The 56,689-nt window shown below is 66.0% G+C and carries 51 protein-coding genes (1 of these 51 cut by a window edge); 23 read left to right on the top strand and 28 right to left on the bottom strand.

The annotated features are described in order from the left end of the window. On the top strand, positions 1–2,270 hold the 3' portion of the coding sequence (locus tag D9X30_RS04815) for a DUF6600 domain-containing protein (RefSeq protein ID WP_153949222.1). Its footprint begins 433 nt before the window's first position; the window shows 2,270 of its 2,703 coding nt (coding positions 434–2,703); the start codon falls outside the window, past its left edge; it ends in the stop codon at positions 2,268–2,270. A gap of 185 nt (positions 2,271–2,455) precedes the next feature. Here the strand turns inward: D9X30_RS04815 and D9X30_RS04810 are convergent, their stop codons facing one another. From D9X30_RS04810 to D9X30_RS04780, 7 genes are all read right to left on the bottom strand, one after another. After that, positions 2,456–3,628: an ABC transporter substrate-binding protein gene (locus D9X30_RS04810; RefSeq protein ID WP_153949223.1), complete on the bottom strand. Its 1,173-nt coding sequence runs from the start codon at positions 3,626–3,628 to the stop codon at positions 2,456–2,458. 78 nt (positions 3,629–3,706) lie between these two features. Then, positions 3,707–4,414: an ABC transporter ATP-binding protein gene (locus tag D9X30_RS04805; RefSeq protein WP_153949224.1), complete on the bottom strand. Its 708-nt coding sequence runs from the start codon at positions 4,412–4,414 to the stop codon at positions 3,707–3,709. Continuing rightward, positions 4,401–5,165: an ABC transporter ATP-binding protein gene (locus D9X30_RS04800; protein ID WP_092602677.1), complete on the bottom strand. Its 765-nt coding sequence runs from the start codon at positions 5,163–5,165 to the stop codon at positions 4,401–4,403. The genes D9X30_RS04805 and D9X30_RS04800 overlap by 14 nt, the downstream gene beginning before the upstream one ends. Beyond that, on the bottom strand, positions 5,158–6,186 hold the full coding sequence (locus D9X30_RS04795) for a branched-chain amino acid ABC transporter permease (protein ID WP_153949225.1): 1,029 nt from the start codon (positions 6,184–6,186) through the stop codon (positions 5,158–5,160). Before D9X30_RS04795 ends, D9X30_RS04800 begins: the two co-directional genes overlap by 8 nt. A gap of 13 nt (positions 6,187–6,199) precedes the next feature. Further along, entirely contained in the window at positions 6,200–7,063 is an 864-nt protein-coding gene (locus D9X30_RS04790; protein WP_153949226.1) for a branched-chain amino acid ABC transporter permease, read from the bottom strand. Positions 7,064–7,381: 318 nt separating this feature from the next. Then, the gene (locus D9X30_RS04785; RefSeq protein ID WP_153949227.1) at positions 7,382–7,702 is read right to left on the bottom strand and encodes a hypothetical protein; all 321 of its coding nucleotides are present in this window, start codon (positions 7,700–7,702) and stop codon (positions 7,382–7,384) included. Between the two features lie 316 nt (positions 7,703–8,018). Continuing rightward, positions 8,019–8,453, bottom strand: a complete 435-nt coding sequence (locus D9X30_RS04780) for a hypothetical protein (protein ID WP_153949228.1) — start codon at positions 8,451–8,453, stop codon at positions 8,019–8,021. 54 nt (positions 8,454–8,507) lie between these two features. On the opposite strand from D9X30_RS04780, the gene D9X30_RS04775 reads away from it, so the two are divergent. Genes D9X30_RS04775 through D9X30_RS04765 form a run of 3 tightly spaced genes read left to right on the top strand, consistent with a single transcriptional unit; the run spans position 8,508 to position 11,246 of the window. Beyond that, positions 8,508–9,350 (top strand): IclR family transcriptional regulator, encoded by an 843-nt coding sequence (locus tag D9X30_RS04775; protein ID WP_153949229.1) that lies wholly within the window; start codon positions 8,508–8,510, stop codon positions 9,348–9,350. 30 nt (positions 9,351–9,380) lie between these two features. Continuing rightward, entirely contained in the window at positions 9,381–10,193 is an 813-nt protein-coding gene (locus D9X30_RS04770) for an SDR family oxidoreductase (RefSeq protein ID WP_153949230.1), read from the top strand. 57 nt (positions 10,194–10,250) lie between these two features. Next, positions 10,251–11,246 carry a tripartite tricarboxylate transporter substrate binding protein gene (locus tag D9X30_RS04765; RefSeq protein WP_153949231.1) on the top strand — a complete coding sequence of 332 codons (996 nt, stop codon included), beginning with the start codon at positions 10,251–10,253 and terminating at the stop codon, positions 11,244–11,246. Between the two features lie 29 nt (positions 11,247–11,275). On the opposite strand, the gene D9X30_RS04760 is transcribed toward D9X30_RS04765, so the two are convergent. After that, positions 11,276–11,968, bottom strand: coding sequence for a winged helix-turn-helix domain-containing protein (locus D9X30_RS04760; protein WP_194946573.1), 693 nt, complete (start codon positions 11,966–11,968; stop codon positions 11,276–11,278). A gap of 668 nt (positions 11,969–12,636) precedes the next feature. Between D9X30_RS04760 and D9X30_RS04755 the strand changes: the two genes are divergently transcribed. Beyond that, positions 12,637–15,333, top strand: a complete 2,697-nt coding sequence (locus D9X30_RS04755) for a glycoside hydrolase family 18 protein (protein ID WP_153949233.1) — start codon at positions 12,637–12,639, stop codon at positions 15,331–15,333. Between the two features lie 119 nt (positions 15,334–15,452). Further along, positions 15,453–15,695, top strand: a complete 243-nt coding sequence (locus D9X30_RS04750; protein WP_153949234.1) for a hypothetical protein — start codon at positions 15,453–15,455, stop codon at positions 15,693–15,695. On the opposite strand, the gene D9X30_RS04745 is transcribed toward D9X30_RS04750, so the two are convergent. The 4 genes from D9X30_RS04745 to D9X30_RS04730 form a co-directional block, all read right to left on the bottom strand. Further along, positions 15,687–17,066: an MFS transporter gene (locus tag D9X30_RS04745; protein ID WP_153949235.1), complete on the bottom strand. Its 1,380-nt coding sequence runs from the start codon at positions 17,064–17,066 to the stop codon at positions 15,687–15,689. The two genes, D9X30_RS04750 and D9X30_RS04745, sit on opposite strands and share 9 nt — an antisense overlap. A gap of 179 nt (positions 17,067–17,245) precedes the next feature. Next, positions 17,246–20,737: an ATP-binding protein gene (locus D9X30_RS04740; protein ID WP_153949236.1), complete on the bottom strand. Its 3,492-nt coding sequence runs from the start codon at positions 20,735–20,737 to the stop codon at positions 17,246–17,248. 9 nt (positions 20,738–20,746) lie between these two features. Continuing rightward, positions 20,747–21,391 carry a response regulator gene (locus tag D9X30_RS04735; RefSeq protein WP_153949237.1) on the bottom strand — a complete coding sequence of 215 codons (645 nt, stop codon included), beginning with the start codon at positions 21,389–21,391 and terminating at the stop codon, positions 20,747–20,749. Between the two features lie 340 nt (positions 21,392–21,731). Further along, positions 21,732–22,667 carry a hypothetical protein gene (locus tag D9X30_RS04730; RefSeq protein ID WP_194946574.1) on the bottom strand — a complete coding sequence of 312 codons (936 nt, stop codon included), beginning with the start codon at positions 22,665–22,667 and terminating at the stop codon, positions 21,732–21,734. Between the two features lie 393 nt (positions 22,668–23,060). Between D9X30_RS04730 and D9X30_RS04725 the strand changes: the two genes are divergently transcribed. Next, the gene (locus tag D9X30_RS04725) at positions 23,061–23,312 is read left to right on the top strand and encodes a hypothetical protein (protein WP_153949238.1); all 252 of its coding nucleotides are present in this window, start codon (positions 23,061–23,063) and stop codon (positions 23,310–23,312) included. 47 nt (positions 23,313–23,359) lie between these two features. On the opposite strand, the gene D9X30_RS04720 is transcribed toward D9X30_RS04725, so the two are convergent. The 5 genes from D9X30_RS04720 to D9X30_RS04700 form a co-directional block, all read right to left on the bottom strand. Then, positions 23,360–23,803 carry a BLUF domain-containing protein gene (locus D9X30_RS04720; RefSeq protein ID WP_153949239.1) on the bottom strand — a complete coding sequence of 148 codons (444 nt, stop codon included), beginning with the start codon at positions 23,801–23,803 and terminating at the stop codon, positions 23,360–23,362. Positions 23,804–23,830: 27 nt separating this feature from the next. Further along, positions 23,831–24,553 carry a GTP cyclohydrolase I gene (folE, locus tag D9X30_RS04715; RefSeq protein WP_153949240.1) on the bottom strand — a complete coding sequence of 241 codons (723 nt, stop codon included), beginning with the start codon at positions 24,551–24,553 and terminating at the stop codon, positions 23,831–23,833. Between the two features lie 77 nt (positions 24,554–24,630). Then, positions 24,631–25,890 (bottom strand): arsenic transporter, encoded by a 1,260-nt coding sequence (locus tag D9X30_RS04710; protein WP_153949241.1) that lies wholly within the window; start codon positions 25,888–25,890, stop codon positions 24,631–24,633. 71 nt (positions 25,891–25,961) lie between these two features. Beyond that, positions 25,962–28,025 (bottom strand): penicillin-binding protein 1A, encoded by a 2,064-nt coding sequence (locus D9X30_RS04705; RefSeq protein WP_502799611.1) that lies wholly within the window; start codon positions 28,023–28,025, stop codon positions 25,962–25,964. A gap of 10 nt (positions 28,026–28,035) precedes the next feature. Continuing rightward, entirely contained in the window at positions 28,036–28,947 is a 912-nt protein-coding gene (locus D9X30_RS04700) for an alpha/beta hydrolase (protein WP_153949243.1), read from the bottom strand. 168 nt (positions 28,948–29,115) lie between these two features. Here D9X30_RS04700 and D9X30_RS04695 point away from each other — a divergent pair, with 168 nt between their 5' ends. Beyond that, on the top strand, positions 29,116–29,349 hold the full coding sequence (locus D9X30_RS04695) for a hypothetical protein (RefSeq protein ID WP_153949244.1): 234 nt from the start codon (positions 29,116–29,118) through the stop codon (positions 29,347–29,349). Between the two features lie 58 nt (positions 29,350–29,407). Here the strand turns inward: D9X30_RS04695 and bglX are convergent, their stop codons facing one another. After that, positions 29,408–31,726 (bottom strand): beta-glucosidase BglX, encoded by a 2,319-nt coding sequence (gene bglX / locus D9X30_RS04690; protein WP_228771022.1) that lies wholly within the window; start codon positions 31,724–31,726, stop codon positions 29,408–29,410. Positions 31,727–32,022: 296 nt separating this feature from the next. Here bglX and D9X30_RS04685 point away from each other — a divergent pair, with 296 nt between their 5' ends. Further along, positions 32,023–33,579: a glucan biosynthesis protein G gene (locus tag D9X30_RS04685; RefSeq protein ID WP_153949271.1), complete on the top strand. Its 1,557-nt coding sequence runs from the start codon at positions 32,023–32,025 to the stop codon at positions 33,577–33,579. 51 nt (positions 33,580–33,630) lie between these two features. Here D9X30_RS04685 and D9X30_RS04680 read toward each other — a convergent pair whose 3' ends face one another. After that, entirely contained in the window at positions 33,631–33,870 is a 240-nt protein-coding gene (locus D9X30_RS04680; protein ID WP_153949246.1) for a DUF3820 family protein, read from the bottom strand. Between the two features lie 230 nt (positions 33,871–34,100). Between D9X30_RS04680 and D9X30_RS04675 the strand changes: the two genes are divergently transcribed. Beyond that, on the top strand, positions 34,101–34,328 hold the full coding sequence (locus D9X30_RS04675) for a nicotinamide mononucleotide transporter (protein WP_228771016.1): 228 nt from the start codon (positions 34,101–34,103) through the stop codon (positions 34,326–34,328). Between the two features lie 92 nt (positions 34,329–34,420). After that, positions 34,421–34,570 carry a hypothetical protein gene (locus D9X30_RS04670; RefSeq protein WP_153949248.1) on the top strand — a complete coding sequence of 50 codons (150 nt, stop codon included), beginning with the start codon at positions 34,421–34,423 and terminating at the stop codon, positions 34,568–34,570. Between the two features lie 38 nt (positions 34,571–34,608). Here the strand turns inward: D9X30_RS04670 and D9X30_RS04665 are convergent, their stop codons facing one another. Further along, positions 34,609–35,397, bottom strand: a complete 789-nt coding sequence (locus D9X30_RS04665; RefSeq protein ID WP_153949249.1) for an NAD(P)H-dependent oxidoreductase — start codon at positions 35,395–35,397, stop codon at positions 34,609–34,611. Between the two features lie 107 nt (positions 35,398–35,504). Here D9X30_RS04665 and D9X30_RS04660 point away from each other — a divergent pair, with 107 nt between their 5' ends. Continuing rightward, positions 35,505–36,407: a LysR family transcriptional regulator gene (locus D9X30_RS04660; RefSeq protein WP_153949250.1), complete on the top strand. Its 903-nt coding sequence runs from the start codon at positions 35,505–35,507 to the stop codon at positions 36,405–36,407. Positions 36,408–36,423: 16 nt separating this feature from the next. On the opposite strand, the gene D9X30_RS04655 is transcribed toward D9X30_RS04660, so the two are convergent. Further along, a complete protein-coding gene (locus D9X30_RS04655) occupies positions 36,424–36,888 on the bottom strand; it encodes a hypothetical protein (protein ID WP_153949251.1) in 465 nt (154 codons plus the stop codon). Between the two features lie 435 nt (positions 36,889–37,323). Here D9X30_RS04655 and D9X30_RS04650 point away from each other — a divergent pair, with 435 nt between their 5' ends. Beyond that, the gene (locus D9X30_RS04650; RefSeq protein ID WP_228771017.1) at positions 37,324–38,568 is read left to right on the top strand and encodes an MFS transporter; all 1,245 of its coding nucleotides are present in this window, start codon (positions 37,324–37,326) and stop codon (positions 38,566–38,568) included. Here the strand turns inward: D9X30_RS04650 and D9X30_RS04645 are convergent. Then, complete coding sequence (locus D9X30_RS04645) at positions 38,552–39,715, bottom strand: zinc-binding metallopeptidase family protein (protein WP_153949252.1); 1,164 nt, start codon at positions 39,713–39,715, stop codon at positions 38,552–38,554. The genes D9X30_RS04650 and D9X30_RS04645 overlap by 17 nt on opposite strands. 114 nt (positions 39,716–39,829) lie before the next feature. Then, a complete protein-coding gene (locus D9X30_RS04640) occupies positions 39,830–40,549 on the bottom strand; it encodes a DUF2076 family protein (protein ID WP_153949253.1) in 720 nt (239 codons plus the stop codon). A 130-nt stretch (positions 40,550–40,679) separates the two neighbouring features. Between D9X30_RS04640 and pip the strand changes: the two genes are divergently transcribed. Further along, positions 40,680–41,630, top strand: coding sequence for a prolyl aminopeptidase (pip, locus tag D9X30_RS04635; RefSeq protein WP_153949254.1), 951 nt, complete (start codon positions 40,680–40,682; stop codon positions 41,628–41,630). Positions 41,631–42,026: 396 nt separating this feature from the next. Here the strand turns inward: pip and D9X30_RS04630 are convergent, their stop codons facing one another. Beyond that, on the bottom strand, positions 42,027–44,465 hold the full coding sequence (locus D9X30_RS04630) for a DUF3772 domain-containing protein (RefSeq protein WP_153949255.1): 2,439 nt from the start codon (positions 44,463–44,465) through the stop codon (positions 42,027–42,029). Between the two features lie 155 nt (positions 44,466–44,620). On the opposite strand from D9X30_RS04630, the gene D9X30_RS04625 reads away from it, so the two are divergent. Both D9X30_RS04625 and D9X30_RS04620 read left to right on the top strand, forming a co-directional pair. Further along, complete coding sequence (locus D9X30_RS04625) at positions 44,621–45,025, top strand: VOC family protein (RefSeq protein WP_153949256.1); 405 nt, start codon at positions 44,621–44,623, stop codon at positions 45,023–45,025. A 143-nt stretch (positions 45,026–45,168) separates the two neighbouring features. Beyond that, complete coding sequence (locus tag D9X30_RS04620; protein WP_153949257.1) at positions 45,169–45,546, top strand: c-type cytochrome; 378 nt, start codon at positions 45,169–45,171, stop codon at positions 45,544–45,546. A 9-nt stretch (positions 45,547–45,555) separates the two neighbouring features. Here D9X30_RS04620 and D9X30_RS04615 read toward each other — a convergent pair whose 3' ends face one another. Then, complete coding sequence (locus D9X30_RS04615) at positions 45,556–46,446, bottom strand: LysR family transcriptional regulator (RefSeq protein ID WP_153949258.1); 891 nt, start codon at positions 46,444–46,446, stop codon at positions 45,556–45,558. 118 nt (positions 46,447–46,564) lie between these two features. On the opposite strand from D9X30_RS04615, the gene D9X30_RS04610 reads away from it, so the two are divergent. Genes D9X30_RS04610 through D9X30_RS04600 form a run of 3 tightly spaced genes read left to right on the top strand, consistent with a single transcriptional unit; the run spans position 46,565 to position 50,370 of the window. Beyond that, positions 46,565–48,136, top strand: a complete 1,572-nt coding sequence (locus tag D9X30_RS04610) for an AMP-binding protein (protein WP_153949259.1) — start codon at positions 46,565–46,567, stop codon at positions 48,134–48,136. A 16-nt stretch (positions 48,137–48,152) separates the two neighbouring features. Next, positions 48,153–49,328: an acyl-CoA dehydrogenase family protein gene (locus D9X30_RS04605; protein WP_153949260.1), complete on the top strand. Its 1,176-nt coding sequence runs from the start codon at positions 48,153–48,155 to the stop codon at positions 49,326–49,328. Positions 49,329–49,371: 43 nt separating this feature from the next. Next, the gene (locus D9X30_RS04600) at positions 49,372–50,370 is read left to right on the top strand and encodes a tripartite tricarboxylate transporter substrate-binding protein (protein ID WP_153949261.1); all 999 of its coding nucleotides are present in this window, start codon (positions 49,372–49,374) and stop codon (positions 50,368–50,370) included. 108 nt (positions 50,371–50,478) lie between these two features. On the opposite strand, the gene D9X30_RS04595 is transcribed toward D9X30_RS04600, so the two are convergent. From D9X30_RS04595 to D9X30_RS04585, 3 genes are all read right to left on the bottom strand, one after another. After that, entirely contained in the window at positions 50,479–50,991 is a 513-nt protein-coding gene (locus D9X30_RS04595) for a pilin (protein ID WP_283780731.1), read from the bottom strand. A gap of 237 nt (positions 50,992–51,228) precedes the next feature. After that, complete coding sequence (locus D9X30_RS04590; RefSeq protein WP_153949262.1) at positions 51,229–51,546, bottom strand: YnfA family protein; 318 nt, start codon at positions 51,544–51,546, stop codon at positions 51,229–51,231. 261 nt (positions 51,547–51,807) lie between these two features. Then, the gene (locus D9X30_RS04585; protein ID WP_153949263.1) at positions 51,808–52,749 is read right to left on the bottom strand and encodes a LysR family transcriptional regulator; all 942 of its coding nucleotides are present in this window, start codon (positions 52,747–52,749) and stop codon (positions 51,808–51,810) included. A 132-nt stretch (positions 52,750–52,881) separates the two neighbouring features. Between D9X30_RS04585 and D9X30_RS04580 the strand changes: the two genes are divergently transcribed. The 4 genes from D9X30_RS04580 to D9X30_RS04565 form a co-directional block, all read left to right on the top strand. Further along, positions 52,882–54,711, top strand: a complete 1,830-nt coding sequence (locus tag D9X30_RS04580; RefSeq protein WP_153949264.1) for a gamma-glutamyltransferase family protein — start codon at positions 52,882–52,884, stop codon at positions 54,709–54,711. A 45-nt stretch (positions 54,712–54,756) separates the two neighbouring features. Next, entirely contained in the window at positions 54,757–55,734 is a 978-nt protein-coding gene (locus D9X30_RS04575; protein WP_153949265.1) for a Bug family tripartite tricarboxylate transporter substrate binding protein, read from the top strand. 2 nt (positions 55,735–55,736) lie between these two features. Beyond that, complete coding sequence (locus D9X30_RS04570) at positions 55,737–56,246, top strand: GAF domain-containing protein (RefSeq protein ID WP_153949266.1); 510 nt, start codon at positions 55,737–55,739, stop codon at positions 56,244–56,246. 202 nt (positions 56,247–56,448) lie between these two features. Then, on the top strand, positions 56,449–56,689 hold a 241-nt coding region (locus D9X30_RS04565; RefSeq protein ID WP_194946451.1), incomplete at its 3' end, for a transposase.

Below are 56,689 nucleotides of genomic sequence, written 5' to 3'. Positions count from 1 at the left end.
CGCTGCAACTGCGCGTGCGGGCGCTGCCGGCCGACCAGCAGGTGGAAGTCGATACGCCAAATCTGGCATTTGTACCGCGCGAACCGGGCGACTACCGGATCGACGTGTCGCCCGACGGGACGTCCACGCTTGTGTCGATGCGCCATGGCAGCGCCGTGCTGTATGGAGACACCCGGTCGATCGAACTCGGCCGCGGGCAGCGCATGCGGTTTGCGGGCACCGACCTGGCGGACGCGGGCGCGGGCAACTATCCGCCGCCCGACAGCTTCGACCAGTGGACCGCCGCGCGCGATGCACGCGCAGACGCGTCACCGTCGGCGCGCTATGTGCCGCCCGACATGACCGGCTACACCGCGCTGGACGATTACGGCGACTGGCAGCAGGACCCGGGCTATGGCGCCGTGTGGTTCCCGCGCGAGGTGGCGCCGGGCTGGGCGCCTTACAGCACGGGTCGCTGGGCATGGGTGGCGCCGTGGGGCTGGACCTGGATCGACGACGCGCCGTGGGGCTTTGCGCCGTCGCACTACGGGCGATGGGCCCACTTCGGCAGCCGTTGGGGCTGGGTGCCGGGGCCGGTTGCGGTGCGCCCCTGCTACGCGCCGGCCGTGGTCGGTTTCATCGGCGGCACCAGCATTCGCATCGGTGGCGGCCCGGGCGTGGCCTGGTATCCGCTGGGGCCGCGCGACGTCTACCGGCCCGTGTACCGGGCCAGTCCGCGCTATGTCACGCGTATCAACAATTTTCCGGTCAACGACACGTGGATGCGCGGCGGCGACCGTGACCGCTGGGTAAACCGCAATGTGCCGGGCGCGATCACGGGCATGCCGTCGCGCAATTTCGTGGAGGGTCGGCCCGTACCGCGGGGCAGCCATCGCGACGAATGGCGCCAACTGCCGGCGGGCGAGGCGCGCGGCGGGCCGATCATGGCGCCGGTGAAGGCCAGCCTGATCGGCGGCGCGCGGCCGCAGGGTCTGCCGCCGATGGCGCGACAGGGATTTGAACGGCAAGCCATCGCCGCGCACCCGCCCGGGCGCGTTGGCGTGGACGACCTGGCCCGCCGTTTTGCCCGCGAGGGCGGGACGGGCGGCGCCGGGCCGGCCTGGCACGGGCCGACAGCCGGCCCGGATAACCGCCGTCAGGGTCAGCCCGGTCAGGCGGGTCGCGACGACGCGCGACGCGGCCCGCAACCGGGGCAGGTCTGGCAGCCGGACGTGCGCATGAGCCAGGCCGCGCAGGCAGGCCCTGGGCCGGGGCAGCGGCCCGACGGGCTGCGCAGCGGGGTGTCGGATGCCCAGCGCCAGCAGTTCGAGCAGCAGCGTGACCAGCAGCGCCAGTTGCACGACCAGCAACGGCAGATGCAAGACCAGCAGCGGCTGTCCACGGACAACCAGCGGCAGCAACAGCAGGCGCTGCAGCGGCAGATGCAGGATCAACAGCGGCAGATGCAGGACCAGCAGCGGCAATCGCAGGATGCGCAGCGCCGGCAGCAGTTCGACCAGCAGCGCGCGCAGCAGGAGCGTCAGCAGCAGGACGTCCAGCAGCAGGCGCAGGAGCGCCAGCGGCAGTTCGACCAGCAGCGCGCGCAACAGGAGCGTCAGCAGCAGGACGTCCAGCGCCAGGCGCAGGAACGCCAGCGGCAGTTCGACCAGCAGCGCGCGCAACAGGAGCGTCAGCAGCAGGACGTCCAGCGCCAGGCGCAGGAACGCCAGCGGCAGTTCGACCAGCAGCGCGCGCAGCAGGAGCGTCAGCAGCAGGACGTCCAGCGCCAGGCGCAGGAACGCCAGCGGCAGTTCGACCAGCAGCGCGCGCAACAGGAGCGTCAGCAGCAGGACATGCAGCGGCAGGCGCAGATGCGCGATCAGCAGCAGCGGCAGATCCAGGAACAGCAGCGCCAGCAGATGGAGCAGCAGCGCCAGCAGATGGAGCAGCAACGTCAGCAGGCCGCGCAGCGCCAGCAACTGGAGCAGGCGCGTCAGTTCCAGGAACAGCAGCGTCAGCAGTTCGAGCAGCAGCGGCAACAGGCCGTGCAGCGCCAGCAGATGGAGCAGCAGCGCCAGGCGCAGGAACAGCAGCGGCGCGCGCAGGAACAGCAGCAACAGATGCAGCAGCAACAGCGCCAGGCACAGGAGCAACAGCGCCAGCAGCAGGACCGGCAGCGGCAGTTCCAGGAACAGCAACGCCAGCAACAGCAACAGCAGCAGCAACAGCGGGCCCAGCAGGAACAGGCCCGCCATGCGCAGCAGCAGGCGCGTAACGACGAGCGGCGCTGATCGCCGGGTGCGGTAAAGACAAAGGGCGTCCGGTTGTGCCGGACGCCCTTCGTTTCTCTCCACTTACGCTTTTTTTTTAGACTGCTACGTCAGTGCTGGCATGCCCGCCAGCGGGGTACAGCTCCCTCCGCCTCTCTCTCTCTCTCTCTCTCTCTCTCTCTCTTCCTTGTGGTGCTGCTGCGTCCTTACTTGGCCAGTTCCGACAGGCGTACCGGCTCGATCTTGCCCTTCTGGACCCAACCCACCACGGTATCGGCCACCGAGCCGCCCTTGGCGTCGATGCCATCCACCTCGTTCGGATTGACTTCCTTGGGCAGCGCCTTCACCGCGTCGGGCATCTTGGCGCGGATTGCCGCGGCGTCGGTGGTGGTGCCGGCCAGCTTCATCGCGTTGGCCAGTGCCCAGGTCATCGTGTAGTTCAGCGACATCTCCGTGGTGGCGTCGCGGCCGTCGTGCAGCTTCTTGTACCGGGCGTTGTAGGCCTGCGCGGCCGGACGGGCGTCGTTGACCAGCGGCATCACGCCGATCGAGCCTTCCAGCATGGCCAGGCCGTTCGTGACCTTGGCCATCTCGTCCATCTTGGCCTGGTCCATGATGATGAAGCCGCCCTTGAAGCCCAGTTCGCGGGCCTGCTTGACCACCAGCGCGGTAGGCTCGGACGGGCCGCCCACGAACATCACGTCGGGTTTGTCGGCGATGGCGCGCGACACGCCGGTGTAGAAGTCCGTGGCCTTGGTGTACGACATCGGATTGTTGCCCACCACCTTGCCGCCGGCACCTTCCCAGGCCGGTACGAACGCCTGCACCCAGGCCTTGGCGTAGTCGTGATCGGCCGGCACCATCGCCACGTTCTTGCCGTAGCGCTTCATCTGGGCCTTCACGAACGGCTCGATATAGCCGGTGTAGGCCGGGGGGATGCGGATCGTGAGCTTGTTGCCGGCGTCGGTGATGCGCGGCACGCTCGAATAGGCCATGACCAGGAATTTCTCCTGCTCGTTGAATGCCTGCAGCGCGAAGATGCCGCCCGAGTGCGGCACGAACACCGCCGGCGTCTTGTGCTGCTGCACCAGCCGGCGCGCGTTGATGGCGGCTTCGGCGGGCGCGTACTTGTCGTCCAGCGCCACCACTTCGAGCTTCACTTTCTTGCCGCCCACCTGCAGACCGGCCGCGTTGATTTCATCCACGGCCATCTGGATGCCGGACAGCACGTTCTTGCCATAGAGCGCGGCGCCACCGGACAGCGGACCCGTGTAGCCGATCTTCACCACTTCCTGCGCCAGAGCGGGCGACGCTGCGGCGATGGTGGCGGCTGCGCAGGTGGCCAGCGCGAAGAAACGACCCAATGTCTTCTGTTGCATGTGTTGTCTCCTTTGGATTCTGTTGTTTGGCATTGCGCTCCCCTCTCCCGCGCGCGGGAGAGGGGAGAACATCAATGGCTACCCGCCGATATACGCCTTGCGTATCCCTTCGTCCTTCAGCAGCGCGTCGCGGTCGCCTTCCATCACGATGCGGCCGCTTTCGATGACATAGGCGCGATGGGCGATGCCAAGCGCCGCGTAGGCGTTCTGTTCCGCCAGCAGCACCGTCGTGCCGGCCCGATTGATGCGCTGGATCACCTCAAACATCTGCTTGACCACCAGCGGCGCCAGCCCCAGCGACGGTTCGTCGAGCAGCAACGCGCGGGGGCGGCCCATCAGCGCGCGGCCCAGTGCCACCATCTGCTGCTGTCCGCCGGACAGCGATCCGGCCGGGTCGTCCTTCTTCTGGCGCAGGATCGGGAACATCTCGTAGACCTCTTCCAGCGTGGTACGGATGCCGCTGCGGTCGCGCCGATGCACGTAGGCGCCCAGCGTCAGGTTCTTCTCGACGCTCATGGCCGGGAACAGCTTGCGGCCCTCGGGGCAATGCACCAGCCCGGCCTGCACGATCTGCGACGGCTTCATGCCGCCCAGTTCGCGTCCGTCGAAGCGCATGCTGCCGCCGCTGGTACGGTGGATGCCGCTCATCGCCAGGAAGATCGAGCTCTTGCCAGCGCCGTTGGCGCCCAGCAGCACCACCAGCTCGCCGGCCCTGGCGTGCAGCGTGATGTTGTCCAGCGCGCGGAAGCTGCCGTACGACAGCGAGACACGTTCAAGCTGCAACATGGTCGGCTCCCAGATAGGCTTCGATGACGCGCGGGTCCTGCTGGATCTGCGCGGGCGTGCCCTCGGCGATCTTCTCGCCATAGTTGAGCACCATGATCTTGTCGGCCAGCCGCATGATCATGTCCATCTTGTGTTCGATCAGGCAGACCGTCTTGCCATGGCGCACCATCTTGCGGATCAGCTCTGCCAGGCCGACGGTTTCCTCGGGGTTCACGCCGCCGGCCGGTTCGTCGAGCAGCAGCAGGTCGGGGTCGGTGGCCAGCGCCAGGGCAAAGGCCACGCGCTTGCGGGCTTCCTGCGTGATATCGGCGGCCACTTCGTGCGCCAGGTGCGACAAGCCGACAAAGTCGAGCGCCGCCTCGGCCTTCTCGCGGCACAGCTTTTCCTCCTCGCGCAAACGGCGCGAGTTCAGCAGCACGTCCGCCAGGCCCGACTTCGTGCGCAGGCGGTGGCCGACGATCAGGTTGTCCAGCACCGTGGCACGATCGAACAGCGACGTCGCCTGGAACGTCCGGGCCACCCCCAGCCGGGCAATCTGGTCGGCGCGCTGGCCGGCCACGTCCTGGCCCCGGATGAGGATCTGGCCCGACGACGGCGCATGCGTGCCGGCGATCAGGTTGAAAAACGTGGTCTTGCCGGCGCCGTTGGGGCCGATGATCGCGTTGATATGGCCGGTCTCGAACGTCACGGAAACATCGTGCACCGCGGTCAGGCCGCCGAATTTCTTCGTCAGGTTGCGGATCTCAAGCATTCTCGGCTCCCGGGCGGGTGGTGGGGACGGGGGCGGGCTGTGCCGCCCGTGCGGCGGCCAGCTGGCCACGGCGCTGCGCGGCGGCGCGACGGGCCTGGCGCTTGAGGAACGACCCCACGATGCCATCGGGCACGAAGATGATCAGCAGGATCAGCACCGGGCCGAATACCAGCATGCGGTAGTCCTGCAGGAATTGCAGGGTCTGCGTGACCCACGGCACCAGCACGGCGCCCAGCAGCGGCCCAAGCAGCGTGCCGGTGCCGCCGACCAGCATCGACATCACCATGTCGAAGGTGATGTCAGTGCGGGCGATGTCCGGCCCCAGAAAGCGCACCTGGCCGGCATAGAGCGCACCGGCGAATCCGGCATAGGCCACCGACAGCACAAACGACAGCACCTTGGTGCGCATCAGGTTGATGCCCAGCGCCTCGGCCAGCGCGTCGCTGTTGCGCACGGCCATGAAGCTGCGGCCCAGCAGCGAGCCTACGATGCGGTGCATCACGAACGTGCCGATCGCCAGGAAGAACAGCACCAGGTAGTACTGCGCCTGCACGCTGTCGAACGCGACCGGTCCGATCGAGGCCGGCACCGGAATGCCGATCAGGCCCACCGCGCCGTGGGTCAGCCCTTCCCACTTCTCGATGATCAGGTAGATGATGTAGCCCACACAGAGCGTGAAGATCGAGAAGTAGTGGCCCTTCAGGCGCAGCGACACCACGCCCACGCCGTAACCCAGCACCATGCAGATCCCGCCCGACAGCGCGAAGGCCAGCCAGAACGGCAACTGGTGATCAACGGTCAGGATGCCCAGCGTATAGGCACCGATGGCCATGAAGCCGCCGTGCGCCAGGTTGAGCTGGCCCGTGTAGCCGGTCAGCAGGTTCAGCCCGAGCGTGGCGATGGCGGTGATGAACGCCAGCGTCATCACGGTCAGGAAGTAGCTGTTCGGGACCACCAGCGGGAACGCGATGGCGGCCGCCAGCAGCAGCGCCCAGCCCGTCTTGCCTTGCAGTGCTTTCATGTCGGTGTCCTCCTCAGGCGGCCCGGCCGGCGAACAGGCCCTGCGGCCGCACCGACAGGATGATCACAAGCAGCAGGAACGCGATGATGTCCTTGTAGTCGGTGGAGATGTAGAAGCCACCGAAGCTCTCGGCCATGCCGATGATCAGCCCGCCGACGATGGCGCCCGGAATGCTGCCCATGCCGCCCAGGATGATGATCACGAATGCCTTGGTGATGACCAGGTTGCCCATGCTTGGGTACACCAGGTTGATCGGCGCGTAGAGCGTGGCGGCAATCGCGGCCAGTGCCCCGGAGATGGCAAACACCAGCAGCGTCACGCGCGTGGCGTCGATGCCGACCAGCGCCGCGCCTTCGCGGTTCTGCGCCATGGCGACGATCGTCGAGCCAGTGACCGTCCGCGTCAGGAACAGATGCAGCAGCACCATGAGCCCGAACGCGGCGACGATGATCAGCACGCGCTGCAGCGGCGCGGTGAGGCCGAAGATGTCCACCATCTGGCCGTAGGGCGTGGGCATGCGATGGAAATCGGCCCCCCACAGCGCCTGCGCCCCGGCTTCGAGAAACAGCAGGATGCCGATGGCGGCGATCATGTCGTGGATCTCGGGCGCATTGCGCAGCGGATGAAAGACCAGCCGGTCCGCCAGCATCGACAGCACGGCCACGACTGCCGCAGCGGCCAGCATGGCCAGCCAGTAGTTCAGCCCGAGCGTGGTCATCGCGTAGTACGACACATACGCGCCGGCCATGTACAACGCGCCATGCGCGAAGTTGGGCACGTGCAGGATGCCGTAGACAAGGGTTAGTCCCAATGCCACCAGGCTGTAGACGCCGCCCAGTGTGAGACCGTTGAGGAACTGCTGGAAAAACAATGCCATGCGTTGTCTCCTTGCGTTGGTGTGCCGTGACGGCACCCGCGCTGTATCTCCGACGCCGTGTCGCGTTCTCGCACGGTCGTTCGTTTTCGGCGACTTTGCATAGCGTTTCAGCGAGCGTCAAGCAATCGGACGTAGTATTCCGATACGCGAAATAGGGAGTCCACATCCCGCCGTGCTGCGTCGGTGAATTCCCTGATTTCAGCGTGCAAGTGGCTCGGGGTGGGGAGGCGTGGGCCTTATTTGCGCCACCTATGACGCGTATGTCTTCACTGCATGGGCAGGGCCGGGAAAACCCCCGGGGGAAGGACGCGCCGAGCCTTAAAGAATTTCCGATATCCAGTCCGTGGCGATGACCCCGATCAGCACGAGCAATGGCATGACGCATGCCCTGCGCCAAGGCAAAGCCATCGAGCCCGCCCACATGCCAAGCAGGGCAAGCACACATGCACATGCAATGAGCGTGGCAGTGAGCAGGTAAGCTGCCAGCGACCGATATGCCCAGCGGTTCGCCATGGCGCCGCCGTCGCCGCCGAAGTGATACGGCGCCGAATCCCGCCATGCGTTGAGTGCATCAATCCCGACGGCTAGCAGTAGTAGCACTGCGAGGCAGGTCGCAAGCCACCTAATAGCTGACTTCAAGGGTCATGTCCTTTGCGTACGGAATGAACTCGTGGACGAATGCCGGCATGTTCGAGGTGAGATCTATGCAGCCTGCGGAGCCGGGTTCAAGGCCGCCATGGATCGAGAATCCAGATCTGCCGAAGCTCTTCGTCCCCGCTTGCGGCTTTAGCCAGACACGGTGATAACCCCATGCAATAGTCCCGCCAGGGAAAGGCCCCCGTTTTGCTACCGCAAGCAGCTTCTCAACAAGACCGATGTCGTCCCACCGCTGCATTTCACCTTGGCTGGCTACATAGCGCCCCGCTGGGATGGGGCCCAGATTCCGCTCGTGCTGTTACTCTGGGGAGGTATAGCCGCGTTTTCCCGAGATGGCGGGCCATGACCGGTCATTGTTCGTCTCCACCCAACGCAGGTGCCGTCCATTGAAGAGGAGAGAGGCCTGCCGTCGCGCGATGCGCTGCGCCGTCTCGGCAAGACCCAATTCGCGGACTATGCGTTCCGTAGAGTAGCCTGACATCCACCAGAGCCGGATCTGCGCAACCGAGCGAAGCTCGGCCTGCAGGAACTGGCTGGCGTCGATGGCTCGGCAAATGCCGCGTTCATCCAGCCACATGTTGATAGCCTCCCAGTTAGTGTTGGCGAGCCAGTGTGGCAAGGTCACTCCGGGGGTGGAATCGTAGCCGTCCGAATTTTGCCCAGGCGCCCGGTTGAACCGTCCCGGAATGGCGACTTCGTCCTTCGGTCCATGAACCGGACTTCTGACGGACATGTTTTCGCTACATAGCGACGTGCATCGGGCACGGAAACTGATATCAATCGCACCATGAAGCGCACGACCTCGATTCCGCAGCCGCCCGATTCCGCCCTTGTGTCGAGCGAGGCCGCGCACGCGATGGATGGCGAGGACCGCAACTTCGTCACGGCGCTGGCGCGCGGGCTGGAACTGCTGCGCGCCTTTGGCCCGGACGACGACTTCCTGGGCAACGCCGAACTGTCCCGGCGTACGGGTATTCCCCGACCCACGGTGTCGCGGCTCACCTACACACTGGCCAGCGTCGGCTATCTCGTCTATGTGGAAGACCAGGAAAAGTACCGCATCGGCCAGGGCGCGATGCTGCCCGGGCAGCGTTATCTGTCCGGCGCCGGCATCCGCAATATCGCGCAGCCGCTGATGCAGTCTCTTGCATTTGCGACGGGATGTACCGTGGCGCTGGCGGCGCCCGATCGGCATGACATGCTCTACCTGGAGGTCTGCCAGCCGCGTGGCGCGCTGGTCATGCGGCTCACGCCGGGATCGCGCCTGCCGATGGCGACGTCGGCCATCGGCCGCGCCTGGCTGGCTGGGCTGCCCGTGGCGCGGCGTACGGCCGTGATGACCGAACTGGAACGCCAGCACGGCACGCGCTGGCCCGGCGTGCGCACGCGGCTCGAACGCGCCATGCGCGAGCACGCGCGCCGGGGCTTCTGCGTAGCCCATGCCGAGTGGGACAGGTCGGTCAGCGGCGCGGCGGCGCCCGTCCGGCTGGCGGATGGCTCCGAAGTGCTGTCGATCAATATCGGCGGCGCGTCGACGCGGCTGTCTCCGGAAGTTCTCGAAGGTAACCTTGGGCCGCGCATTCGTGAGCTGGCCGACACACTTGCAACGCGGCTGTGGCAGTCCGCGTGACCGGATTCTGAAAACGAGAAGGAGATATCGATGGAGATTCGTAACAAGACTGTGATCGTGACGGGTGGCGGTACGGGCATCGGACGCGCGCTGGTGCTGGCGTTTGCCAGGGCCGGCGCCCGCGGCGTGGCCGTGGCCGACATCGATGCCGCCGGCGCCGCGCAGGTGGCCGCCGAAGCGGCCGCCGCCGCGCCGCAGTGCCAGGTGTTCTCGCAGCGGGTGGACGTCGCCGATGCCGCCGCGGTGCAGGGCCTGGTCGATACCGCCACGCAACGCTTTGGCCAGGTCGACGTCTTCTGCTCGAACGCCGGCATCATCCTGCGCAAGGGGCTGGAGGCATCCGCCGAAGAGTGGCAACGGATCTGGGACATCAACGTCATGGCCCATATCCATGCCGCCAAGGCCGTGCTGCCGCAGATGCTGGAGCGCGGCGACGGCTATCTGGTCAATACGGTCTCCGCCGCCGGCCTGTTGTCGCAGATCGGTTCGGCGCCGTATGCCGTGACCAAGCACGCGGCCATCGGCTTTGCCGAATGGCTATCGATCACATATGGCGACCGTGGCATCAAGGTGAGCTGCATCTGCCCGCAGGGCGTGCAGACGAAAATGCTGTTCGGCGAGGACGGCGAGCGCAAGGGGTTCCTGCAGGCGGGCTCGGTCACGCCGGAGCACGTGGCCGAGAAGACGCTGGAGGGCATGGCCGCCGAGAGCTTCCTGGTGCTGCCGCATCCGGAGGTGCTGGAATACTATCGGCGCAAGGGGCAGGACTATGATCGCTGGTTGCGCGGCATGCGTCGCCTGCACGACCAGGTGTCAAAGGAATTCGGCAATATTGCCGTGTAGTCGCAAGGCGATTGCAATTCCGGTATCTAAATAAAGAACGATTCAGGAGACAGAATCATGCGTGCTCGAATGATCCGGCGCCGGAAGGTGCTGGGGATGCTGGCTGCCACGGCCGCTCTCGCCGCCGTGTCCGCGGCCCCTGCCGTGCTGGCCGCAGACGCCTACCCGACCAAGCCCGTCCGCATCGTGGTGGGTTTTCCGAGTGGCGGGGCGCCCGATATCCTGGCACGCATCGTTTCCGAGAAATTCTCGCTGGGTCAGCCGGTGGTGGTCGACAACAAGCCCGGTGCCGGCGGCAATATCGGCGGCGAGGCGGTGGCCCATGCCGCGCCGGACGGCTACACGCTGGCCATGGGCACGGTGGGCACGCATTCGATCAACGGCGCGCTCTACAGCAAGATGCCGTATGACATGGTGAAGGACTTCACGCCGGTGATCCTGCTGGCGTCGACCCCCAACGTGCTCGTCGTGCACCCGTCGGTGCCGGCGAAAAACGTCCAGGAACTGATCGCACTGGCCAAGTCGAAGCCGGGCCAGCTGACGTTCGGCACGCCGGGCGTGGGGACGTCGCTGCATGTGGCGGGCGAACTGTTCAACACCATGGCCGGCACCAAGATCGTTCACGTGCCGTACAAGGGCCGGGCCATGGCCATTCCAGACCTGCTGGGTGGCCATATTACGATGATGTTCGACAACCTGCCCTCGGCATTGCCCGTGGTGAAGGAGGGCAAGCTGCGGGCGCTGGGTGTGACCAGTGCGCAGCGATCGGCATCGGCGCCGGATATTCCGACCATCGCGGAACAGGGGTTGCCCGGTTATGAGGCCACCTCCTGGTTCGCGATCTTCGCGCCGGCCCACACGCCGAAGGACGTGGTGGCCAAGCTCAACACCGAGCTGAACCGCATCTTCACGCAACCCGACGTCCAGGCCAAGTTGAAGACGCTGGGCCTGGACCCCGTGCTGGGCACGCCTGACAAGCTCGCCGACTACCAGCGTGGCGAGATTGCCAAGTGGGCCAAGGTCGTCAAGGATTCCGGCGCGAAGGCCGAGTAGCGACACGGAGCCAGGGCGGCGGCTAGCGGTCAGAGGACACGCGCCGCCGCGCCAGTCTGCGGACGAAAGCGGTAGCCCACCTTGGGCACCGCCGACACGCAACTGTCCAGGCCCAACGGATGCAGCGCGCGCCGCAGCCGCGACACCAGCTGCGTCAGGCAGTTTTCATCCACCATCGCGCCCGGCCCCCAGACCGCGGCAATGATCTGCTGCCGCGACATGACCTTCTCGCCGTGGTCCCTCAGCACGATCAACAGCCGTAACTCGAAGCGCGTGAGCTTGGCGATGACGCCGTTGCACGAGATGATGCCCTGCGACTCGTCGATATGCAGCGCATCGTCGATATCCGAAAACGCCGAGATTGACGATGTGGAGATCGGCATGCCCAGGCGCGCCAGCACATGAGCCAGGCCCCGCGCCTGCTCCAGCGCGGAATCCACCTGCGGCACCGCTTCCGGGGCGGGCGGGACCGTGGTGGTGTACGGCACCGGAATGAACCGATAGCCCTGACGCGGCACGGTCACGATATGGGCGTCCAGGCTGACCGGACTCAGCGCCTTGCGCAGGCGGTACACCAGTTGGACCAGGTAGAGTTCGTCCACCAGTGCGGCGCGTTTACCCCAGACACCCTTCAACAGGGAATCGCGGGATTTGACGGCGGCCTTGCCTTCCACCAGCAGGCGCAGCAGTTTCTTTTGCTGGCCGGTTATCTTGGCTACCACGCCGCCGCGTAATACACGGTCGGTGTCCCAATCAAAGAATACCGAATCGCTATTCCGGATCATTTCGATTACCCCATGTCGTCTGCGATGGACGACAAGCGTATCGACACGCAGAAATAGCTCCCATGGAAGATATTTCTTCGGAATCTGACCCGCACGGGTGACGGCTCAACGCCGTTCTCTGCCGTATATCGCCAATTATGGAAACAATGGACGGTGCAGTGGGTTCACCATCTTTGTCTGGATAAGGAATATCCGTGCGTGCTGATCGATTGTCAGGACAAGATGACCTGACGATATTAAAGTCCGCGGACGCGGGATACCGCCCGCATCATAACCCATTCGGGTATTAAGTTATTGCGGCAGTCAGGCATTGCGCGACCGATGGATTTGCGCGAATCCACGTCATCCATTAGCCGCGATGGGTCATTGCCGATCCATGTCCGGGGATTAGCGGGTATTGGTGCGGAAACCCGATTGCGTATATGCACGGGGGGAAATCGGAGAATCCGGGTTGAAACGGATATCACCGTTTATATTCCACGCCGGATCCATGTCATTGCAGTGGCCGGAAGAGAAAGATGCGTCTGGCCGCCGGTATCACGGGCCGGAATCAAAAAGGCGCAACACGCCGGCGGCATTCAAACCATTCTGCAAGGACAGATGTCATGACAAAGAAATCGTGTGACAGCAACGACCAACCGGCCGGCCAGGCAACCCAGGGGCGCGCCGGCTGGAACTCGCGCACATATCGCAGCGGGGACCCCTCGGATACGGAACCGCCGCGTGTGCCGCTGCGCCGCTTTGCCGGCGTGCGCAATGTGCTGGGCAGCGGGCGCAACAACAGCAAGCTGGTCTACGCGCAAGATCCGGGCGATCCCAATATTCCGGATTCGAAGGGCGCGTCGGACCGCACCTACAAGCAAAACAACTACGATCCGGCCACCGAGGTCGAGAAGTACTCGTACACCTCGACCCGTGTTGCCAAGCGCGTGTACAACACCTACGGTGCGACGCAGAAAGGTACGCAGGTTTTCGGCTACTACACCGACTGGTCGCAGTACGACGGCCGGCTGGATGGCAATTACGCCAATAGCGCCGCAGGCCGTGGCACCGACCTGATGCTGCTCAATGCATCGGCTTACGATCGTCTGATCATCGGCTTCGCCGGCATCGTGGGCGACACGGGCGAGAAGCAGTACACGATCGACCAGGCGGCGGTGGATTTTGGCAAGAAGCTCAACGAAGCCACCTTCACCGACCCGTGGGGCGATGTGGCGTCGTACCGCAACGTGGGCTTCAGCGGCTGGGTCAGCAACGACTACCGCGAGCTGTTTGACCAGAGCAAGGCCCAGGGCGTACTGGGCGGGCTGGCCAAACTCAAGCAGCAGAATCCGAACCTGAAGCTGTCGTTCAGCCTGGGCGGCTGGACGATGAGCGGCGCCTTCCACGCCGCAACGGCCGATGCCACGCGGCGCCAGACGCTGATCGAGAGCATCGCCTATATCTTCGACCGGTTCCCGATGTTCACCGAGGTCGACCTGGACTGGGAATATCCGGGCATGCCCGGCGCGGGCAATCCGCATGGCCCCGAGGACGCGGCCCACTTCCAGGCGCTGGTGCGTGGCATCAAGCAGCGCCTGCCCCACGTGCGGGTGAGTATCGCGGCGGGCGCGGCCATGGACACGATGATTGCCGCCGACATTCCGGGCATGCTGGCCGCCGGTGTGGAGGGCATCAACCTGATGACCTACGACTTCTTCGGCACGCCATGGGCCGAGAAGCTGGCGCACCACACGAACCTGTACGACTACGAGGGCAGCCAGTTCAGCATCGACAAGTCGGTGCAGTACCTGCTGAGCGTGGGCGTGCCGTCGAAGAACATCTTCGTCGGATACGCGGCCTACAGCCGCAGCGCGCGCAACGCCGTGATCGAAAGCTGGTCGCCGCTGGTGGGGACGTACAGCCCGGGTACCGGCACGACCACCGGTACCTACGAGTCGGGTGCGAGCGAGTTCTACGACATCCTGTACAACTACCTCGATCTCGAAAACCGCACGGGCATCAACGGGTTCAACGTGTACACGGACCAGGAGGCCGACGCCGATTACCTGTTCAATCCCGAAACCGGCCTGTTCCTGTCGATCGACACGCCGCGCTCGGTGAAGGCAAAGGGCGAGTACGTGCTCCAGCACAACCTGGGCGGCCTGTTCACCTGGACCATCGACATGGACAACGGCGTGCTGCTGAACGCCGCACGTGAAGGCCTGGGGGCGACGGTGAAGACCGAAGTCGTCGACATGGAGCCGTTCTACTTCGAAGGGATCAACACCGGCAATGTGGGCGCCACGGTGGCCGTGATCGAAGGGCCGACCGAGGCGTTCGAGGGTGACGAGGTGTCGTTCTCGGGGCTGCGCTCGCATGGCGCGGAGCCGCTCACCTACAAGTGGAGCGCGCCCGGCCTGACGTTCCTGGACGGCAAGACCTCCGCCGTGGTGGAGGGCGCGCTGCCGCTGGTCACCCGTACCTACACGGTGACGCTGACGGTGACCGACGCCAACGGCGAGACGGCCACCGACAGCCAGAACCTGGTGGTCAAGAAGAAGACCCAGGAGCCGCCTACTTCCCGGATCACCGTGCTGCTGGAATCGGGCACGCCGTACGCCCTGTCCGCCGAAGCGTCGTTCGACCCCGATGACAATCCCCTGACCTATGTGTGGGATGCGCCGGACCTGCCGTTCGACGGCAGCACCGACGAAACGGTGGAAGGCACCGCGCCGTCGGTGACGGCACCGACCGACTATTGGGTCAAGCTGACCGTGAACGACGGTACCGAAACCGACCAGAGCGCGATCTTCCTGACCATCGTGCCGGGCGAGGCCTCGGAAGGCGACGTGGTGGCCGTTATCACCGGACGGACCCAGGTCGAAAGCGGCGCCCCGATCCAGTTGTCCGCCGCCGACTCCAGCGGCCCGCCGCCGCTGCTGTTCTCGTGGTCGGCGCCGGGCCTGTCGTTCAATGGTGCGGATTCGGTCACGGTCAACGCCAACGCGCCGTTGGTGGATCGCGACACGATCATCGAGGTGAAGCTGACCGCCACGGGCCTGGCAGGCACGGGCGACAAGGACACCACGTCGGTACAACTGCGCGTGCTGGCGGGCGGCAGTTCGGACACCTCCGGCACGTGGCGTCCGCAATCGTACGAGTCGGGCGCCGAGGTGACCAACAACTACGAGGGCCGGGGGCTGCACAAGTACCGCGCCAAGTGGTGGGTGGGCGCTGACCAGGAGCCTGGCGATCCGAACTACACGTCGACGATCGAAGGTGGCGATTCCAAGCCGTGGCTCGATCTGGGCCCGGCCTGAACTGACCAGGAAGTACCCAGCCGGCGGGTAAGCCGGTAGCGGTTCCGGGCAACGCGCTGTCAGGCAGGACGGTGCATTGCCCGGTTTTTTTGTTGACTGGCCGATGTCACGAGGAAATCATGGCGAATCGATACGTGCGGAAGGGGCGCGGCATGGGCGGCGTGTTTGGCACGGCGGCGCTGGTGCTGCTGCTGGCGGGTTGTACCGTGATTTCGGTGGAAGGCGATCACAACCGGATTCGCGATGCCGGCGGCCACGGCGGCCTGGCGGTCCCGGCACCGGATGATGCGTCCACGTGGCACGAGCGCCTGGAGCGGATCGAGCGCGCGCTGGGCATGGCCCATCGGGACGCGCTACGCTGAGGGGCCCGTTGTATCCGTAACCTGGCGATCGCGCAACCGGCTCAGGCTGACAATGGCGCCGAGGGTGGCCACCAGGGCGGCCACATACAGCGCGGTCCGCGCGGCGTCGCCGCGATCCAGGCTGAACAGCACGGCAACGACGGCGGTGCCTGTGGTTTGTCCAAGCAGGCGCGTCGTGGCCTGTGCACCGCTTGCGCCACCGCTGCGCTCGTGCGGTGTGGCGCTGATCATGGCGCGGTTGTTGGGCGACTGGAAGAACCCGAAGCCGAAGCCGCATAGCGCGGTGCGCCAGGCGATGTCCAGGCTGCCGGCATCGGGGCTCAGCACCGCCAGGCCGACCAGCCCGGCAGCCAGCATCATCAGCCCCGTACCGGCCAGCACGCTGGCGGGATACCGGTCCGACAACCGGCCCGACAGGGCGGCCATGAGGGCCACCATCAGCGGCCACGGCGTGATCAGCAGGCCAGTCTCCGCCAGGCTGCGGCCAAGCTGGTATTCGAGGTAGAACGGCAACGCCACAAACGCCAGCATCTGCGTCATGAAGGAACAGAACGAGGTGCCAACGGCCAGCGTGAAGGCGCGGCTGGCAAACAGGTCTACCGGCACAAGCGGCGCCGGCTGGCCCTGCTGCCGGCGTACCAGCAGCCAGCCGAGCAGGATGGACAGCAACAGGCCGGTTACCCCTGCGATCCGCAACGTCTGGTGTCCCAGCCCATCCACGCCCAGCACGAACAGCCCGATCACCACGGCGGACAGCACGGCGCTGGGATAGTCAAAGGCGCGCGGCTGCGGCGGCGTCTCGGGCAGCGCGCGGCGCGATATTGCAAGCGCGAAAATGGCGACTGGCACGTTGACCGCGAAAAGCCAGGGCCAACTGCCGAATCCGAGGATCAGGGCGCCCAGCGACGGCCCCACGGCAATGGTCACCCCGACCACGAGCGCGTTGAGACCGATGCCGCGCCCCAGCCGGGTCGGCGGGTAGATATAGCGGACCAGTGCCGTATTGACACTCATGATGCCCGCGCCGCCGATGCCCTGGATGACACGCGCCGCCACCAGCACCGGCAGGTTGGGTGACAGTGCGCAGAGCAGTGACCCCACCAGGAACGTGGCCAGCCCGACCCGGTAGACGCGCTTGTACCCGAGGATTTCGCCGAGTGACGACAGCGGCAGCAGGAAGATCGTGACCGAGAGCTGATAGGCATTCACGACCCAGATGGTTCGTGCAGGGTCGCTCTGTAGATCCCGCGAAATGGACGGAAGCGCGATATTGGCGATCGATCCATCGAGAACGGCCATGACCAGGCCGCAAAACACTGTCAGGATTGCCCAGGTACGCTGGGGGCGCGGGAGACCTTGGTGGGACTGCATCGGGAGAGGACGGACGGCTTGCGCTGTTCTTGGAAAGCCCTGAACACGCAGTGGAATACCGCGACGGCGCGCTCGGACGCGCCATTATGGTCCGCCCGCACAAGCCATGCAACGACGGCAATCCTTTCCCGATGCATGTGTGGTGTGTTCGCACGGCAGCGCTGCCTTGTGCAGACAGGTCAGGCATCCAGCCCGGCGGTCTCGTCGCGGAACGTGCGCACGGCTTCATGCAGCGCAGTGCCGGCGGCGGCGATGGCCGGTGTCCACCCGCTGGCCTTGCTGCAAAGCGATTCCACCTGGCGGCACAGTTGCACCATGTTCTGCGCATCGATCACAAGAAAGGCACCGGCCGACCGATGCGCCCAATGGCGGAGCGCCACCGGGTCATGACGCAGCAGGATGGCTGCCAGCTCCGGGCCGTCGTCCTTCAAGTGTTCGAGCAGCATGCTCTTGTAGCGCGCAATTTCGGTGGATGGAATTGGCGGGTTGTCCTGCTGGCCGCTTGCCGGTAGGGCGTCGTGCGCGTTGGGATGGTCTGCGGCCTGGTTGCCCGGGATGGCTTGCAGCGCCTGTTCGAGCGCCTTCAATGACGCTGGCTTGGCGATATGGCCGGTGAATCCCCGGTTCCTCCACGCCCCCGCCTGTTCCGTGTGCGTGACCGCGCTGAACGCCAGGACCGGCACGACTGGATCGATGGCGCGGATCGCGGCAAGCAATTCATAGCCGTCCATGACCGGCATATGGACGTCGGTCAGGACGGCATCGAAGTGACCATGCTCGAAGGCGGACAGTGCCTGACGCCCGTCGCCAACCACAATCGGGTCCCATCCGAGGGCAACCAGTTGTTCGGCGATCAGCGCCTGGTTCAGCGCGTTGTCCTCGGCAACCAGAATCGTGGGGCGTGGCAAGTCGCCACCGGCGGACGCCGCATCGGGGCGAGTCGGGCCGATTTCCCCGTCGCGGTGCGCGTTGTCCAGGCTGTCGTCTGCGCTGGCGGCGGCGTCCGTGGCGTCGGCGGCGTCAGCCGGTTCCGCGTCCAGAGCGGCCAGTGTGCCTGCCAGGATGGCATTGTGGCTGAATGTCGAAACCTCGAATACTCCGTGGCCGCGGTCGGCAGGGTGCTCCGGGCCGTCCCGCGTCACCCACACCACGTTGGCCGGGTGCAACTGCCGAAGGTCCGCCACGGTATCGAGCCCGTATTCGCCGGTTACCACGAAAATATGGGGTCGATTGGCCCGTAGCCACGCCTGGGCGGCGCCGAGTTGACGGAACACGTCGCACCGCCAACCCGCGCGTTCCAGCCAGGCCTGCAGCATGGCACCCGAATCCGATTCCTGGCAAAGAATCATCGCCCGCGTGCCGCGCGTCACCGGGTCGGGCGGTGCGGTCTTCGTGGCCGTGGCGCCCAGTGGCACCACCACGGTGAACGCGCTGCCGACACCTTCGACGCTTTCCACCGTGATATGTCCGTTCATCAGTTCGGTCAGCCTGGCGCAGATCGACAGCCCAAGTCCGGTACCGCCATATCGGGCCGATGTACTGGCTTCTCCCTGGACGAACGGGTGGAAAATGCGCGCGACCAGTGCGGGCGGCATGCCGATGCCCGAGTCTCGCACGCGGCAGACCAGTAGGCTGCGATCCTGCGTGTCGGTGGTGACCTCGGCGCTGAGCGTCACTTTGCCGCACAGGGTGAACTTGAAGGCATTGCTGAGCAGGTTGTTGATGACCTGGGCAATGCGGGTCCGGTCGCCGGTCAGCACGGTGTCCAGCGTTGGCGAGAGATGCACGTAGAAGCGGATCGGCTTGCCCTGCGCCATCGGCGCATAGGACATCGACAGGCTTTCGAGATCGTCAATCGGCCGGAACGGTTCGGCAACCAGTTTCATTTCGCCGGCGTCGATCTTTGAAAAGTCGAGAATGTCGTTGACGATCCGCTGAAGCCCCTCCGATGCCAGTTGTAGCGCCCGAAGCCGTGGCGCCTGGGCTTCCAGCCCGTCCGTACGTGCCAATAGCTCCAGATTGCCGAGCAATGCGTTCAATGGCGTCCGGATCTCGTGGCTCATCGAGGCAAAGAAGTTCGACCGCGCGCGCATCATCGCTTCGGCCGTCTCGCGCGCCTCTCGCAACTGCAGTTCAAGCTGGTGCTGTGCCGTGATGTCCTGGACCGCGCAGAACAGTACCGATTCGTCGCGATATCTGGCCGGCGCGCAGGTCACCTGCAAAAACTGCCGTTGTGCCCCCGGGGAAGCTTCCTGAACCGGCGATGCCGGCGTGCCTGCTCCCGCCGTCGCTGCGGCGGGCACTGTCACCTGGACGATCGAGGCGAGCCGGGTCTGGCCGGACGAGGCGCCCTGATTGCGCAGCGCGTCCATGATGGACGCCGGCATGCGAGCGCCCTGGGTGCAGCCGAGTAGCGAGTCGGCGACGGCGTTCGACGTCAGGATCGTCTCGTCATGCTGGCGCACGATGCACAGCCCGATCGGCGTGGCACTGACCAGAATATGGTTGATGGTCTCGTTTTCGAGCGAACGCGCGGCTTCGGCGTGGCTGCGGCGCAGAAGATGGATGTCCCAGTAGCGCGCGGTCAGCACGATGCCAAGGATCAGCAGCAGCCCGGCGCCGAGCATGGCAAACAGTTCGGTCGCGATCGCATTCAGCAGCGTGCCGTACGAGAGCTGGTAGATCAGTGTGCCGAATGCGGGGTCCAGCGGCTGCACCAGCAGCAGCCCATAGCGTGTCGGGGTTGGGGTGTCGAGGGGAAGGCTTCTGGCATGCTGCAGGATTTGGTCGGACAGCGAGGTATCGGCATCCGGGGATACGTCGATACTGGCGTTGTCGCGATTCACCAGCCAGAGCGTGGCGGGATCGGGAGGGCGTGCAAGGCCGGCGAGAAATGACCGGGCCGGAATGCTCGCCGCAACAAGGATGGCGTGCCCGCTCCCGTCCGTGGCTCGCGCGTCCAGGGTCGCAATCATGGCGCGCGTGCGAAGAATCGGGTCGCTGACGGGTCCGACCCAATGCGGCGCCGTCAGGTCCGGACCCGCGCCATGGCTGGCGACGCCGCGCGCAAGGTCGTCTCGCAGGCGGGTCACGAGCGCGGCATCGATGTGCGTGTTGGGGGGGATACCCCCCGGAGACACCAGGATGGCGAACGACGCATCGGGCGCGACCACGTACGCCTGCATGTCGAGCCCGAATGACATGCTGGTAGTGAGCGTGGCCGTGGCGATCTGCTGCAGTTGCCAGATCCTGTGCGGCAGCGTGTTCGCCCAGGCCTCGCGCGCGGCGTTGGTCACCAGCAGCACATACTTCCCATCGGACGACCGCGCCGCACCGGTACGGCGGACCTGCGCAAGCAGTTCGGGGTCGGGCGGCGCATCGCTGGATGCGGCGAGATAGTAGTCGACAGTCAGTGCCGTACGGCGCAGGAACGACGTCTGGCTCTGCAGCTTCACGGAGATGCCGCTGACATATTGCGCGACATGGCTGCGGCGAGCATCGAGATGACGCGCGGCCGCCAGTCCGGCCAGCAACAGCCCGGACACGATGACGATGGCGATCAGCAGCCCGACGGTGGCGTAATAGAGTTGTTGCTGGCGCCGCGCGTTATGCGCGAGGGCGGCAAACGACTGCGCCAGGGACTCCTGGGTACGATCCAGTATCTGCTGCATGACGAAAGCTCAGATCAGCCCGTTCTCGTAGGCGTAGCGAATCAGATCCGTATTGGTCTGGACGTTGAGCTTGCGCATGGCCACGGTCTTCTGGCTGGAAATCGTACTGACCGACCGGCCCAGCTTGCTGGCGATCTCGTTGAGCTGGAAGCCCTGCGCATACAGCCGCACCACCTCGAGTTCGCGCAGCGTCAGTTCTGTGGCCGGCGCGGCCGAGGCAACGCTGTCGAGCACGGCGCGGATGGAAGGCGAATAGAAATTGCCGTTGCTGACGGTCACATGGATGCAGGCACGGACGATCTCGTCGAGTTCGTCTTCCTTGCTGACGAACGCGCGGGCGCCAAGCTTCATGGCGCGGATGACAACACCGGGGTTTGTTTGCGCACTGACAATGACAATGCGCGTTTCCGGATAGAGGCGCCCCAGCCTGCGCAGCAGGTTGAAGCCGTCCAGTGACGTATCGCCATGCCCCATGCTGAAGTCGGTGACGGCGACATCCACCGGGTTCTGGGCCAGGGCGCCGACCAGCTCGCTGCCGTTCGTGCATTCACATTTCACCTGGAAGCCCGGTGTGCGCTGCAGGCAGTCGCGCAGGGCCGTGACGACAAGGGGATGGTCGTCAGCCAGAGCGACCCGAATGGTTTTTGCAGGCATGCCTCAAAGTCCTTTTCGCAGACAGATGACGCGTCCAGTAGGAATCGCGACTCGTTTTGGTGCTTTTTCAAGCATAGGAAAAATACTCCATCCGTTCCCGAAAATCACATTTCTATGACAAGACGAATTGCGCATTGTCAGATTTCAATTACATAGAAAATTCTCGTCGGATTTCAGCATTGGAAGACAGGATGGAGGGCAATAACGCGGCGTTTCCAGGCCGCGTTGGCCATGCATGGACGATGTGCCGGTCCGTCGAACCATGCATCGGATCGGTCGCATTTTGGCGCTTGCGGACCGATCAAGAAATAGTCATTCAACTAGATTGTTGGCATGACCATTACGAACGCGTCTCTGACAGTATTTTTACCTGCCTGTCGATGGCGTCGGTAAATGCCCGGTACTGCGGCAGCAGCCTGCTGACGCGTTCGACGAAGCCCGCGCAGCGTTGGGACTGGACCGGTGGCCCCCCTTTCAACAGCATGGCGGCGGGGTGCGACAGCGCCGGGTGTTTCGTCAGGTATTCGGGAAGGTGGTTCGATCCGCGCAAGCGCATCAGCATAAGAAGCTCGACTGGAATCGTCTGCTCGACCGGATGATCGAAATCAAATAGCGAGTGATCGGTATCCAGCCGGCATTGCATGAGGTGACGGTCGGCCAGTTCGAACGCCAGCGGCATGAAGGTCTCGTCGTCGGCCTGCCAGCGTTCGACGATGCGGGCCAGCAGCGCGTCGCTCTTGTGGAAGACGGTTTGCGGAACGCTGACGCCCAGCGCCTGCCCGGCGATGTTCACGATCATCCCGGTCATGCCATTCATCGGGTGCAGTGCCGCCAGGTCGCTGTCGATGCCGAACCAGGCGTCCAGGCAGAAGGTGCCGAGTTCCTTCCAGTCGAGCGCCAGCAGCATGGCGATCTGCTGGGACATGTCGCGCTCGTAGGTCTGTCGGCGTGTCGGGCCGCTCCATTGCTCCTTGTGCAGGGCCAGCGCATGCGTGCCGGACAGCGATTCCACAACGCCCAGCTGCAGTGACAGCCAGTTCGGCGTGGCGCAGGTATCGCCATTGTCCAGGTCGATCGCGCGCCATTGCCTGAGCCGGCCCAGCCAGAATATCGCACGCGCGGCCCGCGGGACGGGAACGGCCGAAGGTGTGGCGGTGAAGGTGGCAAGCGTGTCCCGGTACATGCCATGCAGGGCGTTCGCTTGCGCCTGTGCAGTATGGAAGATGGTCTGACGCCGTTGCTCGTCTTCCGTCTCGTGTGTGGTCTTCTTCCGCATTGTCGTTTCCATAGGGATGGAGATAAGAAGATCGACACTACGAGTCCTTGCGATTACAGTCCATCACTTTTCATTGAAAAATCAGGGAATTGTTCAAGACGATTGCGCGGAAATACACGAGACGAACGAATGATGCGAATGCAAAACAAGATATAGTTTTTTAGTCGAATTACTATTTATCCTGGGTTCTTAAAGTGCATATGGGACGCAAGGCGTAGCCGTCCCGGTGCTTGGGAGAAGTCGTCACGTCGCACATCGCGAGGTGTAACAGGCCCATGTGACGCTGGCGATTCAATACATTCGAAGTGCGCGTGGTCTTTCGCACTGCATCACATACAGCATTGGAAAGTGGCATGCTATGTCCGCGCGCAAATACCCGCGTGGAGGTGTGCCATGACGATGCGTCAATTCGACGAGTTTCCCCCTCAGGAGCGGCAGGAGGTCGAGGCCGTGTTCAGACAGGTCGGTCTCGCCCTGCAGGAATTTGACATTTCCGATGTCAATGGCACGGCGGCACGCCAGGTGACGGTGCGAAGGCAGGCGACCGGCGCCGAAAGCGTCTACGATGCCGGGCCGGGCACGTCATGGGTGGAAGAACTGGAGAGCGACCTGGAGTGCGGGCTGTTCGGGCAATTGTCGGCCTGAGCCCATCTGCCAACGGCGACGCGCATTCACCAGCAGACGCCAAAGGCTCAGCTTCGTCCGCGATCCGGACTGCGTCCGACGATGGAGGCGCCCGCAATCAGTTCCCTGAGCAAGGCCAGCGATGCGGTGCCAGGCATGCGGTATGGGTCCAGTTCGCCCTGTGCCGAATACTTGAGCAGCGTCGCGGCGTTGATTTTTCCGGCATTCACGCGTCCCATCGACCAGCCGGAAAATGCCCGCTCGGCGATCTCCTCGTAGTGCAGCAGGACCACATCGTGATGGCGCTTGTCCTGGCCGATATTGAGGTAAAGCCGGGATACCGCCTCGCGGCTGCCCTCCAGCGCCTGCAGGAAAATGCTGTTGCTGTGGCACAGCACACCGGTAATGCCGTGGCGGGGGTTGTGCGCCAGGCTGGTTTCGAGGATGGCATCCAGCACATCGGCGGCCAGTGGTTCCCTGGCGCGGCTGGTGTAGAGCAGACGAACTAGCATGGGGGCCTCCTGCGGTGGCGGGGCGGATCAGCGGCGGTTCAGGTTCAGCAGCGTCAGGAATTCGCGGCGCAGCTTGTCGTCTTTCAGGAACGAGCCGCGCATCACGCTATTGGTCATCTTGGCGTCGGTGTCGCGCACCCCGCGCCAGTGCATGCAGAAATGCTCGGCTTCCATCACGATGGCCAGGCCATCGGGATTCATCTTTTCCTGGAGCAGGTCCGCCACCTGGGCCACCGCCTCTTCCTGGATCTGCGGGCGGCACATGATCCATTCGGCCAGTCGGGCGTACTTGGACAGGCCGATCAGGTTCGAGTGCCGGTTCGGCATGACCCCCACCCAAAGGCTGCCGATAATCGGGCACAGATGATGTGAGCAGGCGCTTCGCACCCGGATCGGGCCCACGATCATCAGCTCGTTCAGCTGCTCGACGTTCGGGAATTCCGTGACTTCAGGCGCCTTGGCGTACCGTCCGGCAAAGATCTCCTTCAGGTACATCTTGGCGACGCGTCGGGCCGTCTCGCGGGTGTTGTGATCCTGGTCGACGTCGATCACCAGCGTGCGCAGCACGTCTTCCATGCGCGCTTCGACCTCGGCCTGCAGGGCATCGAGTTCGCCGTGCTCCAGAAAGCGCGCGATGTTGTCATTGGCATGAAAACGCTCGCCGGCCTCGGCGATGCGGGCCCGGATCCGGTCGGAAACCGGTGTATTGGCAGGGTGCCTGGCCCCGACGGGGTGATCCTTGTGTGACATGTGCGGCCGCTGGAGATCGGCGGAAAAGGGGCGCGGTGCGCGGTGCTTCACTATAAGCGAAAACGGCCGGCGCGGATTCAGCGCAGGACGGCAAGCGCCGGCAGCAGGGCCAGCGGCATCACGATCGCCCCCGTTTTAAGGAATGTGCCAGCACTGACCGCGTGGCCCTCGCGGCGCAGGGCGGTCAGCCACAGCAGCGTGGCCAGCGATCCGGTGACCGACAGGTTCGGCCCCAGGTCGACGCCAATCAGCACGGCCGCCGTCACGGTCTCCGAGGCGTGGCCGGCGGCCAGCGCCGACGCGGCAAACAGCCCGGCCGGCAGGTTGTTGACGATATTGCTGACGATGCCCACGGCGGCGCCCGCCATGCCGGCGCCGACCACCGCATCGGTGCCCTGGCGCGTGGACAGTTCGCGCACCCAGTCGGCCAATTGCGCCGTGAGGCCGGTCTGCGACAGGCCGGCCACCAGCACGAACAGCCCCGCCACCATCGGCAGCACGCCCCAGGACACCTCGGCCAGCGACGGGCGCAGCAGGCGCGGCTGCGTGGCGCAGACGGCCAGCAGCGTGGCGGCGCCGCCGATGAACGTGGGCCAGCCCAGGTCCATGCCACGCAGCGACGCGGTCAGCAGCGCCGCGCCGGTCAGGACGATGCCTGCCGTGGTCAGCCATGCCTGCAGGGTCAGCGGCGGCGTTTCCACGTCGTCGGCAATGCGCTCGGCCAGCGCGTCGCGCTGGGTCCAGTACAGGGCCACGAACGTCATGACGATGGCCACGGCAGACGGCAGCGAGAACCGCGCCAGCCAGCCCAGCAGCGGCGGCATGCGTTCGCCGAACAGCACGAGGTTGGCCGGGTTCGAGATCGGCAGCACGAAGCTTGCCGCGTTGGCGATGAACGCGCAGGCGTAGAGGTAGGGCAGGGGATGCCGTACGCGTGCCGCGCGCGTGGCGGCCAGCACGGCGGGTGTCAGCACTACCGCCGTGGCGTCGTTCGACATGAAGGCCGTCACGGCGATGCCAAAGCCATAGACCAGCACGAACAGGCGCCGCGCCGACCCTCGGGCGCTGCGCACGGCCAGGGCCGCGACATGGTCGAACAGCCCGGTCTTGCGCGCCAGTTCGGAGATCAGCATCATCCCCGCCAGGAACAGGTAGACGTCGTTGCCGCGTGCCACCGCTTCGAGCGCGTCGCGCCAGGGCAGCAGGCCCGCCACGCAAAGCAGCAGCGCGCCGGCCATGGCCCAGAATGGCTCCGGCAGCCGGAACGGGCGGAACAGCACCCCCAGGGTGGCCAGCATGGCAACGGCCCAGATCAGCGGCGTGGCGTAGGCGGGCATGGTCGGCATCAGAAGGACGGAGTCAAAAGGGGGTGTCAAAAGGGTTGGCGTCAGAGGGATGACACCGACGATCAAAGGGGGGCGCCGCTGGCGCCCGCCGCGCTGGCCGATGCCGGCATGTCCAGCGCGGCGGGCGTCGGGGACGGGGGCATGGGCGCACCCGGCGCGCCGGGTCCGCTGCCATCGGGGGGCAGGTCCGGCACGGCCGGTGGCGGCGGGAAGCCCAGCGACGCCAGGCCGTGCGTGCCGTCGGCGTTTTCGGCGTAGGCCCAGTCGTTGTTGAACTGGGCCAGCTGCGGCGGCGTCGCGAAGCTGGCGTCGGGGACGCCCGCCAGGCGTCCTTCCATATAGGCGGCCCAGATCGGCAGTGCCGTGGTTGCGCCGAACTCGTGGCGGCCCAGCGTGCGGTTGTCGTCGAAGCCCATCCAGGCCACGGTGACCACCTGCCCGCCGTAGCCTGCGAACCAGCCGTCCACCGAATCGTTCGTGGTGCCGGTCTTGCCGGCGACGTCGTCGCGGCGCAGGTAGCGTTTGACGCCGGCGCCCGTGCCTTCGTCCACCACGCTTTGCAGCAGGCTGTTCATGACAAAGGCATTGCGCTCGGAGATCACGCGCGGCGGCTCGCTCGTGTCGGCGGCGAACAGTACACGGCCGTCTCCGTCGGTGATCTTCTCGATCAGGTACGGCTCGACGCGGTGGCCCTGGTTGGCGAACACGCCGTAGGCGGCCGCCAGCCGCAGCGGCGACGTGGTGCCCGTGCCCAGCGCCATCGGCAGATACGGCGGCAGGCGCTTGGTGGCGAAGCCGAACTTGCCGGCGAAATCGATCGCATACGGAATGCCGATGGCCTGCAGCGTGCGGATGGCCGGCAGGTTGCGCGATTCGGCCAGTGCCTGGCGGACCGTGATCGGGCCGACAAAGCGGCCGTCGTCGTTGCCCGGCTGCCAGCGCGGCGAGTTGTCGAGCGGCGCGTCGTTGATCAGCGTGCCCGGGGAGATGCCGCGCTCCAGCGCCGCGGAATAGATGAACGGCTTGAACGTCGACCCCGGCTGGCGCTGCGCCTGCGTGGCGTGGTTGTAGCGGTTCGCGTTGAAGTCGCTGCCGCCGACCATGGCCTCGATGGCGCCGGTGCGGGCGTCCAGCGAGATCAGCGCCGCCTGGGGCAGCGCCGTGGCGACCTTTTCCGCGCCGTGCCGCTTGCCGTAACCCTCGATGCCGGCCTGCACGGCGTCATACGCCAGCGTCTGGTGCATCGACGACACCGTGGTGTAGACGTTGATGCCACGGGTATAGGCCTCGTCGCCGAAACGGTCATGCGCCAGCTGGCGCGCCAGTTCGGCCACGTATTCGGCGTGCCCGTCGAAGCGGCCATTGGCATCGTGATTGACCACGATCTGCGCATTGCGCGCCTCGCGATACTGCTCCTGCGTGATCATGCCCAGCGCCAGCATGCGGCCGAGCACGTACTCCTGGCGGTGCTTGGCGCGGGGCAGGTTGACCACCGGATTCATCGTCGAGGGGGCCTTGGGCAGCCCCGCCAGCATGGCCGTCTCGGCCAGCGACAGTTGCGCCAGCGGCTTGCCGAAGTAGGTCTGCGCGGCGCTGCCGAAGCCGTAGGCGTGTTCCCCCAGGTAGACCTGGTTCATGTAGAGCTCGAGGATGCGCTCCTTGGGTAGCGATCGGTCGATCTCGAAGGCCAGCAGGATTTCATACCACTTGCGCGACAGCGTCTTCTCGCGCGACAGGTAGAAATTGCGGGCCACCTGCATCGTGATGGTGGAAGCGCCCTGGGCGTAGCCTTCGCCAATATTGGCCAGCGCGGCACGTACCAGGCCCGGCACGTCCACGCCGACATGGCTGTAGAACTGGTCGTCCTCGGCGGCCAGCAGCGCATCGGACATCCGCTTCGGCATGCGGTCGATCGGGATGAACTCGCGATGCTCGGTGCCGAATTCGCCGATCTGCACGTTGTCACGGGTGAAGACACGCAGCGGCACCTGGGGGCGATAGTCGCGCAGTGCGTCGACGGACGGCAACTGCCGCAAGCTGACCACGGCGGCAAAACCGGCCAGCAGCACACCGGCAGCGGCCAGGCCAGCGGTCACGGCCGCGGCCTTGACTACGATTCTTTTCATGGCGCGCATTCTACCGTGCTGCGGAAAGCGGCAACGGCACACCGGAATCGGTCATGTCGGCGGGCGGCGCTTTGGCCGCGCGCCGGGGCTCTTCGACTGGCGGAGGTGGTTGATGCGGCACCTGGCGGGCAAATTCGCACAGCGCGAGCCAGGTTTCGGGCAATTCGACGATCGTGTAATGGTCCGCCCCGGCAATGGTCTGCACCGCCACCGGGCCGGGCCACGCGGCCATCAGCCGTTCGGAGCACGCGTGCGGCACCACGTCGTCGCGCTCCGCGAGCAGCACCTTGGTGCTCTGCACGACCTTCTTGCAGTGGGAGATGGAATCGAAGTGATGGCGCATCAGCTGACGCAGCGGCACCAGCGGAAAGCGTTTGCGCACGATCTCCAGCAGCGAATCGTAGGGGGTGATCAGCTGCAGGCTCTCGAAATCCTGCAGGTCGGCCAGCTGGATGGCCACCCCGGTACCCAGCGAGCGGCCTACCACATGCACGCGCACACCCGGAAAGGCGCGGCGGATATGCAGCAGGAACTGGCTCGCATCGGCCACGGCGGCGGCCTCGGACGGCATGCCGTCCGAGTGGCCCAGCCCACGGTAGTCGAAGGTGGCGAAGCCCATGCCGGCGGGCAGCCATTTCATGAACTGCAGCGTTTCCAGGACGTCCTCGCCGCGTCCCGGCAGGTAGAACAGCAGGTCGCGCACGCCTTCGTGGTCGGCGTGGTAGGTGTAGCCCCGGAACAGGCCGCCCGGCACCGGATGCGAATAGGCGTCGATGCCGTCGGGCAGGTCGCGCGGCGGGCGCCGGCGCGCGTCGAACAGCAGGCGCTCCTGGTTGACGGTGAGGTAGGTCCAATAGCAGGCAAAGCCGCCGGCCGTCACAAGGGTGGCGGCCAGTGTCCTGCGCAATAACGACGATGACATGGGGGCGTTGAACGGTGACGTCGGGCGGTGGCGGATGGGGCCACGGACAGTAATGTCCCGTCCAGCCTACCCGAATTTCTGGCAATGCGGCGTTGGACCCGGCAGGATGCCCGCAAGTTCTTGTACGATATGTCGCATATCGACATCAGGGCCACCAGGGGCTGTTGCATGAGTGACGAACAGAAGCGCGCCGAGGAGGCGCAGGTAATGGAGCGCGTGGTCAATGCCACGCGCCAGGTGCAGGTGGCTTTCACCGCGCTGCAAAGCCAGTATCCGCCGGAAGGTGGCGGCAAGCCGTCGAAGCTCGCCTTGCAGACCTTCGATGCCGCGCTGCAGGCGCTGGAAGACGCCCAGGCAGCGTTCGACGCCGTGCTCAACGACCTGCTGGACGGCAACCGATAAGTCTTCCTGCCGATGTCTGACGCCCCGATCCCGTGCGGAGCCGGGGCGTGGATATCGATCATTCGAGCGTGAACTTCGCTTCCTTGACGGCAGCCGAGTCAAAACCCACCTGCACGCTGAACTCGCCCGGTTCGGCCACATATTCGAGCCTGGCGTTGTAGAACTTGAGCTTGTCTTCGCCGATCGGGAAATCGATCACGCGCGATTCGCCCGGTGCCAGCATCACTTTGCGGAAGTCCTTCAGCTCCTTGACCGGCCGCACGGTCGATGCCATCACGTCCTGCAGATACAGTTGCGCGACGGCTTCGCCGGCACGGTCGCCGGTGTTCTTCACGGTCACGCTGGCCGTTAGCTGGCCGTTGCGCGCCAGCCTGGTGCCCGACAGCCGCACGTCGGACATGCTGAACGTGGTATAGCTCAGCCCGTAGCCGAACGGGTAGAGCGGGCCGTATTCCTCTTCGAAGTACTGCGAGGTGTAGTTCGGCGCCTTGCCGGGCGTGAACGGCCGGCCGATCCGCAGCGCGTTGTAGTAGGCGGGAATCTGGCCCAGCGAGCGCGGGAACGTGACCGGCAGCTTGCCCGACGGATTGGCGTCGCCGAACAGCAGGTCGGCGATGGCATGCCCGCCTTCGGTGCCGGGATACCAGGCCTCCAGAATGGCGTCGGCGTTCTCCTTTTCCCAGTGGATCGTCAGCGGCCGGCCATTCATCAGCACCAGCACCAGCGGCTTGCCGGTGCTCTTGAGCGCCTTGAGCAGCGCCAGCTGGCTGCCGGGCAGGCCCAGGCTCGACCGGCTCGATGCCTCGTGCGACATGCCCCGCGTCTCGCCCACGGCCACCACCACCGTGTCCGCACCGCGCGCCACGCGCACGGCTTCCTCGATCATGTCGCCGTCCGGGCGCTTGTCCTGCACCACCTCGGGGTTGTCCCAGTTCAGGAAGTTCAGGTAGCCCACCACGCGCGGGTCGTCGGTGATATTGGCGCCGCGCGCGTACGTCACCTGGCCCTTGCCCGCCAGCGCGTCGCGCATGCCCTGCAGCAGCGTGACCGATTGCTTGTCCACGCCGGCGGCCGACCAGCTGCCCATCATGTCGATCTGCGAATCGGCCAGCGGGCCGATCACGGCCACCGTGCCGGCCTTCTTCAGTGGCAGCGTGCGATTGCGGTTTTCCAGCAGCACCATCGACTTGCGGGCCGCCTCGCGCGCCTCGGCGCGGTGCAGGCGGCTTTCGGCATTGACATCGGGCGGATCGTCGGCAGCGCGGCCGATACGGCGGAACGGGTCCTGGAACAGGCCCATGTCGTACTTGGCGGTCAGCACTTCGCGTACGGCTTCATCGATCAGCGACATCGGCACCGCGCCGGACTTGACCAGCGTCGGCAGCTGCTCCAGGTAGCGCGTATCGGCCATGCTCATGTCCACGCCGGCCTCGATGGCCAGTCGGGCGGCGTCGCGGCCCGTGGTGGCCACGCCATGGCGCAGCAGTTCGTCGATGGCGCCGTGGTCGCTGACGGTCACGCCCTTGAAGCCCCATTCCTTGCGCAGCAGGTCACGCAGCAGCCATTTGTTGGACGTGGCCGGTTGGCCGTTGACAGAGTTCAGCGCGATCATCACGCCGCCGGCGCCCGCGTCCAGGCCGGCGCGGTAGGGCGGCAGATAGTCGTTGTACATGCGCTGCGGGCTCATGTCGACGGTGTTGTAGTCGCGGCCGCCTTCCACGGCGCCGTACAGCGCGAAATGCTTGACGAATGCCATCACGCTGTCCGGATTGGCCGGCGATGTCCCCTGGAAACCCCTCACGCTGGCGCGCGCGCATTGGGATACCAGGAACGGGTCTTCGCCGAAGCCTTCCGACGTGCGGCCCCAGCGCGGGTCGCGCGAGATGTCGACCATCGGCGCGAAGGTGGCGTCCAGGCTGTCCGATGCAGCCTCCAGGCCCGAAATCCGCGCGGCCTTTTCCACCACGGCCATGTCCCAGCTCGACGCCAGGCCCAGGCTGATCGGGAAGACGGTGCGGTGGCCGTGCACCACGTCATAGGCAAAGAAGATCGGAATCTTCATGCGGCTGCGCATGGCCGCTTCCTGCAGCGGGCGGTTGTCCTTGCGCGTGACGGAGTTGAACGTGCCGCCCACGCGTCCAGCCGTGATTTCCTCCATCAGCTTCGGGGCGGGCATCTCTGGCCCGATGCTGATGAGCCGCAACTGGCCGATTTTCTCGTCGAGCGTCATCCGGCCGATCAGGCCGTCGACGAACGCCTGCCGGTCGGTGGCGGGCGGGGTGCCGGCCGATACCGGGGCGGCAGTTTCGGCGGCAGCGGCGCCGGCAAACATGGGCGCGCAGGCAAGGCTGGCGGCAACGGCCAGCGTGGAAAGCATTCGCATTATTCGTTGTCTCTGATGGGCGGACTGGCGGACGCACTGCCGGGATCATCGCCCTGCATGATGCGGGAAGGACGCTTCGCCGGCTGTCGCCACGTGTCTGACAGGCACGTCAGGAGAAATCGGTTATTTTTCTGAACTGCGCCGCAAGTTTACAGCCTTACTGTGCCTAAAATGGCCGGTTTGTGGCCGCTGTGTGGCTTTTTTCCGATGTAAATCCAGGAGGTTGATTGGTGTTTGCCGCTTTCGTCGCCCGCCCCGTCGCGTCGTTTCGTAACAGGTTGCAACTTGCCTTGCCGGGCGCCGCCGTTGCTGCGTGCCTGCTCGGCGCCGCGCCGGCGCACGCCTTTTCGCTCGACGACGTGACCGCCCGCGCGAAGACCCTGGCCGACCGGCCCTATGCAGCGCCGGCCAGCAACCTGCCGCCCGTGTTCGCGCAGATGCAGTTCGGGGACTACATCAAGATCCAGCCGAAGATGGACAACGTGGAATGGAAGGGGCAGGGCACGCCGTTCAAGCTCGGCTTCTACCATCAGGGCATGCATTTCAGCACGCCGGTGCGGATCAACGAGATCGTCGACAGCCGCATCCACGAGATCAAGTACGAACCCAGCCGCTTTGACTTCGGCGATCTGAAGCTGGACAAGGCTGCCACCAACAAGCTGGGGTACGCGGGCTTTCGCGTGCTGTACCCGATCAACCGTGCCGACAAGCTCGACGAAGTGATGAGCGTGCTGGGCGCCAGCTATTTCCGCGTGATCGGCAAGGGGCAGGTGTATGGGCTGTCCGCGCGCGGCCTGGCGATCAATACCGGCCTGTCGGAGCCCGAGGAATTCCCGGCCTTCCGCGAGTTCTGGATCGAGCGCCCGAAGCCCGAGGACAAGCGCCTGGTGTTCTACGCGCTGCTCGATTCGCAGAACGCCACGGGCGCCTATCGGTTCGAACTGCAGCCCGATGCCGATGCGGTGCTGAAGGTGCAGGCGCGCGTGTTCATGCGCGGCGCGGTCAAGAAGGTGGGCATTGCGCCGCTGACCAGCATGTTCCTGTTCGGCCCGCAGCAAATGCGCGATGCCAACAATTTCCGCCCGGCGCTGCATGACTCGAACGGCCTGGCGATCCATACCGGCGACGGCGAATGGCTGTGGCGCCCGCTGAACAACCCGAAGTACGTCGCACTGAGCATGTTCCAGGTGAACAATCCGCGCGGCTTCGGCCTGATGCAGCGCGGCCGCGACTTCGCGTCCTATGAAGATCTGAAGGACCGCTACGACCTGCGCCCCAGCGCGTGGATCGAGCCGCAGGGCGACTGGGGGCGCGGCAAGGTCGAACTGGTGGAAATTCCCACGCCGGACGAAACCAACGACAACATCGTGTCGTTCTGGACGCCCGACCAGCTGCCACCCAAGGACACGCCGATCAAGGCCGACTACACGATCCACTGGACCATGGACGAGCGCGGCATGTTCGCCAAGGACCTGGCGTGGGTCAAACAGACGCTGCGCACGGCCGGCGAGATCACGCAGAAGAACCTGATCCGCCATCTGGACGGCAGCCTGGGCTTCGTGATCGACTTCGAGGGCGGCCCGCTGGCCTCGCTGCCGGCGAATACGCCGGTGCAGGCGCAGTTCAGCGTGGGCGACAACGCCGAGGTCATCGAAAACGTGCTGCAGCCGAATCCGGTGACCAAGGGCTATCGGGTGACGCTGCGCATCAAGGTCAAGGACCCGAACAAGGTGGTGGAAATGCGTGAGGCGCTGGTGGCCAACGGCAAGCCGCTCAGCGAGACCTGGAGCTACCAGATCCCGCCGGGTACCGCCAACCAGCTGACGCCGGCCCAGGCCGTCAAGTAACGGCTGCCGGCACGATCGAAGGCAAAGGGCCAGCCATGCGGCTGGCCCATGTTATTTCCGCGCCCGGCCGGACACGCGCTCGCGCAGCGGCTTCAGCAGGTCGGAGAGGCCGTTGTGGTCAAGCTCGTGCATCAGCGCCAGCAGCCGGCCGATCTCGCCGGGCGGAAAGCCCTCGCGCGCAAACCAGTTCAGGTAGTTACCCGGCAGGTCGGCGATCAGCGTGCCCTTGTGCTTGCCGAAGGGCATCTCGCGCGTGACGAGCAGGAGTAGCGATTCGCTGTCCGGCAGCATGGATCGGTTTCCCGTGGTGAAGAGCGGGCATTGTAGCGCCGCATCTGGCGGCCGCCGCGTAGCACGAATGCCGACATGCGGACATACCGCTTGCGTGATCCCGCCCATTTCCGGTAGTCTCCGTTTTGCATACAAAAAATGAACGCAAACCGGAGACAACCCCCATGGAGCTTGCCGCTCAAATTCCTCAATTGCTGACTGGACTCGAATGGTCGGGGTGCGCCCTGGCCATGAGTGGATCCTTCCTGGTGGCGCTGCACAACCGTGCATCGCGCTGGGGATGGATTGCCTACCTGTGCTCGAACCTGGTGTGGAGCGCCTTTGCGCTGGTCACAGGTACCTATGGCCTGTTTGTCCAGCAGCTTGGCTTTACGGCTACGAGCCTGTACGGGCTGTATCGTCACACACGCCACTACCGCCAGGCGGCGCGTGAGGCACGCGGCGCGCAGGCAGCCTGAGCGGGCAGGACTGGCTGGCCGGCCGGGAGGCGTGAAACTTCCCGGCCCACCCGGACGTCGAAGCCTGCATTGCAACGATTCAGGCTCGGCCCATGCGCGTCATTTTCAGCACCCTCGGCCTATTGCTGCTTCTGGCTGCGGCCCAGGGGTGTACGACCGTTTCCGACACCGGAGAGCGGCGATCGAGCGTGACCACCTACGGCACTGTCGATGCCGGCGTCAGCGTCACCCGGGACCGCTGAGGCCCGGGCCGCCGCCGGGCTCTCCCGATTTCCGCTTCTCAGGCCGCTTGGGACACATGGACGGCATAGCCGGTCTGTCCGGGGGCGATATCGGGCCGTAGCGTCAGTGCCGGTATCTCGTAGGCGCCGCTGTTCTGCGGCCGAAACGCGATGGGCGCGGCCGTGAACAGTTGGTCCAGGCGCTCGCCCAGTGCATCGGTCGTGGCCTGGAAGCGCGCCGCATCCATGCGGCTGGTGCGATAGACCACGAACGGCGGCAGCACGTCGAAGCCCGGGTAGTACAGGATGCCGTGCTGGATCGGGAACAGGATGTCGTCCATCGGCCCATTGATGCCGCGTGGGCCATAGTGCGATTCCCAGCCGCCCGTGGTCACCACCAGCATCGCCCGCTTGCCGGCCAGATTGCCTTCGCCGTAGCGGTCGCCCCAGCGCTCGTCCGAGTGCTCGCCCACGCCGTATGCGAAACCGTAGGCGTACACCCGCTCGACCCAGCCCTTGAGGATGGCCGGCATCGAGAACCACCAGAGCGGGAACTGCAGGATCACGGCATCCGCCCAGCGCAGCTTTTCCTGTTCCGCCGCGATATCGGGACTCTGCACGCCGTTCTCGAAGGCGTGGCGCGAATCGAGCGACGGATGGAAGGGCGCGCCGCCGGGACGCCGCTCCAGCGTATCGCCGGCATCGAGCGGTGCCTTCCACTGCATCGCATAGAGATCCGAAACCTGCACCCGGTGCCCGGCGGCTTCGAGCCGTTGCACCGCGAAATCCCGCAGCGACCCGTTGAGCGACGTGGGCTCGGGGTGGGCGTAAACAATCAGTACGTTCATGACGGCCTTCCATTGATCAGTCGGTGAAGGCAGGATAGGCGTGGCTTCGGTATATTAGAAATGAATATCCGAAATTCCAGCCATTAACCTTTGCTATGCCATCAGCCATGACGAACCTGCGCCGCCTCGACCTGAACCTGCTGGTCACGCTGGATGTGCTGCTGTCGGAGCACAACGTCACCCGCGCCGCGGAGCGCCTGCACTATTCGCAGCCAGCGGTCAGCGTGCATCTGGCCCGGCTGCGCGAGATCTTCGACGATCCCCTGCTGTTGCCGGGGCCGCGCGGCATGCGGCCCACCGCGCGTGCCGAATCGCTGCGGACGCCGCTGCGCGAGGCGCTGGCCGCGCTGGAGCTTGCCGTGTCGCCCGAACGCCCATTCGATCCGGCCGTGGCCACCCACACCTGGCGGATCGCGGCCACCGACTACAGCGAATCGACGGTGTTGTTGCCGGCGCTGGCCCGCCTGCGGCAAGCCGCGCCCGGCACCCGGGTGGCCGTGGTGGAGATGGTGCCGGCCAGCCTCGTGCGTCTGGCTGAACGTGGCGATATCGACCTGGCATTCCACACCACCGAAGGCTCGCCGGCATCGCTGCATCGGCTGCCGCTGTTCACGGAGCGTTACGTGCTGGTGGGCCGCGCCGGGCATCCGCGCCTGAAGCGCAAGCCCACGCTGGCGCAGTTCTGCGCGCTGGAGCACGTGATCGTGTCGCCCGATGGCGGCGGCTTCTTCGGCGTCACGGACGAGGCGCTGGCGGCGGCGGGGGTGTCGCGCCGTGTGGCGTTGTCCGTGCCACATTTCCTGTACGTGGCGGCGGTGGTGGGCAGCACCGATCTGGTGGCGATGCTGCCCGCGCGGCTGGTGGCCGATAACCCGGCGCTGCAAATGGTGGATGCACCCGTCGAAGTCCCCGGCTACGAGATGTCGATGCTCTGGCACGAGCGCCTGCATCGCGATCCCGCGCACCAGTGGCTGCGGCAGGCCATCGTTGCATCGCTGCCCGCCGCTTGAGCAGGCGACCCCCGATTCAGTTGCAGGCCGTGCCCGGCACGGGCTTGCCGGTGGTGGTCAGCCCCTGGCAGGCATCGCCAGCCACCAGCGGTGCGTCGCCGGACTGCGGCGGAGCCAGGCGCAACTTGCCCGCCACGGTACAGCAGTTGCGTGGCACGCTGACGTGTTGCGACTGCGGTTGTCCCTGCGAGGGTGGCGACTGTTGCGGCGAGGGTTGCAAAGGCGGCAGCGGCTGCGAGGACGGCTGCGCCGAGGGCGGATTCGATGGCTGCGGTGACAGCTTGATCGTCGGCATCGACTTGCTCGACGAGGATGCCGGCCCCGAGGCGTCGGGGCCATCGGCATCGGGCGCCATGCAGCTGCCCATGTTGCAGATCCGGTCGCCCTTGCACTGCATGTCGTGCTGGCATCCCTGCCCAAGGGCGGGAAGGGTCCAGGCCAGGCCGATGGCCGAAAGAAACATAGCATTACGCAGGGACATATCCCCTCCCACCCGATAAAACGCGCGGCACCCGGCGCCATGCTTCGTGGGTACGGTGCCCCGGCGTCGCATGTATCCAGCATAGGGCGACCCGTGCATGCCCCGCCATGCTCTTGTGCCCTATCCCACAGTGGCGGACCCGCACCGGGATACCGGCGGATACAGGACTCCGGCGAAGGGGCATTGCGCCGGGCTCCGGCAGCGAAAACGGTTTTGCTTCACAATAGCGCCCTCGCGTAGGCGGTGCCGTCCCCGGCGGCGCAGCGTAGTACTACGTAGCAGCATCACCCCGTTTCGCCCGTATCACCCGCATCACCCCGTATTACTCATTACGACGCCGCACCGGAGCACGCTGGAGCCCCCGAGGCAGGACGCAAGATCCCGCCCGCCAGTCCGCGGCGCAAAGCCATAACAAGTGTCTCGCGATCTCTCCTCATGACCGTTCCTTCCGGCAATTTCAGTAACGTCCCCGATCCTGCCCCGCATGCGCTCGCCGATACGCCCCGCGACCGTGCCGCCGACCGCCGCGCGCTGCTGGCGCTGGGCGTGGGCAGCTTCGGCATCGGCACAGGCGAGTTCGTCATCATGGGCCTGTTGCCCGATGCCGCACGCGACCTGGCCATCAGCATCCCCGAGGCCGGCCACCTGATCAGCGCCTACGCGCTGGGCGTGGTGATCGGCGCGCCGCTGCTGGCGGTGCTGGGTGCACGCTGGCCGCGCCGCAACCTGCTGATCGCGCTGATGGCGTTCTTTGCCCTCGGCAACGTGGCCAGCGCGCTGGCGCCGACCTATCTGTCGATGCTGGTCCTGCGGTTGCTGACCGGTTTTCCGCACGGCACCTACTTTGGCGTGGCGGCGCTGGTGGCGGCCGGGCTGGTGCCGCGCGAGCGCCGCGCCCAGGCCGTGGGCCTGGTCATGCTGGGCCTGACCGTGGCGACGCTGGTGGGCGTGCCCATCGCGGCCGGCATCGGCACGTGGCTGGGCTGGCGCGCCGCGTTCATGATCGTGGGCGCCATTGGCGCGCTGACGGTGCTGCTGGTCTGGCGCTGGGTGCCGTTCGTGCCGGCCGACCGCCATGCCAGCCCGCTGCGCGAACTGTCGGCGCTGGCGCGCAAGCAGGTGTGGTTCACGCTGGCCATCGGCGCGATCGGCTTTGGCGGCATGTTCGCCGTGTTCAGCTATGTCAAGCCGACCATGCTCGAAGTGGCGCACATGCCGGCCAGCGGCATCCCGATCGTGCTGGCGCTGTTTGGCGTGGGCATGGTGGCCGGCAACCTGGCGGGCGCCAAACTGGCCGACCGCGCATTGATGCCGACCGTGGGCGGTGTGCTGGTGTGGTCGGCGCTGGTGCTCGGCGCGTTCGTGTTCACGGCGCACCACGCCTGGCTGGCGTCGCTGAACGTGATGCTGGTGGGTACGGCGGTGGCGCTGGGCCCGCCGCTGCAGATCCGGCTGATGGACGTGGCCGGCGATGCACAGACGCTGGCCGCCGCGCTCAATCATTCGGCCTTCAACATGGCCAACGCGCTGGGCGCGTGGCTCGGCGGCGTGACCATCGCCGCCGGCATGGGCTGGACATCCACGGGCTGGGTTGGCGCGCTGCTTGCGCTGGGCGGCCTGGTGGTGTTCGCGTGGTCGCTGTCCAGCGCGCCGCGCCGTGACGTCACCGTGACGGCTTGATGTCCGGCTTGATGCCAGGGTTGGCGGCGGGCGCGCCGGCTGGCTTGGCCGCGGGCTCGCCGGCCGGCTGCGGTGCGGGGCTGGCATGCTCGCGCGCCGCCGCATCGATCACGCGATGCACGAACTCCAGCTTAGCCACCACGGCCGGCGACAGTGTGAACGGGTAGCCATCCGGCACGCCCAGGCTGCGGTTCAGGCTGTTCAGCACGTAGGTCAGCGGAAACCAGCGTTGCATCAGGCTGCGGAAGGTGGCGTCCTCCACGGGCGTCCGGTCGGTCAGCGTCGGCTCGCGCGGGCTTTCCGGCTTGAGCACCAGCCCGCATGACTGGGCTGTGTCAAGCGTATCCACCATATGCAGGTAGTGCGCCCAGGTTTCGGCCCAGTCTTCCCAGGGATGCATCGTCGCGTAGGCGCTGACGAACGACGCCTGCCAGTCGGGCGGCGCTCCGTGGTCGTAGTGCCGTTGCAACGCCGCCGCGTAGTCGGCGCTTTCGTCGCCGAACAGCTTGCGGAACGGTTCGATGCGCCGCGTGCCGGCAACCAGCCGGTTGAAGTAGAAATGTCCCACCTCGTGCCGGAAGTGCCCAAGCAGGGTGCGATAGGATTCGCCCATCTCGGTGCGGGTGCGCTCGCGGTACGCGTCGTCGGCTTCGGCGATGTTGATGGTGATGCGGCCGTTGTCGTGCCCGGTCATTGCCGGGTCGTGCGGGCCGGTGTTGGCCAGGAAGTCGAACTGCAGGCCCGATACGGGGTCGTCATCGCGCGAGATGACCGGCAACCCCAGCGACAGCAGTGTATAGAGCAGGCGCCGCTTGGCGGATTCCAGCCGGTACCAGTACAGGCGGTTCTCGGGTGCGTCGAGGTTGGGGATGGTGTGGGTCAGCTTGCAGGCCTCGCACAGCGTGCCGGGATCGTCCGCGGGCACCATCCAGTTGCAGACGGCCTCCACCTGGTAGTTGTGACAGCGGCGGAACATGGCGCCGTGGGCATCGGGATGCAGGCTGCGCCAGCCGCCGGCATCGTCGCCTTCGAAGGCTGCCAGCTGCGATATCGCAGGAATGAAGCCAAGCGTGGCCTGGCAGCGTTCGCAGGCGATGTTCTCGAAAAACACCAGGTTGTCGCAGCGATTGCAGTGGAACGTCTTCATGGCGCCGGCTCCCCTTGCCGGGCAGGTGGCGCCCGGTTGACCTGATCGTGCCCGCAACGGGGCGGGCCGGCAACCGGAGGCTGTCCTACAAAGGCGGCCTGCGCCGCCGTGAGGTCAGAAGAACGACGAGTCGTCGTCCTGGCTGGCGTCGACGTAGTCGTCCAGCCCGTTGTCCAGGTTGCCGTTGTCGGCCAGCAGCGCGTTGTCGCGCTGGCCGCCGCCGCCACTGTTATCGTCGCCGTAGAAGTTGTTCACCACGGTCTCGGAACCTGCCGCCGGCTGGCCGCCAAGGAAGCCACCGCCGCTGTTGCCGCGATGGAACAGGTTTTCGATCCCCTGGAACAGCATCGCGCCGCCCGCCACACCGGCAGCCGTGGTGGCGATGGTGCCGAGCGTGCCGCCCAGCCCACCGCCCAGGAAGCCCGGGCGGGACGCCTGGGCCGGTTGTGCCGGCGCGGCCTGGTACTGCGGCGCGGCAGGGGGCGCGGAAGGATAGGGCTGCTGCGGCGGATACTGCGGCGCCGGGGCAGCCTGCGGCGCGCGGCCGGCGCTGTTGCCCCAGGTGGCGTCGTTGTCCAGGAAGCCGCGTCCGCCGTTGCCATTGGCGGCCTGCGCCGCCTGCAGCTGCGCCTGAAGCGAATGGATCTGCGCCTGCGCCTGTTGCAGCGCGCGGTCGAGCAGCATCGAACGCTGCACCAGCAGATAGGCGGTATCTGGCTGGCGAGCGGCGGCATCGGCAATCATTGCCGCCGCCTGGGCGTCCTTGTTGTCCACGCGCGCCTGGGTCAGCTGGTTCAGGAAGGCTTCCAGTGCTTGCACGTCTTGGGGAGTCATGGCTTCACCTCTTGAGGTTCGGTTGCGGTACGGCTCAAATCTAGGGCCGCAGACTTAAACGAAACTTAAAGCAACCGGCGTGGCCGGGGGCTACACTTTTGTTTCGAATGATCTTCACGCGAAACAATTCATGTCCGCCCTGCGCACGCTCTATCCCGAAATCGAACCCTACGAGACCGGCACGCTCGACGTGGGCGACGGTCATGTCCTGTATTTCGAACGCGTCGGCACGCGCGGCGCCAAGCCGGCCGTGTTCCTGCATGGCGGGCCCGGCGGCGGCATTTCGCCGGACCATCGCCGCCTGTTCGATCCGGCGCGCTACGACGTGCTGCTGTTCGACCAGCGCGGCTGCGGGCAATCCACGCCGCATGCGTCGCTGGAGGCCAATACCACCTGGCATCTGGTGGATGACATCGAGAAGCTGCGCCAGTTGATCGGCGTGGAACAATGGCTGGTGTTCGGCGGCTCGTGGGGTTCCACGCTGGCGCTGGCCTACGCGCAGACCCATCCGGCGCGTGTCAGCGAACTGGTGCTGCGCGGGGTCTACACGGTCTCGCAGGCCGAGCTCGACTGGTACTACCAGTTCGGCGTGTCGGAGATGTTTCCCGACAGCTGGGCGCGCTTCCAGGCCCCGGTGCCTGCCGCCGAGCGCGGCAACATGATGGCGGCCTATCGGAAGCTGCTGACCGGCGATGACCGGCAGAAGCAACTGGAAGCCGCGCGCGCCTGGAGCGTCTGGGAAGCCGAGACCATCACGCTGCTGCCCAACCCGGACATTGCCGCCAAGCACGACGAAGGGCACTTTGCGCTGGCCTTCGCGCGCATCGAGAACCACTACTTCACCCATCGTGGCTGGCTCGAAGATGGCCAGCTGCTGCGCGATGCCCACAAGCTGGCCGGCATTCCCGGCGTGATCGTGCATGGCCGCTACGACATGCCGTGCCCGGCACGCTATGCCTGGGCGCTGCATCAGGCCTGGCCCGACGCCGACTTCCACCTGATCGAAGGCGCGGGCCATGCGTGGACCGAGCCCGGCATCATGGACCAGCTTCTGGCCGCCACCGACCGCTTTGCGGCGTAGATTCCCGGCAAATCGAGGAATGTATCTACCCGCCGCAAAGCGCGTGGCGATCGAACGATCGTGCGCCTATACTGGCTTCTGTTGCGTTGCAGCAATGTCTGCCATGCAGGCGGACATGGTTGTTGCAGGGTCCGAAGTCAGAGTCTGGAGAGCACGATGGTTCCTTGCGAACTTTGCAAGAACCTGCTGGGTCGTCCCGGTCATGTTCCGCCCCATCCGCGCCTGGCGCGGTCCGGCGATGCGACGATGCACGCCGGCAGGCAGGTCTTTGTCTACACATGCCAGCATTGCCATCAGAGGATCATGCTGTCCACGCACGATGATGGCGCCGATTACTGGACCGGGCACGAGCCCGGCGGACCCTAGGCCCTGCCGGGGCGGCGCCCGTAGCGGCCGTCAGGTGCCCAGCGCCGCCGCCATGTTTTCCACGCGCAGCGTCTGGGGTTCGGACAGCGAGATATTGGCCGCCCGCAGCCGCTTGAGGATCTCGAACAGCAGGTCGCTCTTGGTGCCGGCCGCAATGCGCGGACTGCTCACATAGCCCGTGACGCTCAGCGTGATGCCATTGGACGCCAGCTGGCTGAACGTGACCGACGGCGCGGGAATGTCCAGGATGCTGTCGTTCTCGCGGTAGACCTCCAGCAGCAGGTCGCGCACCGCTTCGGGGTCGGTGTTGAGCGGGAACGTAAGCTGCAGCGTGGCCACGCCCTGCGTGCTGTTGCTCATCGTGACGTTGCGAACGTTCTGCGAGATCAGCTGCGAGTTCGGCACGATCACCGTCGAGCGGTCGCCCAGCTGGATCTCCGTGGCGCGCACGTTGATGCGGCGGATATCGCCTTCCACGCCGGCCAGGCTGACCATGTCGCCCACTTTCACCGGCCGCTCGGTCAGCAGGATCAGGCCCGACACGAAGTTCTTCACGATCTCCTGCAGGCCGAAGCCGATACCCACTGACAGCGCGCTGACGATCCACGCCAGGTTTTCCCATTTCACGCCCAGCAGCGACAGCGTCAGCAGCACCAGCAACACGTAGCCGACATTGCTGAACAGCGTGATCAGCGATGCGCGCAGGCCCGGCTCGGCGCAGAGCTTGGGCAGCAGTTCGGCGTCGAGCCAGCGGCGCACCGAGCGCAGCAGCCAGATGCCCACGGTCAGCGCGATCACAGCATTGAGGATGCGGTCCGGCATGATGTTCATGCTGCGCAGCCGTTCGCCGCCCAGCACGATCAGCAGGCTGTTGAGCAGGTCTACCGGCGTGGTGCCGAAGCCGCCCGTCAGCAGGGCCAGCACCGCCAGCAACAGCAGCACGCTGGCACCGATGCCGGACAACACCGTCGACACCTGTTCCAGGTGCGAATCGCCCACCCCGAACAGCTGCTTGATGATCCGGCCGCTGCGATGGCTGGCCGAGAACAGCGCCTCGCAGATGTCGCGCGTGAGCTGGGTCAGCAGGTACAGGCTGCACAGCACGATGTCGAACCAGACCAGTTCGTAGGTCAGGAAGCGCGCGAAGCTGATGTAGCCGATCAGCAGGGCACCGAACGACACCGCCACGATCAACGTGACGGCCGCGTGGATCAGCCCGGCCAGCGTGGCGCGCTCTTCGGGCCGCTCGCCGGCGGCCACCAGTTCGCTGCGTACGCGGTTGGCGCGCAGCAGCGCCGCCCCGATGGTCAGCACCACCACCAGCGAGACCACGCCGCGTCCGAGCAGCGTGACCTGCACCGTGGTATCGGCCATGCGGTTCAGTTGTTCCACTGTGCCCGCGAGCAGCAGCAGGCCCGCCAGCACCGTGGGAAACGGCCGCAACGCCAGCGCCACCGGGTCGGCCAGCGCGGGCAGCCGCCAGCTCGGGTGCCGCGTGCAGAGCAGCGCGCGGCCCAGGCCGGCGATCAGCGCGCTGGTCATGGTCAGCTTGGCGATCTCGTTCATCAGGTCCTGCAGCGCGGGCGATATCTCGTCGCCGCCCGTGAAGGCCGCATAGACGATGCGCACAGCCAGCGCCGTGGTGGCCACGGTGGTCAGCGCCGTGGCCAGTGCGAGCGCGCTGCGGCGCAGGCGCGTTTCGGGCAGCTGGGTCAGGCAGAACCACGCCAGCCCGCGTTCCAGCAGGCGCCGGCCCAGCGACCAGACCGCCAGCGCGAGGGCCAGCAGGATGATGGTCTTGCCGCGCTGCGATGCATCCCAGGCCAGCCGGATGCGCGGCCCGATGTCGTCGGTAAAGTTGCCCAGGCGCTCGCGGTCTTCCTCGGACACCTTGAACAGCGGCGTCCAGAAGGCGGGGTTCAGGATGCTGTCCGAGCGCAGCGCGAGCTGGTCCTTCAGGCGGCTGCGCTGCAGCTTGGCCAGCTGGTCGCGCAGGTGGGCGATGTTGTCCTTGCTGTCGGCGGCCTGCTTCAGTTCGTCGTCAAGCTGGCTCTTGCGCGCGTTCAGTTCCGCCCGCTGCCTGATGACGGCGGGCGCTTCCTTGGCGGCGTCCTTGGCCTTGCTGTTGGGGCTGGCTTCGGGCGGCGGCCCGAGCAGGTCTACCTGTGCCTGCAACTGGGCGCGCTGCGGCGTCAGCGCCGCGGTGAGCTTGTCGACATCGTCGTCGAGCTGCTTCAGCGCGTCGTTGAGATCGCCCAGCTTGATGTTGCCGGACGCACTGGACGCCTGCTGTTTCACGCGATCCTGCTCGGACTGCAGGCGCTTCAGTTCGGAGATGGCTTCGGCGTGCGTCAGCGTGGGAATTTGCTGCGCTTCCGCCTCGGAGGCGGGTTCGGCCGCGAAACCTGCGGGCACTTGAATCAGTGCCGCGATGACAAGGCTCATGATAAGCCAGGAGATTCGGCGCATGACTTGGGGCGCGGTGGTTGACCGGCCCGGCAGTATAAAAGCCGCGCTCCGCTGGCCCGGTGTACATTACGCCTTGCACTGCACAGCCACACATGCTGTTACATAATCGCCGCTCCCGGGGGCCACCTCCGGGACCACGAAAGGACGCCCCCGCCATGACGCTAGCGATCGAACGCCTTGACCATATCGTGCTCAATGTGAAGGACGTGGAGGCCAGCGTGGCCTGGTACGAACAGGTGCTGGGCATGCAGCGCGAAGACTTCGCGTCGCGCACCGGCAATCGCGTGTCGGTCAAGTTCGGCCAGCAGAAAATCAACCTGCGCCCGGTGGGCGAAGACACGGTGGCGTGGTTCACCGGCGTTCACCCGACGTCGGGCAGCGACGATCTGTGCTTCATCACGAAGATGCCGCCGCAGGAGGTGGTCGCCCATTTCCTGGCACACAAGGTGGCCGTGGAAGTCGGGCCGGTGCAGCGCACCGGCGCGCTGGGGCCGATGACGTCCGTGTATTGCCGCGATCCCGACGGCAACCTGATCGAAGTGGCGAGTTATCCGGTGTAGCAATACGCCTCGAGGCGCGTCCAGGCGCGTCATATGGCAGGCGCTTGCCTTGTTGTTTCAACGCTGCCGGTTTGCTCCCCTCTCCCGCGCGCGGGAGAGGGGCKGGGGGAGAGGGCAGGCCGATTCCATTCTCATCACGCATCATGAAGTACGCTGCACCGCTTGCATTCGCCCTGTTTGCCGTCACCGCTGCCCATGCCGCCGGCGATATCGACAAGGGCAAGGACATCTTCGCCACGCGCTGTGCGTCCTGCCACCACGTGGGTCCGTCGGCCCGGGCGGCCTTCGGGCCGCAGCTGAACGGTGTGTTCGGCCGCAAGGCCGGCGGGACTGACGACTACCGTTATTCCGATGCGATGAAGGCGTCCCCGGTGGTCTGGGGCGACGACACGCTGCGCGCGTTCCTGCAATCGCCGGCCAAGGTCGTGCCCGGTACGAAGATGCGCTTCTGGGGCATGAGCAATGCGCGCCAGCTGGACGACCTGCTGGCCTACCTGCGCACGTTCCCGCCGCAGCCATAGCCGCAGCCGTTATGCCACGTGGGCTTCGAGGATGTCGATCATCCGCTGCGCGAGCGGGGACAGGTAGGCCCCTGCGCGCGTGATGACGCCCACGCGGCGTCCCAGGTCCAGCGCATCGGCACGCAAGGCAATGGGCCGCAGGCCCAGGCGCTTGCTGTTAGTCGTCGATCCGGCAATGCACAGCATCTCGGTGCCGCGCACCAGGTCGAACAGCGTGGCGCTGCCGAAATCCGTCTCCACGCGCAGCATAGGCGCCGGCAGGCCGATGCTGGCAAAGGCGCTGTCGATCTGCTGGCGGATCAGCACGTGCCCGGTCGGCAGCAGCCAGTGCTGGCCCACCAGATCGGCCAGTGTCAGGTTGCGCCGGCGCTGCAGCGGGTGGTTTTCGTCGGCTACCACGGCCAGGCGGTCAGTAAACAGTTCGCGCGTGGCCAGCGCCGGGTTGGCCTGGCGCGGCAGCGGGGCCACGGCCAGGTCCAGTTCGCCGGCCTGTACCTGGTCCATCAGCTCGCGCGCCACGCGCATGCTCAGGCGCAGCCGCGCCACGGGCCGCTCGCGCAGCAACTGCTGGCAGGCGCCCAGCACCAGCGCGTTGGGCATCGAAGGCGAATAGCCGAGCCGCAGCAGGCCCTGTTCGCCAGTCTGAATGCCGCGCATCTCCTTGATGGCATCGTCGTATTCGAGCCGGATGCGCCGTGCCCGCTCCAGAAATACCGTGCCGGCCTGCGTCACGCGCATGCCGAGCGTGGTGCGCTCGAACAGCGGTACGCCCAGTTGCGCCTCGACCCGCTGGATCGCCTTGGTCAGCGCCGGCTGGGTCATCCCGAGCGCCTCCGCGGCGCGGCCGATGCCACCGTGGGCGCCCACCGCCAGCACATAGTCCAGATCACGTGTCTCCATTGTGCCTTGTGTTCCTCATTCCCGTTGTTTATGACTTGATGCCAGTCGCGACATTGTGGTGATGCCCGCCATCTTACAGACTTGGCTCACACCACAACATTCAAATTGGGAGACCACGATGACGTTCGCCTACTTCCTCCGGCGTGCGGCGCGCTACTGGGGCGACAACCCCGCCGTGCTGTACCGGGACCGCGTGCTGACCTACCGCCAGCTGGACGAACGCTCGACCCGGCTGGCCAATGCGCTGCTGGCGCTGGGCTTGCGGAAGGGGGACCGCGTGGCGATCCAGTCGCGCAACTGCCCGCAGATCGTCGAGATCGAATGTGCGCTGTACAAGGCAGGGCTGGTCAAGGCGGCACTGAATCCGCGGTTCACGGCCAACGAGGCGTCGGACGTGGTCGAGAACTGCACCCCGCGCGTGATGATCGCGGGACCCGGCTATACCGGCTACACCCGTGACACACGCGGGTTTGGCTGTGTCGAGCATTTCATTGCCATCGCAGGCGCGGAAGGGGGGGAAGGGAGGGAAGGCGCTTATGCCGCCTACGAATCCCTGATCGAGCGCGGCGCGAATTCGGCAATCGACTATGTGCCTCAGCCCGACGACCTGGCCGTGCTGCATTTTTCATCCGGTTCGACGGGCAAGATCAAGGCGGCCATGCAGAGCTACGGCAACCGGCTGGCGTCGATGCGCAAGATGATTCTGACCATGGACCGCCCGGCGCGCCCCGGCGACCGGCTGGCGCTGATCGGCCCGGTCACGCATGCGTCGGGCATGCTGATGCAGCCCTATCTGTTCCTGGGCGCCACGCTGGTGCTGTTCGAGAAGTTCGAGCCCGCCGGCTTCCTGGCCGATGTGGCGCGCCTGAAGCTGACCCACGTCTTTATGGTGCCGGCCATGATCAACATGCTGCTGGCCGAGCCGACACTGGCCACGGCCGACCTGAGCAGCCTCAAGACGCTGGCCTACGGCGCCGCGCCGATGGCGCCGGCACGCATTCGCGAGGCCTGGGAACGCATCGGCCCGGTGCTGTCGCAGGGCTACGGCGCGAGTGAATCGACCTCGGGCGTGACGCGCCTGTCCACGGCCGACCACGCGCTCGCGATCGAAAGCAAGCCTGAGCGGCTGGCATCGTGCGGCCGCGCGCTGGGCGAAACCGAAGTGCGCGTGGTCAACGAGCGCGGCGAGGAGGTGAGCGGCGATGAAATTGGCGAACTTGTGATCCGTGGCGAGGATGTATTCCAGGGCTACTGGGGCGAGCCCGACCTGACCCGCGAGGTGCTGATCGACGGCTGGCTGCATACCGGCGACCTGGCGCGCGTGGATGCCGATGGCTACCTGTACCTGGTGGACCGCAAGAAGGACATGATCATCTCGGGCGGCTTCAACGTCTATCCGACCGAGGTGGAGGCCACGCTGTACCAGCATCCCGACGTGATGGAAGCCTGCGTGATCAGCGTGCCCGACGACACCTGGGGCGAAAGCGTCAAGGCCGTGGTGGCGCTGTGGCCGGGACGGCAAGCCAGCGCCGCAGAGTTGATCGGGCACTGCCGCGCGCGCATTGCCGACTACAAGTCGCCGCGTTCGGTGGACTTCGTCGCCGAACTGCCCAAGAACGCCAGCGGCAAGCTGGCACGCAAGCTGGTGCGCGAGCAGTACTGGCTCGGCGCCAGCCGCCGCGTGAACTGATCCACCGAGAAAAGACATGTTCGACCATCTGACCAATCCCGTGCTGATCGAAACGCGCGCAGCGGTGCAGCGGTTCATCGACGAGGAACTGCTGCCGCTGGAACGCGAACTGGGCCTGGGCACCGAAGACCCGTGGCCGCGCGACGTGCTGCGCAACGTCTGGCGCCGCTCCAGCGAACTAGGGCTGTATGCGGCCTGCCTGCCGGTGGAACTGGGCGGCAAGGGCCTCAATGTCTCGGAACAGTGCGCGCTGAAGGCCGACCTGGCCGCCAGCGGCGCGGTGCTGGCGCCACACGTGCTGGGCGACCTGGGCGGGCCCCCGCGCGTGGGCAATATGCTCAAGTACGCCACGCCTGATCAGGTGGCGCGCTATTTCGAGCCGGTGATCCGGGGCCAGAAATCCACCTGTTTCGCGCTGACCGAGCCGCATTCGGGCTCGGATGCGCAAAGCATCCGCACCAGCGCGGTGGTGGATGGCGACGATCTGGTCATCAACGGCGAGAAGCACTACATCAGCGGCGCGCCGTTTGCGGACTTCGCCATCGTGATGTGCGTGACCGATGCCACCACCACGCCGCCGTCGATCACGGCCGTGCTGGTCGATCTGGACCTGCCCGGCGTGACTGTCAGCACCGAGTACGTGCCGATGTCGGGCCAGCATATCGACGCCGACATCCGCTTCGACAACGTGCGTGTGCCGCGCGCCAATATATTTGGCGGCGAAGGGCGGGGGTTCAAGCTGGGCATGTCGCGTATCAACGTGAACCGGCTGCTGCATTGCCCGTCGATGCTCGGGCTGGCCACGCGCGCCTACGAGGCATCGGTGGCGTACGCGGGCCAGCGCCGCCAGTTTGGCGGGCCAATTGCGCGCTTCCAGGCCATCCAGCATATGCTGGCCGACATGGCGGCGGCGCTGTGGGCGTGCGAGAGCATGATCGCGCAGACCGCGCTGCTGGCCGATGCCGGTGCCGACCTGCGCATGAAGGCGGCCGCGTGCAAGCTGTTCGTGTCGGAACGCTGCTTCGAGGTGGCCGACAAGGCCGTGCAGATCCACGGCAACCTGGGCGTCACGCGCGGGCATCCCGTGGAGCAGACCTGGCGCAAGCTGCGCATGTTCCGCATCTTCACCGGCACCAGCGAGATCCAGCGCAACACCATCGCCAAGGCCATCCTGGACCCGGCCGGGGCCTGATGGCGCCACACGCGCCACGTACCAAAAAAAGACAGGAGACAACATGAATCGTCGTCAATGGCTGGCTACGGCGGGCGCCGCAGCCGGTGCCGCCGCACTGGGGGGCGTGATGAGCCGCGTGGCCGTGGCCGCCGCGCCGTATCCGTCGCGCCCGATCCGGCTGATCGTGCCGTTTATCGCGGGTACCGCGCCCGATTCCATCGCCCGCACCATTTCGGCGGAACTGTCGCCGGTGCTGGGGCAGCCGCTGGTGGTGGAGAACATCGGCGGGGCCGGCGGCATCATCGGCGCCCGGGCGCTGAAGCGCGCCGAGCCCGATGGCTACACGCTGGGCATCCTGGCCAACCAGCATGTAATCAACGTCCATCTCTACAAGGACCAGCCCTACGACGCGGCCAACGACTTCACGGCGATCTCGGCGCTGTCGGGCGGCCCGGTGATCCTGGCCGTGCCGGCATCGTCGCCATTCAGGACGGCGCGCGAGCTGATCGACGCGATGAGGCAGAAGCCCGGCGCGCTGAATTACGGCTCGGGCGGCAAGGGCAGCGTCTCGCATCTGGCCGTGGAATCGCTGCTGCACCAGCACCATGTCGAGGCGGTGCACATCCCGTACAAGGGCGCCAGCGAGATATTGACGTCGATGCTGAGCGGCCAGACGCAGTTCGGCATGCCGGTGATGTCCACGGCGGCGCCGTTCCTGCGCAACGGGCAGATCCGTGCGCTGGCGGTGTCATCGGCGGCGCGGACCGGCTACTTCCCGAACGTGCCGACACTGGCGGAATCGCTGCCGCCCGGCTTCGTGCTCGATAACTGGAGCGGCCTGTTCGCCCCGGCCGGCCTGCCGGCGCCCATGGCGAAACGGCTATTCGATTTGGTGGCGGCGCTGCAGGGGAGCGGCAAGCTCGACGCGACGATGAAGGCCAATGCGGGAGAACTTCGGAAAAGCGATTCGCCGGATCAGTTCACGCGGATGGTGGTGGCGGATAACGCGAGATATGGGAAGCTGATCGGGGAGATTGGGATGCGGGGGGAGGCGGGGTGATACGGCGGAGACGTTGATTGCTGGAAAAGAAAAAACCCCTGGGGAAAGGCCAGGGGTATTTTCGACTGCTCCTGCCGTAGAGAGCTTAGGCAGGAATTGTCGGAGCTATTACGTGCGGCAATTTGCCGGCGCGTACTTGCCGAGAAGCGTTGCTGCAGTCGTCGGTGCCGGGCCAGCCGTCGGCAGCGTCGACGCGGTTTTGTCTGCCGAGAAGCATTCCCAAGTCACCGAACCACCCGCCGGCACCGTGTTTACGGCCAGTGCGACATCAGCCGACGACGGTACCAGAACCAGCGTGCCACCGCCGGCCCGTGCGGTGTAGGTAATGGTGATTTCACCAGTGGTCGCGTTGATCGTCATATCCGATACGTTTTGGGTCAGCGTCGGAATCGTCCAGCCGCTGGCAAACGCGACCCCGTTTGCCGCGTTTTCAGTAACCGAAGTCTTGGCGGCCGCCGCGAGGGACATGCCCTCCGTAACGCGAGCGCGGACCATATAGTCTTGATATGCCGGAATCGCAATAGCAGCCAGGATACCGATGATCGCGACCACGATCATCAGTTCGATCAGCGTGAAACCCTTCTGGACCCGTTGGTGGATTCCCATCCGTGCTTTTTTCATGGAATTGACCCCTTTGAATTAGTTGAGAACAGCAGCTGCTGTCGGGGTCCTATAGAGCAACAGGTGTGCCAGCTCACATTCCGGCCAGAAATCGTTGAAATGTGAGATTTCTTGTCACCTGTAACCAGATGTGTCTGCCAATTCCTGTCACCCCACTCTGGGAGGGTGTGGATCAAGATGCATAAAGTGACGGATTTTGTCAGAAAAAGTGGCGCTTAATTCGCCCTTAATCTGATGTCAGCGCGGCTGAAACACAATCACGGCCATGCCGGCGACGGCGATTGTGACACCTGTCATATCCCAGATGCTTGGCCGCACGCCGTCCACCAGCCAGAGCCAGACGATGGCCACTGCTATATAGATACCGCCGTAGGCGGCATAGACCCGGCCCGAGGCGTCGGGGTGCAAGGTCAGCAGCCAGGCAAAGACCGCCAGCGACGCCGCGCCGGGCAGCAGCACCCAGGGGCTGGCGTTCTGACGCAGCCAGAGGTAGGGCAGGTAGCAGCCGAGGATTTCGGCCAGGGCGGTCAGGACGTAGAGTGCAACGGTCTTCATTTGATTGTTTGTCTTTGTTGATGGAAGGTGCTGGCGGTTCAAATTGCCATATGTCGGCAAGCAGAACCTCGATGCCCTCTCCCCCAGCCCCTCTCCCATTGCATGGGAGAGGGGAGAACACCACGAGGCCTTCGAAGGCGGCGGTTTGCTCCCCTCTCCCGCACGGCGGGAGAGGGGTTGGGGGAGAGGGCAGGCCCATCCCCATCCACCGCCGCCCATTCCCACTACCCCACCGCCGCCTTCGCCGCCCCCCAAATCCCACTACCCCACCGCCGCCTTCAACGCCGCCACCAGCGGCTTCACCAGATCGTTCTCCTCCGACTCGCGCCGCCACATCAAGACCACGGGCGGCAAGTCCCAACTCAGAGAAAACGGCAGCGTCGCCGCGTCGCCCAGTTCGATCAGTTCGGCGGCCACGGCACGCGGCACGATGGTGATGGCGTCGGGCTGGCTGCGCAGCAGCGTGGCCATCGGCTTGATCGAATAGGTTTCGACGATCGGCAGCGGCGGCGCCACGCCGGCCACCGCGAACATCGTATTGATGGTGCGCCGTACCGGCGTATGCGGCGGCGGCAGAATCCAGTCGAGTTCGGCCAGCCGCTTCCAGTCGAGGTCGCCGCGCGACAGCCGCGCCCTGGCCCGCGAAGGTACCACGAGCACCGGCTCTTCCCGGTACAGCGGCTCCTGCACGATATCTTCGCCCGCCAGGTAGAACGAGCGCGCAATCGCGCAGTCCAGTTCGTGCTGGCGCAGCGCCCCAACCAGTTCGTCGGTGGTGCCTTCGCGCACGACCACCGAGAGGCGCGGCTGCTGGTTGAGCCCATACGCCAGCGCGGCGTCCAGCACCGCGCGGGCCGTGTACGGGATCACGCCCAGCCGCAGCCGGCCACGCCGGCCGGCCTCGATCACCGCCAGTTGCCGGCCCAGCGCCTCGGCATCGGCCAGCGTCATGCGCGCGTGGCTCAGCACGGCCGCGCCGGTGGCCGTGGGCTCCAGGCCATTGCGCGTGCGCGTGAACAGCGGCGTCATGAAGATGTCCTCGATCTCGCGCAGTGCCTTGGTCACGGCCGGCTGGGACAGGTTCATCTCGGCCGCTACGCGCGACACGGATCGCTGCCGCTCCAGCGCCAGCAGCAGCGGCAAATGGCGCAGACGCAGGCGCGACACGATCTGATGCAGCAACTTGTCGGTGGCAATCGGCATGGCGGGGCGAGAAGGCGGCGAATGGGTATAACCGAATGGTAATGCAACGATAAGTTATTCGACGTTGGCAGTTATTTCCGCTGCCTATACTCGAATCACAAATCAAATGCATCAAACAGGAGTCATTTGCCCATGTTTACGACACGCCCCGAGATCGTCGGCACGTTCGGCGTAGCTGCTTCCACGCACTGGCTGGCCACACAGACGGCCATGGGCGTGCTGGAGCGCGGCGGCAACGCATTCGACGCGGCCGTGGCGGCAGGCTTCGTGCTGCAGGTGGTGGAGCCGCACCTGAACGGCCCCGGCGGCGAGGTGCCGATCCTGTTCTGGAGCGAAAAGGACCGCGCGGTGCGCTCGGTCTGCGGCCAGGGCCCGGCCCCGGCGCTGGCCGACCCCGAGGCGCTGCGCAAGCAGGGCATGGAACTGATGCCCGGTATCGGCCTGATGCCCGCCACGGTGCCCGGCGCGTTCGGCGCGTGGCTGACCATGCTCCGCGACCACGGCACGTGGTCGCTGGCCGACGTGCTGGCGCCGGCCATCGGCTACGCACGCAACGGCTTCCCGCTGGTGCCGCGCATCTCCCAGGCCATCCTGGCCGTTCAGCAGCTGTTCCGTGACGAATGGCACAGCTCGGCCGATACCTGGCTGCCCGATGGCCGCGTGCCGCGCCCCGGCGCACTGCATACGCTGCCGGTGCTGGCCGATACCTACACGCGCATCGTCGAGACGGCCGTGAGCCGGAGCGACAGCCGCGAAGGCCAGATCGACGCGGCGATGCACTGCTGGTATCGCGGCTTCGTAGCCGAGGCCATCGACGCATACTGCCGCACCACCCCCGTGCGCGACACCACCGGCGAAAAGCACACCGGCCTGCTGCGCTACGACGACCTCGCCGGCTGGAAGCCCACCGTGGAAGCCCCGGTCTCGCTCGACTTCGGCCGCTATGCGGTGGCCAAGTGCGATATCTGGAGCCAGGGCCCGATGTTCCTGCAGCAGCTTGGCATGCTGCGCCACGCCAATCTGGATGCCCACGCGCCGACCTCGCCCGAATTCGTCCACACCATTGCCGAGGCCGCCAAGCTGGCGATGGCCGACCGCACCGCCTGGTACGGCGATCCGTTGTTCGAGGACAGTCCGCTCTGCGCGCTGCTGAACCCGCACTACCTGGCCGCGCGGGCCGCGCTGATCGGCGACCGCGCGTCGCTGACGATGCAGCCGGGGGCGCTCAAGGGCCGCGCGCCGCGCATGCCGGACCTGACCGTGGCCGACCGCACGCTGGCCGCGGCCGACACGCGCTTCGGCATCGGCGAGCCCACGTTCGCGGCGCTGCCGCCCGTCAGCGAATGGGCCGAGCGCGAAGTGTTCGTCGGGGACACCTGCCATATCGACGTGATCGACCGCCACGGGAACATGGTGGCGGCTACGCCGTCGGGCGGCTGGCTGTCGTCGAGCCCCACCATTCCGGCGTTGGGCTTTGCGCTGAACACGCGCCTGCAGATGACGTGGCTGGAGCCGGGCCTGCCCAATACGCTGGCACCGGGCAAGCGCCCATGCACCACGTTGTCGCCGTCGCTGTGCCTGCGCGATGGGGAGCCGTACATGGTGTTCGGCACGCCCGGCGGCGACCAGCAGGACCAATGGTCGCTGGCCTTCTTCATGCGCCATGCGGTGCACGGCATGAACCTGCAGGAAGCCATCGACGCGCCGGCCTGGCATATCGACCATTTCCCGCAATCGTTCTGGCCGCGCCAGACCACGCTGAACCGCATCACCGTCGAGTCGCGCTTCCCGGCCGCCACCATCGAAGCCCTGCGCGAGCGCGGGCACGAAGTTCGCGTGGGGGAAGACTGGTCCGAAGGCCGCATGTCGGCGTGCACGCGCGAGCGCGACGGCAAGGGTCGGCTGGTGCTGCGCGCGGGCGCCAATGCGCGCGGCATGCAGGGTTATGCCGTGGGCCGCTGAATCGCATCACATTAGACAGTCCGAAGACAGAAGGGGAGTTGCATCATGAGGTCCGTATTGAAAAGCCTGCTGTGCGGTGCTGCCGCGCTGGCCATGTCGTTCGCCGGCCACGCCGCGGCCGCCGACGCCTATCCCGCCAAGCCGGTCACGCTGATCGTGCCCTGGGCCGCCGGTGGGTCCACCGACATCCTGGCGCGCGTGCTGTCCGAGCACCTGACAAAGTCGCTGGGCCAGCCGGTGATCGTCGACAACAAGCCCGGTGCGTCGGGCAACATCGGCTCGGCGATGGTGGCGCGTGCCCAGCCCGACGGCTACACGCTGCTGATCGGCTCGATGAGCACGCACGCCATGAACCCGGCGCTGATGGCCAACATGCCGTTCAAGGGCGTGGAAGATTTCACGCCGTTGGGCCTGCTGGCCTACGTGACCAACACGATGGTCGTGCATCCGTCGGTGCCCGCCAATAACGTCAAGGAACTGATCGCCTACGCCCGCGCCAATCCGGGCAAGCTGGCCTACGCCAGCGCCGGGCCCGGCTCGACTAACCACCTGAGCGCCGTGCTGTTCGAGAAGATGGCGGGCATCCAGATGCTGCACGTGCCGTACAAGGGCGGTGCGCCGGCCGTGGTGGATACCGTGGCGGGCCAGACCCAGCTGCTGTTCTCCGCCGGCACGCAGACGCTGCCGCACGTGAAGGCCGGCAAGCTCAAGCTGCTGGCCGTGACCGAGGCCAGGCGGTCGCCGCTGCTGCCCAATGTGCCCACCGTGGGCGAGACCATCCCCGGGTATGAACTGTCGGTGTGGTACGGCGCGTTCGGCCCGAAGAACATGCCGCCCGCGCTGGTGGCCAGGCTGAACACCGAAATCAACCGCGTGATGTCGCTGCCCGAGGTCAAGGCCAAGATGGACGCGATCGGCGTGGAAACGGCGACCTCGACGCCGCAGGAGTTCGGCAAGATCCTGCGCCGCGATGCCGACCGCTACGGCAAGCTGATCAAGGACCTGGGCATCCACGGAGAGTGACGATGGCAAGCGTCGATACGCTGGGCCACTGGCAAACGCACCTGCATCCGCTGTTCGACCGCCTGCGCGCCGCCGCCACGCCGCAGGCCGTCATGGACGCCGTTGGCGCGGCCACGCTCGATATCGTCGGGCCGGGTTTGCTGACGATCAACGCCTGGCACGTGGAAAGCCGCGAAATCCGCCGGCTGTGGTCATCGGACCCGTCGGCCTACCCGCCCGGCGGCAAGAAGGTCAAGGGCGATACCGGCTGGACACGCCAGCTGCTGGACCGTGGCGAAGTCTTCGTGGGCGAAGGCGACGCGGCGCTGGCCGCCGTATTCGACGACATCGCCACGATCCGCGCGCTGGGCCTGAACGGCGTGGTCAACGTGCCGCTGTGCCACGGTGGCCGGGTAATCGGCACGTTCAACTACCTGGCCGGCGTGGAATCGTGGACCGCCGAGGACATCACCGCGCTGCGGATATTGGGGCAGTTTGCGGTGGGGGCTGTCCACGAGGCAAGCGTGGACTGATCGTTGTCTCCCTCTTCAGCAGTGCGGGAGAGGGGAGCAAGCCGACGGAGGTTGAATGGCGGGCGGTGTTCTCACTCTCCCGCCACGCGGGGGAGGGGAGCAAGCCGACGAAGGTTGAATGGCGTGCGGTGTTCTCTGTAGTGGTCCAATTTCCTCAGACAGGTCGATAGGTGGAAAATCACGATCGACGAGGAAAGACGACATGACAAAGCAACGCCGCAAGTTTGACGCCGCCTTCAAGCTGGAGGTAGTCCGGATGGTCCGGGATCAGGGCCTATCGGTCGCTGAGGTTTGCCACACGATGGCGATTGGGGAGACTGCCCTACGGCGCTGGCTGGTCCAGTATGACCTTGAAGTGGCTGGCGGCAAGGGAGTGGGCAAGCCGCTGACGCCTGAGCAGCAGCGCATTCGCCAGCTCGAAGAGGAAAACCGCCGCCTGAAGG

Origin of the sequence: Cupriavidus sp. U2 (assembly GCF_009663685.2) — a bacterium.
GTDB lineage: Bacteria > Pseudomonadota > Gammaproteobacteria > Burkholderiales > Burkholderiaceae > Cupriavidus > Cupriavidus necator_C.
Note: the sequence above shows the minus strand (reverse complement) of the source record. Positions and strands in the feature narration are given on the sequence as shown.

Excerpts from the sequence above, each read along its gene's own strand:
- D9X30_RS04750 (WP_153949234.1), top strand. The coding sequence starts at position 15,453 with ATGGCGAATCGATACGTGCGGAAGGGGCGCGGCATGGGCGGCGTGTTT.
- D9X30_RS04575 (WP_153949265.1), top strand. The coding sequence starts at position 54,757 with ATGAGGTCCGTATTGAAAAGCCTGCTGTGCGGTGCTGCCGCGCTGGCC.
- D9X30_RS04590 (WP_153949262.1), bottom strand. The coding sequence starts at position 51,546 with ATGAAGACCGTTGCACTCTACGTCCTGACCGCCCTGGCCGAAATCCTC.
- D9X30_RS04695 (WP_153949244.1), top strand. The coding sequence starts at position 29,116 with ATGAGTGACGAACAGAAGCGCGCCGAGGAGGCGCAGGTAATGGAGCGC.
- D9X30_RS04800 (WP_092602677.1), bottom strand. The coding sequence starts at position 5,165 with ATGCTTGAGATCCGCAACCTGACGAAGAAATTCGGCGGCCTGACCGCG.
- D9X30_RS04805 (WP_153949224.1), bottom strand. The coding sequence starts at position 4,414 with ATGTTGCAGCTTGAACGTGTCTCGCTGTCGTACGGCAGCTTCCGCGCG.
- D9X30_RS04765 (WP_153949231.1), top strand. The coding sequence starts at position 10,251 with ATGCGTGCTCGAATGATCCGGCGCCGGAAGGTGCTGGGGATGCTGGCT.
- D9X30_RS04580 (WP_153949264.1), top strand. The coding sequence starts at position 52,882 with ATGTTTACGACACGCCCCGAGATCGTCGGCACGTTCGGCGTAGCTGCT.
- D9X30_RS04615 (WP_153949258.1), bottom strand. The coding sequence starts at position 46,446 with ATGGAGACACGTGATCTGGACTATGTGCTGGCGGTGGGCGCCCACGGT.
- D9X30_RS04675 (WP_228771016.1), top strand. The coding sequence starts at position 34,101 with ATGAGTGGATCCTTCCTGGTGGCGCTGCACAACCGTGCATCGCGCTGG.
- folE (WP_153949240.1), bottom strand. The coding sequence starts at position 24,553 with ATGTCACACAAGGATCACCCCGTCGGGGCCAGGCACCCTGCCAATACA.
- D9X30_RS04640 (WP_153949253.1), bottom strand. The coding sequence starts at position 40,549 with ATGACTCCCCAAGACGTGCAAGCACTGGAAGCCTTCCTGAACCAGCTG.
- D9X30_RS04790 (WP_153949226.1), bottom strand. The coding sequence starts at position 7,063 with ATGGCATTGTTTTTCCAGCAGTTCCTCAACGGTCTCACACTGGGCGGC.
- D9X30_RS04810 (WP_153949223.1), bottom strand. The coding sequence starts at position 3,628 with ATGCAACAGAAGACATTGGGTCGTTTCTTCGCGCTGGCCACCTGCGCA.
- D9X30_RS04670 (WP_153949248.1), top strand. The coding sequence starts at position 34,421 with ATGCGCGTCATTTTCAGCACCCTCGGCCTATTGCTGCTTCTGGCTGCG.
- bglX (WP_228771022.1), bottom strand. The coding sequence starts at position 31,726 with ATGCTTTCCACGCTGGCCGTTGCCGCCAGCCTTGCCTGCGCGCCCATG.
- D9X30_RS04630 (WP_153949255.1), bottom strand. The coding sequence starts at position 44,465 with ATGCGCCGAATCTCCTGGCTTATCATGAGCCTTGTCATCGCGGCACTG.
- D9X30_RS04730 (WP_194946574.1), bottom strand. The coding sequence starts at position 22,667 with ATGCGGAAGAAGACCACACACGAGACGGAAGACGAGCAACGGCGTCAG.
- D9X30_RS04775 (WP_153949229.1), top strand. The coding sequence starts at position 8,508 with ATGAAGCGCACGACCTCGATTCCGCAGCCGCCCGATTCCGCCCTTGTG.
- D9X30_RS04735 (WP_153949237.1), bottom strand. The coding sequence starts at position 21,391 with ATGCCTGCAAAAACCATTCGGGTCGCTCTGGCTGACGACCATCCCCTT.
- D9X30_RS04700 (WP_153949243.1), bottom strand. The coding sequence starts at position 28,947 with ATGTCATCGTCGTTATTGCGCAGGACACTGGCCGCCACCCTTGTGACG.
- D9X30_RS04620 (WP_153949257.1), top strand. The coding sequence starts at position 45,169 with ATGAAGTACGCTGCACCGCTTGCATTCGCCCTGTTTGCCGTCACCGCT.
- D9X30_RS04605 (WP_153949260.1), top strand. The coding sequence starts at position 48,153 with ATGTTCGACCATCTGACCAATCCCGTGCTGATCGAAACGCGCGCAGCG.
- D9X30_RS04780 (WP_153949228.1), bottom strand. The coding sequence starts at position 8,453 with ATGTCCGTCAGAAGTCCGGTTCATGGACCGAAGGACGAAGTCGCCATT.
- D9X30_RS04600 (WP_153949261.1), top strand. The coding sequence starts at position 49,372 with ATGAATCGTCGTCAATGGCTGGCTACGGCGGGCGCCGCAGCCGGTGCC.
- D9X30_RS04625 (WP_153949256.1), top strand. The coding sequence starts at position 44,621 with ATGACGCTAGCGATCGAACGCCTTGACCATATCGTGCTCAATGTGAAG.
- D9X30_RS04595 (WP_283780731.1), bottom strand. The coding sequence starts at position 50,991 with ATGAAAAAAGCACGGATGGGAATCCACCAACGGGTCCAGAAGGGTTTC.
- D9X30_RS04705 (WP_502799611.1), bottom strand. The coding sequence starts at position 28,025 with ATGAAAAGAATCGTAGTCAAGGCCGCGGCCGTGACCGCTGGCCTGGCC.
- D9X30_RS04570 (WP_153949266.1), top strand. The coding sequence starts at position 55,737 with ATGGCAAGCGTCGATACGCTGGGCCACTGGCAAACGCACCTGCATCCG.
- D9X30_RS04755 (WP_153949233.1), top strand. The coding sequence starts at position 12,637 with ATGACAAAGAAATCGTGTGACAGCAACGACCAACCGGCCGGCCAGGCA.
- D9X30_RS04725 (WP_153949238.1), top strand. The coding sequence starts at position 23,061 with ATGACGATGCGTCAATTCGACGAGTTTCCCCCTCAGGAGCGGCAGGAG.
- D9X30_RS04710 (WP_153949241.1), bottom strand. The coding sequence starts at position 25,890 with ATGCCCGCCTACGCCACGCCGCTGATCTGGGCCGTTGCCATGCTGGCC.
- D9X30_RS04585 (WP_153949263.1), bottom strand. The coding sequence starts at position 52,749 with ATGCCGATTGCCACCGACAAGTTGCTGCATCAGATCGTGTCGCGCCTG.
- D9X30_RS04650 (WP_228771017.1), top strand. The coding sequence starts at position 37,324 with ATGACCGTTCCTTCCGGCAATTTCAGTAACGTCCCCGATCCTGCCCCG.
- pip (WP_153949254.1), top strand. The coding sequence starts at position 40,680 with ATGTCCGCCCTGCGCACGCTCTATCCCGAAATCGAACCCTACGAGACC.
- D9X30_RS04610 (WP_153949259.1), top strand. The coding sequence starts at position 46,565 with ATGACGTTCGCCTACTTCCTCCGGCGTGCGGCGCGCTACTGGGGCGAC.
- D9X30_RS04680 (WP_153949246.1), bottom strand. The coding sequence starts at position 33,870 with ATGCTGCCGGACAGCGAATCGCTACTCCTGCTCGTCACGCGCGAGATG.
- D9X30_RS04665 (WP_153949249.1), bottom strand. The coding sequence starts at position 35,397 with ATGAACGTACTGATTGTTTACGCCCACCCCGAGCCCACGTCGCTCAAC.
- D9X30_RS04655 (WP_153949251.1), bottom strand. The coding sequence starts at position 36,888 with ATGTCCCTGCGTAATGCTATGTTTCTTTCGGCCATCGGCCTGGCCTGG.
- D9X30_RS04745 (WP_153949235.1), bottom strand. The coding sequence starts at position 17,066 with ATGCAGTCCCACCAAGGTCTCCCGCGCCCCCAGCGTACCTGGGCAATC.
- D9X30_RS04740 (WP_153949236.1), bottom strand. The coding sequence starts at position 20,737 with ATGCAGCAGATACTGGATCGTACCCAGGAGTCCCTGGCGCAGTCGTTT.
- D9X30_RS04720 (WP_153949239.1), bottom strand. The coding sequence starts at position 23,803 with ATGCTAGTTCGTCTGCTCTACACCAGCCGCGCCAGGGAACCACTGGCC.
- D9X30_RS04795 (WP_153949225.1), bottom strand. The coding sequence starts at position 6,186 with ATGAAAGCACTGCAAGGCAAGACGGGCTGGGCGCTGCTGCTGGCGGCC.
- D9X30_RS04770 (WP_153949230.1), top strand. The coding sequence starts at position 9,381 with ATGGAGATTCGTAACAAGACTGTGATCGTGACGGGTGGCGGTACGGGC.
- D9X30_RS04660 (WP_153949250.1), top strand. The coding sequence starts at position 35,505 with ATGACGAACCTGCGCCGCCTCGACCTGAACCTGCTGGTCACGCTGGAT.
- D9X30_RS04645 (WP_153949252.1), bottom strand. The coding sequence starts at position 39,715 with ATGAAGACGTTCCACTGCAATCGCTGCGACAACCTGGTGTTTTTCGAG.